The sequence below is a fragment of the Bacillus sp. OTU530 genome, assembly GCF_038440375.1.
The window spans coordinates 57,672-115,342 of record NZ_JASATP010000003.1 but is presented as its reverse complement, the minus strand read 5'-3'; the positions used below and the strand labels follow the sequence as shown (position 1 = coordinate 115,342).

Sequence of the window (57,671 nt, the reverse complement as noted above, 5' to 3'; positions counted from 1 at the left end):
AAACCTTTTTATACGAATAACCTTCTGGATCGCTTTGCAAATGGCATACGCAGGCGAAGCAAGCGCCAATGCCGCAGCCCATGCGCTCTTCCAGCGAGATATATGCTTTTCGATCCTGGTACCGTCCGTCCAATGCTTTTAGCATCGGTGTCGGGCCGCATGAATACAAAATATCAAAGGTAATGCCGTTTTGGTCAATCACATCTGTAACAAAGCCTTTTGTTCCATGTGTGCCGTCCACTGTTGCTACGTATGTGTCGCCAAGCTCTGCAAATTTCTCTTCGTAAAACACATTCTCCTTCGATTGAAATCCAAGAATGTGGATCACACGAACACCTCGTGCTGTAAGCTGCTGTGATAATTCATAGAGGGGGGGAACACCGATTCCGCCTCCGACTAAGCAAGCCGTTTGTCCTGGCTCTGCTTCTTCCACCGGAAACCCGTTACCTAACGGACCGAGCACGTCTACTTCATCACCTGTGCGCTTATTCGCTAAAAGGGATGTACCCTTTCCTTCCGCACGATACAGCATCGTAAATTCATTTTTATCCTTGTCTACGTTGCAAATGCTGATCGGGCGGCGAAGCAGAGGGGAATGCCCCTCTGCCACCTTAATATGCACAAACTGCCCGGGTTCGTTCATTTGCTGCACAAGACTGCCTGCTAACGTCAACTCATAAATATTTTTTGCGATTGCTTGCTGACGGACGACGGTCATGAGCTGCTTTTTCATCATGAAAACACCGCCTGTTGACGAGTTGGAACTGTAATTTCCTTCATTTGAACTGCTGAGAATGTCATCGATTCAATAACTTGTAAAATCGCTCTCGTTGTATCAAGAGATGTTAAGCAGGCAACACCGTTTTCAACGGATTCACGGCGAATACGGAAACCGTCACGCGCAGGCTGCTTGCCTTTCGTTAATGTATTAATCACAAACTGTGCTTTTCCTTGGCGGATAACATCAAGCAGGTTATAATCCTCAGAATCAATTTTGTTCACAAATTGAACTGGGATGCCGCCTTCTTGCAAGTATTTCGCTGTTCCAGCTGTCGCCATAATGTTGAAGCCGATATCGTGGAAACGTTTTGCGATTTCAAGCGCCTCTGCTTTATCTTTATCTGCAACCGTCACAATGACAGAGCCATGTGTTGGGATGTTAATACCCGCTGCGATTAAGCCTTTATATAATGCTTTCTCAAGCGTTGTATCTTTACCCATAACTTCGCCTGTTGATTTCATTTCAGGGCCGAGTGTTGTATCAACAGAACGCAGCTTCGCGAATGAGAATACTGGTGCTTTTACGTACACTTCTTCCGCTTCTGGGTGGTAGCCAGTGCCATAGCCAAGCTCCTTAAGTGTGCTGCCAAGAATAACCTTTGTCGCAATGTTCGCCATCGGCACGCCAGTAATTTTGCTTAAGAATGGTACAGTACGGCTTGAACGAGGGTTTACCTCTATCACGTATACCTCATCTTTGTATACAACGAACTGGATGTTAAGCAAGCCAATAATGTTTAAGCCTTTTGCAAGGGAAATTGTATGCTGTACAATCTTATCTTTAATTTCTTGCGTTAAGCTTTGGGATGGATATACTGCAATCGAGTCACCAGAGTGAACGCCCGCACGCTCGATATGCTCCATGATGCCTGGGATGTATACATCTGTGCCGTCAGAGATTCCGTCAACCTCGATTTCTTTTCCGATCATGTAACGGTCAATCAGTACCGGATGCTCTGCGTGTATTTTTACCGCATTTTTCATATAGTGCAGAAGCTCTTCCTTACGGTATACGATTTCCATCGCGCGTCCGCCAAGAACATAGGACGGTCTTACAAGCACTGGATAGCCGATTTCTTCTGCAATCGCTACTGCTTCTTCTACCGCTGTTGCTGTTTTACCTTTCGGCTGTGGAACGCCAAGCGCTGTTAAAGTTGCTTCAAACTTATCACGGTCTTCCGCACGGTCTAAGTCTTCAAGGGATGTTCCTAAAATTTTCACGCCGTGTGCCTCAAGCTTAGCAGCAAGATTGATTGCTGTTTGACCGCCGAACTGAACGATAACGCCTTCTGGCTTCTCTAAATCGATAATATGCATTACATCTTCGATTGTTAATGGCTCGAAGTATAATTTGTCAGAAATACTGAAGTCAGTAGATACTGTTTCCGGGTTGTTATTGATGATAATCGCTTCATAACCCGCTTCTTTGATCGCCCATACAGAGTGTACAGTCGCATAGTCGAACTCGACCCCTTGACCGATGCGGATTGGACCGGAACCTAGTACAACAACGCTCTTGCGCTCTGATACGATTGATTCGTTCTCCTCTTCGTATGTGCTGTAGAAATACGGTGTAGCAGATTCGAACTCAGCTGCACATGTATCTACCATTTTATAGACAGGGATAATACCATTTTGCTTTCTTGTGTCATAAATCGCTCTTTCATCTGTACTCCATACGGATGCGATGTAACGGTCACTAAAGCCCATTTCCTTCGCTTCTTGAAGAACTTCAAGGTTTCCTTCATTTTCCTTCAGTTGCTTCTCCATGTTTACGATGTTTTCGATTTTTTGCAGGAAGAAGAAGTCCATTGCGCTCCAGTCATGAATTTCTTCTTTTGTCACGCCTTGACGAAGTGCTTCCGCTACGATGAATAAACGCTCATCATCCGCTTTGGCAATACGCTTTTTCATTGTTTCCTTATCAAGCTCTTTTAAGTGATCCATTTCTAAATGGTACACGCCAAGCTCTAGAGAACGAACTGCTTTTAAAAGAGATTCCTCTAGCGTACGGCCTATCGCCATAACTTCACCTGTTGCCTTCATTTGTGTGCCGAGAAGACGGTTTGCATCCTCGAACTTGTCGAACGGCCAGCGCGGGATTTTAGACACTATATAGTCAAGTGCAGGCTCAAAGCATGCAAATGATGTTTTTGTAACCGGGTTGATGATTTCATCAAGCGTTAAGCCGATTGCGATTTTCGCTGCTAATTTTGCAATTGGGTAACCTGTTGCTTTTGATGCAAGCGCAGAAGAACGGCTTACACGCGGGTTTACTTCAATTACATAGTATTGGAAGCTGTCTGGATCTAACGCAAGCTGTACGTTACATCCGCCTTCAATACCTAGTGCGCGAATGATTTTTAAAGATGTATTACGCAGCATTTGGTATTCACGGTCACTTAGCGTTTGGCTAGGCGCCACAACGATGGAGTCCCCTGTATGAACACCTACTGGGTCAATGTTTTCCATGTTACATACAACAATCGCGTTGTCGTTTGCGTCACGCATTACTTCGTACTCGATTTCCTTGCAGCCAGCGATACTCTTCTCAAGCAAGCATTGTGTAACTGGGCTGTGCTTTAAGCCGCTTGTTACGATTTCAATCAACTCTGCTTCATTTGAGCAAATACCGCCGCCTGTTCCGCCTAGCGTAAACGCTGGACGTACGATTACCGGGTAGCCGATTTCTTGTACAAACGTATAAGCTTCTTCCAACGTATGAATAATTGTACTTTGCGGGATTGGCTCGTTAAGCTCTTGCATTAAAGTACGGAACAAGTCACGGTCCTCCGCACGTTCAATTGCAGAAAGCTTCGTTCCTAAAATTTCTACGCCGCACTCGTCTAATACGCCGGATTTCGCTAAGTCTACCGCCATGTTTAAGCCTGTTTGGCCGCCTAATGTAGGAAGCAGCGCATCTGGACGTTCTTTGCGAATGATTCGGCTTACAAACTCTACTGTTAATGGCTCAATATATACTTTATCGGCAGTTGCCGTATCAGTCATGATTGTCGCAGGATTGGAGTTAACAAGAATAACCTTGTATCCTTCTTCTTTCAGCGCTTGACACGCTTGTGTACCGGAGTAGTCAAACTCCGCTGCTTGCCCGATGACGATTGGGCCGGATCCGATTACTAAGATTGTATTAATGTCTAAACGTTTTGGCATAACGCTTCCCCTTCCTTCTTGCAGTTTTCAATCATGCTTAAAAATTGGTCAAATAAGTGGTTTGCATCCTCTGGTCCTGGAGATGCTTCTGGGTGATATTGTACTGTAAATGCCAGTGCTTCTTTATGGCGCAGTCCTTCGATTGTGCCGTCATTTAGCGCGACATGCGTAACTTCAAGCTTTGTATTTGCAATAGATGATGGTTCTACTGTATAACCATGGTTTTGCGCTGTAATGTCTACTCTTCCTGTTACCAGATTTTTAACTGGATGGTTAGAGCCGCGGTGACCGAACTTAAGCTTCTCTGTATCTGCTCCGCTTGCCAGTGCAAACAGCTGATGACCAAGGCAAATGCCGAACAATGGTACCTTGCCGATTAACTCACGAACTGTTTCAATTGCTTCAGGTACGTCCTTTGGATCTCCAGGGCCGTTGCTTAACATAATGCCATCTGGATTTAAGCGCAGGATTTCAGCAGCACTTGTGTTATAAGGCACAACCACGACATCACAGTTGCGGAGATTTAGCTCTCTTAAAATGCCATGCTTCATACCGTAATCGATTAGCACAACGCGGTAGCCGCGTCCTGGGCTTGGATAAGCATGTCCTGTCGATACTTGTTTTACCTGACCTGTATATGCCGTGTCCTTCAGCTGATTTACCACTTCGTTCACATCTGCGTCCATGCCGCATAAACGACCGCGAAGTGTACCGTGCTGACGAAGGATTCTTGTCAATTTACGTGTATCAATACCAGAAAGACCAGGAATATCACGTTCTTTTAGGTATGCATCAAGCGACAAATCACTGCGGAAGTTTGATGGATGATCACATGCTTCCTTTACGATTAATCCATGAATAGATGGGTTGATCGTTTCAAAATCGTCACGGTTAATGCCGTAGTTTCCAATTAACGGATACGTAAGTGTAACAATTTGTGAACAGTAGGAAGGATCAGATAAAATCTCTTGATAGCCTGTCATTCCTGTGTTAAATACAACTTCTCCAGCTTTCTCTGTCTCACCGCCAAATGCTTTCCCGATAAATACCGTTCCATCTTCTAAAATCAGCTGTCGCTTCTTCATGCGAATACACTCTCCTTTTGCCATGCAATTTTACCGCCGACAAGTGTCATAACTGGCCATCCTTTACATTTCCAGCCAGCAAACGGCGTGTTTTTCCCTTTTGATACGAATGTTGCCGGATCAATCTCTTGTTCTTCTTCTAAGTTTACGATTGTAATGTCTGCTTTTTTACCAACCTGAAGGCGGCCGCTATCTAAGCCGAATACTTCAGCTGGTTTCACTGTCATGAATTCCACAAGCTGCGCCAACGTTAAAATATTTGTTTCAACGAAGTTTGTGTACATCAGCGGGAATGCCGTTTCCAGTCCTGTAATCCCAAACGGAGCACGTTCGATGCCAAGCGCTTTTTCCTCTGCTGTATGCGGAGCGTGGTCTGTTGCGATCATATCAATTGTTCCATCGAGTAGTCCTTCGATAAGCGCCTTGCGGTCCTCTACCCCGCGAAGCGGTGGATTCATTTTAAAGTTCGGATCAAGTCCAACGATGTCCTCATCACACAGCAGCAAGTGATGCGGTGAAACCTCAGCCGTTACACGAATGCCGGCACGCTTTGCATCACGCACAACACGAACAGATCCCTCCGTACTAATATGACAAACATGGTAATGACAATCAGCTGCTTCTGCGAGCAACACATCGCGTGCGATATGAACAGATTCACAAACAGAAGGAATTCCGTTTAGGTCATTTTCCTTAGAAAACTTGCCTTCATGAACACAGCCCTTGTTAATCAATGTATTTTCTTCACAATGCGCCACGATCGGCATATGTATCGCCGCCGCTCGCTTCATTGCTTCTAGCATCTTGCTTGCATCTTGCACACCGACACCATCATCTGTAAAAGCGAAGGCTCCCAATTTCTTTAAAGCCTCAAAATCAGTCAATTCTTCTCCAAGCTGACGCACTGTAATTGCAGCATATGGAAGGACATTTACATGTGCGCTTTCAGAAATGCGTTTTTGCAAATCTTCCATATGTTCTACGCTGTCTGGAACCGGACGCGTATTTGGCATTGGGCAAATCGTTGTAAATCCGCCTTTTGCCGCAGCAAGCGTACCAGTTGCAATTGTTTCTTTATGCTCTCCGCCTGGCTCCCGTAAATGCACGTGAACATCAATGAATCCTGGAGCAATCAAATGCCCTTGTATGTTAATCACTTGTGCGTCTTTGCTCTCTAGGCTTTCTCCTATCTCTGCAACTACGCCATCCTGAATGAGTATATCAGTCTTAATGGTACTGCCTTCTTCATTTACATACAAACCGTTTTTAAACAAGTAATTCATGGTTCACCCCTCCTAATTCTGCTGACAACGCGCGCTTTAACACTGCCATTCTTACATATACACCGTTCTCCATTTGTTTGAAGATTCGGGAACGTCCGCATTCTACGAGTTCGTCTGCAATTTCGACGCCTCGGTTAACTGGCGCAGGATGCAAAATGATGCTTCCAGACTTCATACGCTTCTCTCTCTCGATTGTTAGACCATGCTGCTCATGATAATCCCTCATAATATTCTCTGCAAACTTGTCATGACGTTCATGCTGAACGCGCAATAACATAAGAACATCTATCTGCGGGATCAGTTCGTCAAGGGCTGCGTATGTTCCGAAAGAATTTTGTCCATCCTCCCACTCTTTTGGACTTGCGAAGAACACGCTGGCTCCTAGCCTTGTTAATGCCTCAGCATTGGAACGTGCTACGCGGCTATGACGGATATCTCCGACAATCGCAACCTTCAGCCCTTCAAAGCTGCCAAATTCCTGCTTGATCGTAAGCAGATCAAGTAAGGATTGCGTTGGATGATTACCGCATCCGTCGCCTGCGTTTAAAATCGGAATGTTTATTTTTCCCCTAAGCTCATCAAAATAACGATCTTCTTGGTGGCGGATGACCACAGCCTTTGCTCCGATGGATTGCAAGGTTTTTACAGTATCATACAGCGTTTCTCCTTTTTGAACGCTCGATGATTCTGCAGAGAAGTTGAGAACCTCAAGTCCGAGGCGCTTTTCTGCCACTTCAAAGCTAAAGCGTGTTCTTGTGCTTGCTTCAAAGAACAAATTTGCAACAAATGTTTTTCCTTTTGGCTGTACAACACTGCCGCAGGCAAATTCCTCAGCGTCCTTTAAAATCTCTTGTATCTCCTGCACTGATAACTCGCTCATCGTTAGCAAATGATTCACTGTCATCCTAATCCCTCATTCCTGTTTTTTATCATACTACATCAGCATATTTATAACAATATGTGAATAAAAATACCCTAGCCTTTTTGAGACTAGGGTGTAAAAAGTTCAACCATTTTTTACACCCTTTCAAGTCTCACGGGACTTCCTTAAAAGGTGATTATGCTATTTTTTTGTATTGGATTACTCTCCCTTTTTTGCCTCGGGGAGAACAAGGTTTAAAAGCACACCAATAATCGCGGAAAGTGCCATGCCCTCTACTTGGAACGATTGGCCGATATGAATCACTGCTCCACCAATTCCAAGAACAAGAATGACAGAAGCAATCACTAGGTTGCGTTTTTCGCCAAAATCTATTTTATCGTCAATCATTGTCCGCAAGCCGCTTGATGCGATAATTCCGAATAAGAGGATCGATACACCGCCCATAACCGGTGTCGGAATCGTGCTAATAAGCGCGGAAATTTTCCCCACAAACCCGAATACGATTGCCATTACTGCCGAACCCACGAATAAATATACGCTGTATGCACGTGTGATCGCGAGTACACCAATGTTTTCGCCGTATGTAACGCTCGGCGGTCCTCCAAGAAGAGAGGCCAGCATTGTCGCTACTCCATCACCTAGTAAGGAACGGTGCAGGCCTGGCTTTTGAAACAAATCACGGTTTATTACATTGCCAAGGACAATTTGGTGTCCGATATGCTCCGATATTGTTACAACCGCTACTGGAACCATCAGAAGAATAATAGTCCAGGAAATTCCCGGTGTATATGTTAAAAATGGAATTGTAAAATCTGGTACCGTAAACCATTTTGCATCAATTACTTTTTGAAAATCTACGAGACCTTGTGTATAGGCGAATGCGTATCCGCCGATAATGCCTAGCAGAACAGGGATGATGCTAAAAAAGCCTCTTCCGAAAATGGAGAATGTAATTGTAATGGCAAGTGTTACGAGAGCAACTGAAAAGTTTGTTAAACTGTATTTTCCGTCTGCGTCATTCATCGCCATATTAACTGCTGTAGCTGCAAGCCCAAGCCCGATTACCATAATGACGGGACCTACAACAACGGACGGCAACAGCTTCATTATCCAGCCGGAGCCCAACCTTTTAATGATAATAGCAACAATGGAGTAGACAAGTCCCGCTAGAAAGGCTCCCATCATCGCGGCTCCTGGCCCTCCGGATGCTTTTGCTGCAATAATCGGCGCGATAAACGCAAAGGATGAACCTAGATACGAAGGCATTTGTCCTTTTGTAATTAAGATGAAGGTAAGCGTTCCAATCCCGCTTGTAATCAGGGCAATTGCTGGATCTAGTCCTGTTAGGAAAGGGACGAGAACTGTTGAGCCAAACATGGCAAATAAGTGCTGAATGCTTAGTAAGAACCACTTTCCTGGACTCGGTATTTCATGGATGTCAAGTGCTGGTTTTTGCATAAAAACAGAAATCCTCCTCAATAAAAAAACTCTTTGCGTCCGTTACACAAAGAGTCCCGTACATCCATATGCGCGTACAAGGCATACGGAAGCAAAGACCCTTTGACAGTCTCACAGGACTGCTTTTAAAAGGGCATTACTAGTAGTATATACTCACTTTATCTTCTATATCCACTTCGCTCAGAGCTACAACTATCCGCTCCTCGCTGGATGTTGGAATGTTTTTGCCGACATAATCGGCGCGAATCGGCAATTCGCGGTGACCGCGATCGACAAGCACTGCCAATTGAATTTGTGAAGGTCTTCCTATATCCATAAGTGCGTCCATTGCAGCGCGTACTGTTCTGCCCGTATATAGTACATCATCTACGAGCACGACTTTTTTATTGGTAATATCGATGGGAATGTCTGAACCCTTCACGAGTGGATCGTTATCTTGTTGAAGCGTCAAATCATCACGATACAACGTGATATCTAGTTCCCCAATCGCAACTGCTTTTCCCTCAAATTGCTCAATCCGCTGTGCCAAACGTTTTGCTAGAAAAATTCCTCTCGTTTTAATGCCAACGAGAACAAGCTCCTCTATTCCTTTATTGCGCTCTACAATTTCATGGCTAATGCGTGTTAAAGCGCGACGAACCATTTGTTCATCCAATACAACCGCTTTTTCCGTCACTTTTGTTTCACCCCTAGGCTGTTATCGTCAGGAAACTATCGTTTTTCTACAAAAAAAAGGTCCTCTCGCCGCGTGCGCAAGAGGACCTTCGAAAAAGGGCATACATCACCCTATTTCTTTCAAACCGTCTCCTTCTCAACCTCACGGGGCTGCGTTAAAGGACTTATTAAGTTGCTAACATTATCTCAATATTTCTTTAACCTGTCAAGATAATCGATGCAAATATTCAAGCAGATGTGCGAAATCTTGTGGAAGAGGTGCTTCAAACTCTATGTACTCCTCTGTTCGAGGATGAGTAAAGCCTAAAATACCAGCATGAAGCGCTTGACCATCAATATCAAGTGTTTTCTTTGGACCATATTTCGGGTCTCCCGCAAGCGGATAACCGATATATTTCATATGAACGCGAATTTGATGTGTTCGTCCCGTTTCAAGTTGACATTCTACATACGTAAAATCCTTAAAGCGCTCGAGAACGCGAAAATGTGTAACGGCGTGCTTGCCATTTTCATCAATTGTCATGCTTTGACGGTCTACTTTATCACGACCAATCGGCGCGTCAATTGTTCCCGTATCATGCGCGATTACCCCGTGCACAATCGCTTTGTATCGTCTTGTGACCGTCTTTGCTACAAGCTGGTTCACAAGTGACTCGTGCGCCATATCGTTTTTTGCAACCATTAGTAAGCCAGATGTATCCTTATCAATGCGATGCACAATTCCTGGGCGCATCACCCCATTAATGCCCGACAAGTCTTGACAATGATACATTAAGCCATTTACAAGCGTGCCCGTTACATGACCTGGCGCCGGATGCACGACCATACCGCGCGGCTTGTTCACAACAAGCACATCACGATCCTCATAATAAATCTCCAGATCCATTGGCTCTGGTAATACGTCAAGCACCTCTGGCTCCGGCACTGTAACAGTAATGTCATCTCCTGTTTTCGCTTTATAATTTCCTTTCACGGCTTGCCCATTAACAGTGACAACTCCGTCTTTAATCCATTGCTGCACTTGCGAACGTGACCATTCCGCGTTCATGCCCGCAACAATCTTATCAATTCTCTCTTTATTCTGCTCGTCTGTTACCTTTTGCTCTACAACCTCTTGCATACTTTTTTCTACTCCTTCGCTTTCTTGCCTTCAAGCAGCGTTTGAATCAGGATGAGCGCCACCCCAATGCAAAGCGCGGAATCAGCGACATTAAACACCGGAAAGTTGTAAGAAAAAATATACGTGTGGATAAAATCCACTACCTCTTTCCGCCATACACGATCGATGAAATTTCCGATTGCTCCGCCTAAAATGAGCGCCAGCGCCAATCCTAAAAACTTGTCCCGCTTCCCGTACTTTTGTATATAATAGATAACCCCAATTACAAAAACGACTGTGATGATATAGAAGAACCACATTTGATTTTGTAACATTCCCCATGCAGCTCCACGATTTCGGTGAGACGTTATGTACAGCACATTATCAATGATCGGAATGCTCTCACCCAGCTCCATATTTTTTACGATGAGCCATTTTGTGAACTGATCGATTGCTAGTACAACTAGCGCCATTAAATAATATATCATTCTTCTTTCCCCCGCCATGACAGTATACTTCAAAAGTGTAGCATACGTCTAAGCATTTCACAATGAATGGCTTCATCCGGGGAATAAAATGTAACACAACGTATATAATAACAATGTCATTTTTCCCTATACTGTTTTTAAGCGTTCATATAAAAGTTCATTAGCTGTTCGTGCTGTGGGCATAATCCGGAGCTGCTCTAGCGGCAGAAGCTTTCCTGTTTCCTCACAAACACCATACATTCCTATTTCCATTTTCAATAAAGCCCGCTCTACGTCCTTTAAATCCTCTTGAATATGGTGCAGCAGTGTTTTTCGTTTCGCTTCCTCTTCAGACATTACTAGGCCATATTCCTCGCTTGTTTCCATCCTGTATAAACGGTTTTGTTCCTGTTTTAGCCGTGCCTTTAACTCGCGTTTCATCAACTCAAGCTCATACTTAATTTCAAAGTATGTTGCAATATTCACGCTGTCATCCCTCCATCACCGTTTAACGTAGCTTTAGTTTGTCCGAAAAGTCCGCTCTTACAAGGTACAAGTTTTTCCTATAAGGTACAAAAAGGGATTAACCCATACGCAGATGAGTTAATCCCCTTTTTTTACTTCACATAGTTTTCTTTGACAACAGTCGCACAGCGCAGACATAGAGTCGGATGCTCGTTGTCTTGGCCTACTTCCGTAGAAACAGTCCAGCAGCGTTCACACGTTTCGCCTTCTGCCTGCTTTACAATAACAGCAGTGTGCTCGTATTTATGTGCTTCAGCTGGTGCTTCCTCAATTGTTCCCGCAACCTGGAATCCAGATACGATAAACAACTGCTTCACATCCTCTTGAATCGATGCGAGCAACGCATGCATTTCCTTTGTTGGATACAAGGTGATGCTTGCGTTTAGTGATTTACCAATAATTTTTGCGTTACGCGCCTCCTCAAGCGCCTTTAACACATCATCGCGTAAACTTAAAAACGCATCCCACTTGCTTTGCAGTCCTTCAGCATTTGCCACTTCCACCGCTTCCGGCATATCCGTGAGCTGGACGCTTTCCTCGCTTACCTCAGGCACATACTCCCATACTTCATCAGCAGTATGCGGTAAAACAGGGGAAACGAGCTTCGTTAATGCCACAAGCACCTCGTATAATACCGTTTGGATCGCACGACGATCGCTATTATCAGTGCCCTCGATATATAAAATATCTTTAGCAAAATCTAGATAAAACGCACTTAAATCAATCGTACAGAAATTATGAAGCGCGTGATACATTCCTGCGAAATCGTATGTTTCGTACGCACCTTTTACTTTATTGATTAGGTTGTTGAGCTTCACAAGCATATAGCGATCCACTTCACGAAGCTGCTCAACGCTTACTGCGTGCTGACTTGGCTTGAAATCAAATAGATTTCCAAGCAAGAAACGGAACGTATTACGGATTTTGCGGTATACTTCTGCAACCTGCTTTAAGATATCATTAGAAATACGTACGTCGGATTGATAATCAACGGACGCAACCCATAAACGAAGAATATCCCCGCCCAATTGATCCATAATCTTTTGCGGAACTACGACGTTTCCAATGGATTTACTCATTTTGCGGCCTTCTCCGTCTAAGACAAAACCATGACTCAATACACCTTTATACGGTGCTTTTCCTGTTACTGCCACTGCAGTTGACAAGGAGGAGTTAAACCAGCCGCGATATTGGTCAGAGCCCTCTAAATACAAGTCTGCTGGACGCTGCAGATCATCACGCTCTTCTAGTACAGCCTGATGAGAAGAACCGGAGTCAAACCAAACATCCATAATATCCGTTTCTTTACGGAAGCGGCCGTTCGGGCTGCCTGGATGTGTAAAGCCTTCTGGAAGCAAATCTTTTGCTTCGCGCTGGAACCATACGTTTGAACCATGATCACGGAAAAGAGCAGCTACATGTTGAATTGTCTCATCTGTAATGATAGCTTCGTCATTTTCTGCATAAAATACCGGAATTGGAACACCCCATGCACGTTGACGGGAAATACACCAATCACCGCGATCACGCACCATATTATACAGGCGTGTTTCTCCCCATGCCGGTACCCATTTTGTTTCCTCTACAGCCTGCAGCAATTCACCGCGGAACGCAGCAATAGACGCAAACCACTGTGCCGTCGCCCGGAAAATGATTGGCTTTTTCGTTCTCCAATCATGCGGATAGGAGTGTGTAATAAAGCTTAGCTTCAGTAACGCTCCCACCTCTTCCAGCTTTTGGCCGATTGGTTTATTTGCCTCTTCATAAAACAGCCCTTCAAAGCCTGGCGCATCCTTAGTCATGCAGCCTTTGTCATCAACCGGACATAGCACATCCAGACCATATTTTTGACCAACAATAAAGTCATCTTCCCCGTGGCCCGGCGCCGTGTGTACGCAGCCCGTACCCGCATCTGTTGTAACATGCTCCCCAAGCATAATGAGGGAATCACGGCCATACAGCGGATGCTTCGCTACAATATACTCCATTTCGCTTCCCTTTAATGTTCTAACAACCTCAGGGTTTTCCCAACCGATTGTATTTGCCACAGACTCTAGTAGCGCCGAAGCAATAATATATTTCGCACCGCCAGCTTTCACTACGCTATAGTCTAACTCCGGATGGATGGAAATACCAAGGTTCGCCGGAATGGTCCATGGCGTTGTCGTCCAAATGACAAACTTCTCATCGCCCTCTAGCACGCCTTTTCCATCCTTCACATCAAATGCTACGTAAATGGAAGGAGATTTTTTATCCTTATACTCAATTTCAGCTTCAGCTAGTGCTGATTCGCTTGTCGGAGACCAGTATACTGGCTTTAAGCCCTTATAAATATAGCCCTTTTTCGCCATATCACCGAATACTTTAATCTGCTGCGCTTCATATTCCGGCTTTAATGTGATGTACGGATTCCACCAGTCACCGCGAACACCTAGGCGAAGGAACTGCTGGCGCTGACGATCGACTTGCTCATACGCATATTCTTCACAGAGCTTACGGAACTCGGCAATTGTCATTTCCTTGCGCTTTACGCCTTTATTCGTTAACGCCTGCTCAATCGGAAGTCCATGCGTATCCCAGCCTGGAACATACGGTGCGTTATAGCCGCTCATTGATTTATAGCGAACGATAAAATCCTTTAACACCTTGTTTAATGCGTGACCCATATGGATGTCACCATTTGCATACGGCGGTCCATCATGCAGTACAAATAGCGGACGATCCTTCGTACGCTCTTGCACCTTTTCGTAAATGTTCATATCAGCCCATTTCGCCTGGACATCCGGCTCGCGCTTCGGCAAATTGCCGCGCATCGGAAAATCTGTTTGCGGCATTAATAATGTGTCTTTATACTCCATAGTAATCCTCCTAATATTTTAGAAATAGGCACAAAAAAAAGACCTCCTCATCCCCAAAAAGGGACGAGAAGGTCTCCCGCGGTACCACCCTTATAAATACAGACGTATGCCTGTATCCACTTCATATTCGTAACGCGAATGCACGCCTGCGCTTACTGATTGGTTCAGCGCGGAACTCCAGGGTGATATTCCTTTTTTCTCCTTAACCGGGCTCTCACCTTCCCCAGTTCGCTATGTAAGGATGTAAAAAAGTACTTGTCCCTATCTCCGTATTTATCGATACTATTTGTTATTGAATTATATGTAATTCTCGTGAAAACGTCAAGCTTACAAGGATGCTTCTTCACGCTTTAACAATTGAGATTCCTCAAGCTCCATCAGCTGATCCCAATCATCATTGCTAAGCATATCGAGCTGCGCTTCTAACAGCATGCGAAAACGTGTGCGAAACACCTTCGATTGCTTTTTCAATTCCTCAATATCAAAAGAAACCTTTCTTGACTTGACAAGCGCTTCATTAATAATGCGATCCGCATTTTTTTCCGCCTCGCGAATGATAAGCTTTGCCTCTTTTTGTGCATTCCGCTTGACCTCTTCCGCCGCTTCCTGCGCAATTAAAATGGATTTATTTAGCGTGTCTTCAATGGAGGAGAAATGATGAATACGTTGCTCCAAATCTGCCGCCTTTTCCTCTAACATTTTTTTCTCGCGGAGAACCAGCTCGTAGTCCTTAATAACCTGGTCTAAAAATTCGTTTACTTCATCCTCATCATAACCGCGAAAGCCGCGGCCAAATTCTTTGTTATGAATATCTAACGGTGTTAAAGGCACCTATGCCACCTCCAAGTAGTCATCTAAAAATACAGTTTGATATATGTGTTCGACAAAACAAAAGTGTTTCCTTCCCGCAGCCCGCTTATTTTCGCAGTCCGTATAAGATTCTCCATTTATCGCGTTTTGATTTTCCGTCTACCGACAACAGCTTCCCCCGCCCGTATCCCCGGACAGAAAAGGCATCTCCTGCATAGCACTCATATGAGGGCTGCTCTACAACCTTCCAATTCACCTTGACAAGGCCGTTTTTAATGAGCGGAGAAACTTTCTGTCTGGACAGATTAAATATTTCAGCAATTAGAACATCTAGACGCATGGAAGATACAGTACCTGATTTCTCCAGCCATTCCTCCTGCTGATGTAAAATATTCTCTGACGAAACGAGTGATAACGAAATAGCCGCCTTCCCGACAGCTTGTAAATTCAGGCGAATATACTCTGTCACCTCTTGCGCTACGGCCAGTTGAATCCGTTCCTGCTGCAAAACAATATCGCCGTACTTCCCCCGCTTCATACCAAGGGACATAAGTGCCCCGAGTACTTGTCGATGCTCAATCGTATGGAATTTAGATGCATATGAAATTTCAAGCGTTTCCACTTGAAATTCCTGGGGGTCAGGCTGGATATAGGACGGATAAATAAGCGCTCTCTTTCGTTCGGCTTGTTCAAACGCACCAAAGAATTGCACAGCGGCATCTGATTGACTGCCAATGATAACAGACAGAATTTGCTGCTCACGCGGATCAAGAAAATCCGTCAATTTCATTTTATGATACTGCTCAGCCGCCTCTTTCCACTCCAATGCTTGATCAACAAGGACGGCCTCTTCAGCGCGAAAATGATTATAAATGCTCATAGTATTCTCCCAATTACAAGATCATCTCTACTAAACGAGCCAAACCAATTTTCGCAAAGCGTAAAATAAGGATGGCTACAATTGGTGAAATATCAATCATGCCAAGCGGTGGAATGAAGCGGCGAAACGGCTCTAAATACGGATCGCAAATGCGAGCCAAAAAGTGTCCAAAACTTGAGTCTCGTGCACCCGGCAGCCAAGAAAGTAAAATATATACGATTAAAGCGTAGTAATAGATATCAAATAGTAAAAACAAAGCATTCAACACAACGCTCATGATGCTTACCACCTTTTATTGTTGGATTCTTCTGACTCACCGAGCAATTCGGAAATTGATCCAAGAATATCTACATTGTCCGGTGTACATAAAAAGGTTCTCACACCCAATTTTTGAATATCACCGCCGATTGCGTACACTGTACCGCTCATAAAGTCCACCATCCGAAGCGCCTGATCCGTCGGCATACGCTGCAGATTCATCACAACGGCACGGCGTCCTTTTAAATGGTCGGCGATAGCCTGTGCCTCAGCATAAGTGCGCGGCTCAAGCAGTACTACCTTAGCACCCTGCTTCGCCTTCTCAATACTTACTACATTTTGTTTTTGCGGCGCTTTTGGCAGCTGGATATCTTCGTCCATAGATCGCTCTCTCTCTCCCTCATACAAAATCCGTGCTTCTTGTTCCTCCGGTGTGTCAAAGAAGAAATCTTTGACCTTTGTCCAACTCATAACTTTTCCCCCTTTATCCTACTAAAATTGTTCCTAAGCGGATATATGTCGCTCCCTCTTCTACTGCGATGGCATAATCATTAGACATACCCATTGATAATTCTCTGCAAGGGGCATGCGGCATATCTAACGCTTGTACATCTTGCTGCAGCTTCTTGAGCATTTGGAAGCATGTTCGGATTTCTTCTTCATCACTAGTATGAGGAGCCATTGTCATCAGCCCTACAACATGTATGCGATCAAAAGAGGCAAGTTCCTGAATAAATGGCAGCAGCTCATTTGGCTCAAGCCCCTGCTTTGTTTCTTCATTCGATGTTTTCACCTGTACGAAGCAAGAGATGCGGTGCTCAGCCCGCTTTTGGATCTCCTGTGCAAGCGAGATACGATCAAGCGAATGCAAATAATGAATTTGATTGATTATATCCTTTACCTTTCGCGTTTGAAGGGATCCGATGAAGTGCCAAACGGCATCCGCTCCAATCACTTCATATTTCGGCAAAAATCCTTCATTTCGATTTTCGCCAAGATGCTCAATCCCGCTTGCAAGCACCTCCCTTGTTTTCTCAATTCCTACTGTTTTTGTTACCGCTACAACGGTTACATCCTCTATAGAGCGACCTGACCGTTTGCAGGCCTCTTCAATATTCTGTTTGACACGCATGTAATTCTCTTGTACTGTCAACTGCCTAAACCTCCTTAAACCCAATAAAACTAAGCATACGGCCTGTTTTCCCCTGATCGCGGCGATGCGAGAAAAAGAGTGCCTCCTCGCAGCTCGTACAAAACGAAGAAACAGCAATATTCTTCTCCTTGAGTCCTTCCTGCAAGAAAATCAGACGGTTGATTTCTTTTAAATCCAGCGCATATTGCCCCTTTGAAATCATCCGATGCGGAACAGCTCCTTGCAGCTGCAGCTTCATTTCTTCAAGCACACGGTCATCAACAACATAGCAGCATCCGCCAATCGACGGACCGATAGCCGCAAGCACGTCAGAAGGGGAAACCCCTTCATCCTGCTGCCATTTCCGAAGCATTTCACGTGCAATTCCCTTTGCAGTTCCCTTCCATCCCGCATGCGCCAGACCTATCAACTGATGCTTTGGTGCATAAAAGTAGAGAGGGACGCAATCCGCGTAACAGGATGTAAGAAAAACGCCGGATTCCTTTGTATATATGCCATCTGTACCCGGCACACCGTCCGCGTAGGAATATACGCCTTTTCCGCGCTCAGCATCGCCAACTCTTTCCACCTTGTTGTCATGCACTTGCTCGGAGCAAATCCACGTATGTAATGGGAAATGCAGGCGGGAAGCAAGGATGCGCCGATTCTCATGCACCGCAGCTTCCTCATCTCCCACATGCAGCCCTAGATTCAGGGAGGAGAAGTATCCATTGCTTACACCGCCCTCACGCGTTGTAAACCCGGCTATTACATCTTCCCATCCAGCTAGATGCAGCATTTCTTCTCTGTATTGAAACGGCTCTTGGTTCATCAATATTCGCACAGGAGACCCTTACCTCAAAATCTGTGAAGGGCGTAGCCCAATAAGCAAGCGGGGGAGGAATATTCGTTGGCCTTCGCCAACACTTCTCCTGCACTTCCTCCTTTTCTTATCATAATCGTCTTATCTAAGTAGCGTAAAGCTAACACATCTTACTGGCATAAAATTTATGGTACTTGTTGTCTATTTTACCATACTTTTATTTTTCCATAAGGATAACATAAAAAAAAAGAACAATTTGTAATAAATTTCATGAAAGTGTCGTTGTTTGTATTGGGCTTGGCGATGACTCGCTGTTAGAAGCGCGCACCAAAATAACATCCTCCCCAATTTTCACAATATGCTTCCACGGTACAACAATTTCTTCACCTTTTCCAAACAAGCCAAGACCTCTTCCTGGCTTTGCAATAATTACCGCTTGAATCTTCCCTGTATGAAGGTCGATGTCAATATCCCCAATATTCCCCAGCTTCCTTCCATCTGATACATTCACAACATCTTTTAGCTGAAACTCCGATATACGAATCATGGGCATCCTCTCCTTTTATATTTAATATATGATGAGAAAGAAGCAGGTAGAAGGTGAAGAAAGATAGAGAATGTGTTCTTTGTCAAAAAGTAAGAAGAGCCCGCCAAATTGGCGGGCTCTTATCCTTGAATCGTCTTATTCATTTGTTTAATAGCACTTTTCTCCAAACGAGAGACTTGCGCCTGCGATATTCCAATTTCCTCAGCGACCTCCATTTGTGTTTTCCCTTGGAAAAATCGCTTGCGAATAATCATTTTCTCTCGATCGTTCAGCCTCTTCATTCCCTCTTTTAAAGCAAGCTCCTCTACCCATTGCTCATCACGCTGCCTGTCATCGCTAAGCTGGTCCATCACAAAAATAGGATCGCCACCATCATTGTAGATAGGCTCAAATAATGAAACAGGATCTTGAATAGCATCTAGAGCAAACACAATTTCTTCATGCGTTACACCAAGCACCTCAGCAATATCCATCGCAGTCGGCTCTTTGGAGTTTTCTGCCATGAGCTTTTCTCTTACCTGCAGCGCTTTATAGGCGATGTCTCTCAGCGAACGCGACACGCGAATCGGGTTGTTATCGCGTAAATATCTTCGGATTTCTCCGATAATCATCGGTACAGCATACGTTGAAAATTTAACGTTTTGACTCAAGTCAAAGTTATCAATCGACTTCATGAGTCCAATGCATCCGACTTGGAACAGATCGTCAACAAACTCTCCTCTGTTGTTAAATCGCTGAATGACACTGAGGACAAGCCGCAAGTTGCCGTTGACCAATTTTTCTCTCGCGCTGTTATCTCCGCCTTGCATTTCTTGAAACAGCCTTCGCATTTCATCGTTTTTCAGTACTGGAAGTTTAGATGTGTCTACACCGCAAATTTCTACTTTGTTTCGTGTCACTGTCTTTCCCTCCTACTGGGAGTTGCTGTACAGTGTAAAGTATCTCCTTAGGAGGGAATTTTATGCACAAGCTATACTAGACCATTTTATTGAATTCCTTGCGAAGGCGTTTAATAATGCGCTTTTCCAAGCGAGAAATATACGATTGTGAGATGCCAAGCATATCGGCAACATCCTTTTGTGTTTTTTCTTCACTGCCATCTAGGCCAAAGCGAAGCTCCATAATTTGCTTTTCTCTGTCATTGAGCTGATGCAATGCCTTTAGAAGCAAATGCCGATTCACATTGGCTTCTAAGTCCTTTGTAATAATATCATCCTCTGTACCAAGTACATCGGATAACAGCAGCTCATTACCGTCCCAATCAATATTTAACGGCTCATCAAACGACACCTCGGAACGATTTTTGTTATTTCGTCTTAAATGCATTAAAATTTCATTTTCAATACAGCGTGAAGCATACGTGGCGAGCTTAATCTTTTTCTCGGGATTAAAGGTATTGACCGCTTTGATCAGCCCAATCGTGCCGATACTAATTAAATCCTCAATGTTAATACCTGTATTTTCAAACTTTCTCGCTATGTACACAACGAGACGCAAATTTCTTTCAATCAGCAGCGCACGGGCAGTTTCATCACCTTTTGGCAGCTTCTCAAGAAGCATTTCTTCCTCTTCTTTTGTTAAAGGAGGTGGCAGCGCTTCACTTCCGCCGATATAGTAAATTTCATCGGTCTTAATTCCAAGTTTTCTTAATACTTTATACAAGAGATATGTCAGTTTCAGCCTAATACTCGCCATATTTCCTCCTCCTAATCATCGTATTACGCAGACACAATGTCAGCAGATACAAACATTTTCGGATGCAAAATACATGAATATTCGTGGTCGGATGAAAGCTTCGTATCAGATAAACCGATGAGAATACGCGTAACGCGAAGAAGTTCGTTCCCCTTATAAATGCGAACTTCATCCGGCTTCACAGCGAGCAAAAAGCCATGATTTTGCCCGACAACACGGTACGGTACAATGCGAAGACGCGTTGCCCACTCTGGTTCTTTCTCATTCCACTCAGGCAGCGCCTGTTTAAGCTGAGCCTGCTGAAGGAGCCAATCTGGAAACAGCTCTGTGGCACAAGCAGCTTCTAGAATCATAACTGGTGTTTTTGTGAGAGGATCGTATAGCTGGTTACCGCTGTCAATCAACCCGCTAAGCTGTAGAGCTGCTCCATTTATGGCAATCTCTACTTTGACAATTTGGTCATAGCGAATTTCTGTCACTTCAATCTCGCTGATTCTCTTTTTGGAGAAGTAATACATAAGAGGAAACCCAAATACAACTAGTGTCCAACTAATAGGATCACCAAACGAAAGACTTCTTGCAGATATAACTCCTCCCATTAGCTGATTGCTTTGCATAAAAAAATGCACTCCGATAAGCCCACCGCCGACCATAAATGTAACAAAATAAAACATGAGCAGCGTTTGTACAAAGGTGCGAATCTTCGTGAATCCAAAAGTTGCATATACAATAAGTACAGAATACAACAGCTTCATCAGCGGCTGCGTCATCGTAGCTGCATAAGGAGTAAAAGCAAAGATAACAATCGTAGAAGCAATACATGCTCCAAGCAGCAAACGCCGCTTTTTCACACGTTTCTTCAGCACAACTGCGGTTAACATGAGCAGAAGACAATCAATGCAAAAATTTAAAAGCCATATTGCATCTGCATAGACAACCAAGTACTCACCTCTTTTTGGTCGGTTGAGACTAGTATAGAACAAATAGAATGGAAAAGTCTGTCAATTCATCGTGTGATTTTTTTGTTATTTTGCAAGTTCTGCCCGTAATCTGTCAGTCATAAAGAAAACTCGCCGACTGGCGAGCCCTACTTATACTTTTTCCCTAAAATTTCTCACTACGTCGAATTGTCTTTCAGCTAGAAATTTATACTTTCTTAAAGTATTAAAAAAGCTCTAGCCCTCTGCGGCCAAATACGTTTCACATCAAACGCATAGCTTTCGTGAAGTCCATATATGTTCTTCCTAACATTGCTCACTTAAAGCGTAAAGGCAAAGGGATTTGTTCCCTTTGCCTTTTTGCCTGCTTCTATCGTCCATATTCACTTTTCTTTATCGTCTGCGACGATTTCGTAAAAACGCTGGAATATCTAAATCCTCTACCTGTGGATTACGAGGAATGTCGTTATAAACAGGTTCCTCACGCTTCACTTCCCGCATCGGTTTGACTGGTTGCTGTGGCGGCTGTGGAGCTGCTGGCTGCTGCTGATGCTGAGCCACTCCGCTAACAGCTGGACGAGCCGATGGTTTCGCTGGCGGTATTTGTAGTGAAATGGAGTCATCAAAGCCGGTCGCAATAACAGTAACAACAATTTCATCCTTTAAGTTCTCGTTAATAACAGAACCAAAAATCATATTTACTTCTAAATCGGACGCAGATGCAACGATATCGGCTGCCTCCTGCACTTCGTATAAGCTTAAGTTCGTTCCGCCTGTAATGTTCATTAACACACCTTGTGCGCCGTCAATAGACGTCTCAAGGAGCGGACTTGAAATCGCACGCTTTGCTGCCTCTGCTGCACGGCTTTCTCCTGTCCCAACACCAATCCCCATGAGAGCGGAGCCTTTGTTGGACATAATTGTTTTCACGTCTGCAAAATCCAGGTTAATAAGTCCAGGTACTGCAATTAAGTCAGAGATACCTTGTACCCCTTGACGAAGTACGTTATCCGCTTCGCGGAACGCTTCAAGCATCGGCGTGTTCTTATCAACGATTTCAAGCAAACGGTCATTCGGAATCACGATAAGTGTATCAACATTTTCCTTTAAAGCCGCGATTCCAGCAGCAGCTTGTGTTGCACGCTTGCGACCTTCAAAGGTAAATGGGCGCGTCACAACACCTACTGTTAGCGCACCAAGCTCCTTTGCCACTTGCGCAATGACGGGAGCAGCACCTGTACCAGTTCCGCCGCCCATTCCTGCTGTTACGAATACCATGTCCGCTCCGCGCAGCGCCTCTTGAATTTGTTCTTTGCTTTCCTCAGCAGCTTTCTTTCCTACCTCTGGATTCGCTCCAGCACCTAGTCCTCTTGTAAGCTTTCCGCCAATTTGCATTCTAATTTCTGCTTTTGATAAATTAAGGGCCTGGGCATCTGTATTAACAGCGATAAAATCAACGCCTTGTACACCGTGCTCAATCATACGGTTTACAGCGTTATTTCCGCCGCCTCCAACACCGATTACTTTTATATTGGCCATTGATTCTTGCGTAGTATCAAACTCTAACATGTAAAATCCCCCTAGAACCTCATTTTTCTTTCCATGTCTAATCCCATAAATAGCGGAATACTTTTTTCACCTTAGACATAACACGTTCTTCTTCCCGTGGCTGTTGCTTTAGAGCTTGCTGCTGCACGGGTGCAGGAGGACGACGATCATATTCCGTCTGCTCCTGCTGTGGCATTTTTCCTTTTAGCTTCGATTTTTGGTAGGCGTACTTGATTAACCCTACCCCGGTTGTATATTGAGGTTCACGAACTCCAATATAATCAGGTGTGGCAATTCGAACGTTATGCTGCAAGATATCCTGGGCAAGCTCTAACACGCCTGACATCGAAACAACACCGCCCGTTAGCACATATCCGCTAGGAAGTGACTTAAAGCCAAGCTTACGCAGCTCCTGCTGAACAAATAAAAGAATTTCCTCTAGTCTCGCTTCAATAACATCCGCTAAATCAGCCTGAGCGAACTGCTCTGTCTGATCGCTTCCCATCACGGATACTGCAAACATGTCGTCTTCCGATGCTGTATGATAATAGGCATGACCATGCTTATGCTTTATTCTTTCTGCATGCTCCGTAGATGTTTTTAAGCCAATTGCAATATCTTTGGTAATATGATCCCCACCGATTGGCAAAACGCTAGTCGCCTTTAGCTCACCATCTTGAAATACAGCCAAAGTCGTAGAACCGCCACCAATGTCAACCAATGCTACCCCCATATTTCTTTCGTCCTTAGAAAGAGCAAGACTCGCTGCTGCGAGCGGCTGTAAACCAATATCCACAACTTCCAGCCCCGCTCTTTCTACACAACGAAGCAAGTTATGTAGCAACGTCTTCGAACCAGTAATTAATAGTCCATCCATTTCCAGGCGCACACCAATCATCCCTCTAGGATCTTTGATCTCATCTAGCCCGTCCACAGTGAATTGCTGCGGCACAATATCCAGAATTTCTCTCTCGGGTGCAATTGCAACGACTTGTGCGGCATCTAGTACACGCAATACATCTTCGCTTCCAATTTCACGGTTTTCATTTGAAACAGCCACCACTCCGTGACAAGGAAGAAGCTGTACTTGATTTGCACTAATTCCGACAACAACACGGTCAATATGCATCCCTACCATTCGTTCTGCTTGTTCAACCGCTTTTTTAATCGACTGTACAGTTTCATCTATGTCCACAATGGAGCCTTTCTTTAAACCGTTCGATTTTCCATTTCCAACACCAATAATGTTTAAAGCATCATGGGACATTTCCCCGATAATGACTTTAACATTGGATGTACCGATGTCAAGACTTACGTATATTTCGTTGCTGTTCATACCCTGGCACCTCCTTTTTTATATTTATACCATAAACATGCATCTATCGAACAACAGACGGAGCACTTATATTTATAAGAAAAATATTCAACGCATACGTACGTTTCCCTTTTTTTACAAGGACATTTTTCTTATTTTTGTTTACTATCCGTTCTTTTAGTAAGGATCAGCCTTCGAATAACGGCGATATTTTGAAACAGTCTCACCCCAAAGGCAAAGATAGCCGCCAAGTATAAGTCTACACCAAGATGTACCCCGAGAAAAGCTAAACTTGCTGCTAAGATGATATTGAAAAAGAAACCGGTAAGAAAGACAGTTTCATCATACACCCCTTGTAAATTCGCCCGTATTCCTCCAAATAAAGTATCAAGTGCAGCAAGCACTGCAATCGATAAATAGTTAGAATATTGCTCTGGAATAGTAAGGTCTGAACTTAATCCAAGCGCAACGCCAATCAATAAACCTAAAACAGGGAGCCACATGCTACTTCCCCTCCTCTTCTGCTTTGATAGCCTCCATGTGCTCCGTGTCAATCTCTCCTTTATAACGCCCAATCGTAATCCCATCCTCAGGCTTTGACATGGTCAATTCAATATTATCAATTGCAAAATAATCAAACGCATTCGATACCTTCATTCGGTCATACAGCTCCCCTGCATCTTTGGCAATGACCTTCACTTCCAGTGGAAGAGGCGGCAGCGCAACCTGGTTAACGGTCACCTTTCCGTTCACATCCCTAATAGGCGTTGTAGCTACTATGCGCTGGTCATCAATTTGTACTGCCGTTGCACCGTATGTATTTAACTCATTTACGAGACGCTGCAGCAGCTGAGGTGATAGGGTCGGTACTTCCTCACCCTCACCAATATTGTCAAATAAGGGAGCAAGCTGGAAGGTAACACCGCTTCCTGTCACATCTGCTAATCCCGCCTTTTCCCGCAGCTCCTCTAGTGTGTTTTGCAGCGCATCTTCCTTGCTTCCAGCTCGCTTCGCCTCATAGCCCTCAAGCTGCCCCTCATACTTCCTAATTTCCTTTAATAGCTCGATTTGAACCTGTTGCTCTGCTTGTAAACTTTCCTTTAGCTGCCATTCATCCCGAGTGTCTGTAACCGTCGGATTTTGCAGCGATTTATACTGTACAGCAGCCATAACTCCAATAATTAACATGATGAGAGTAAAGCTCCATCTTTTTCGGCTCACTATTCTTCTCCTTCTTACCATTACTTTTTATAATATGGCTCTAGTACAAGATCCTGTTTTGTTTGAAGCTTCACAGAAACATTGTCGCTAAGAAGACGATCTACAACACCGCCGCGAATATCGAGCGCCTTTTGCAGCACGTCTGGATTGCCGATGGCTGTAATGACAAAAGGAGCAGGATGCTCCGTACCATCTACATTTATGACCGGTCCGACGCACGTCACATACGAATTGGTTGTCAGCCTTTGTCCATTAATGGCAATTGCCTCTGCGCCTGCAGCATATAATTCGTGAAGTACAGCCTGTATATGACCGTCGTGGACGAGGTAATTATTGACATTCTTATCAGTTAGTGCTTTTGAACTATCTGCAAGCGTCACTTCTAGGCCTTGTCCCTTCACCTTTACCTCTCCTATGTATGCACGCAACTGCTCTACCTCGCTTACTGCATTCGACAGATTGTTTTTCTGCTCCCCGAGCTTCTCTTCCTCTTTGCGCACGTTTCTCTGCAACTCAGCTACCTGACGCTGCAGGCTGGCATTTGTTTTCTCTTGATCAATCAATCTTTCACGCAGCTTATATTCCCGGTCCCACTCCCTGTCCGCTCTCTCGTACTGCTCCTTCTTTGCCGTTACCGAATAAGAATAGGCAATCATAAAGCCAAGAACTAGACAAACAAGTGAAAGCCATACATAACGATTTTTCTTTTTCATTGCGATTGCTCCTCTGTATTCAAACGTTCTGTGTATGCTCCCAGCTCGAGATTAATTCGTACCTTTTCACCTGGCTTCAGCGTTTTGATAATGAGTGGATATGGCGTCATTTTCTTAGAAAAACCATGAACAGTCGTACTCACTTCATAGCCTTCATTCATATAAAGCGTAAGGTGAAGCGGGTCAGCTGCCTTCGGGCTCAAATGTATTTCCGATATAGAACGAAATATGCTTGTTGGCAGCTTAGCAAGCTCAGAGGACATCTCTTGATAGGTTGTTTCCTCCTTAAACCCAAATAAAATGGGGGCTGCTACTGGAAGCGTTTGGTCTGGAAGTGCTGACAGCATCTTCCCGTTTTCTAAAAGCGGATACAGCTTGCCACTTTTATATACATAGCCGGTTGTCTTGTACTCCTTGATTGTAATCATAATCTTATTGGGCAGCACTTTTTCAATCTGCGCTGCTCGAATTTCTTTTCTTTCAGACAATCTCACTTCCGCTTCCTTTGGCTTTACGCGAAAATAACTTGTCTTATATGTAATCCCTGATAGCTTCATTACCTCTTCATCATTCATATAATGGCTTCCTTGCACATTGATATGAGCAATATTGCTAAGTGGAGATCGAAAGTACATCACAAACGACACTAACAGAAATAAAACTGCTACATATAAAATCAACCTGCGATTTGCCTTTGTTCGCTTTTGCCGTTGCTTCTTCAGCTTTGGTACGCGCTCCTCAAGTTGAATAATCTTTCCTTTTTTCATTTCGATCCCCCCTTTGTCCCTATGTAGCATAAAGAACGGCATGAAAGCGCATGCCGTTCTTTATCTTTCATTATATCATAAATGTTTCCATACAAAGTAGACAACTATTATCTACCAATAATCTCCACTTCTGTATGCATTTCAATGCCATATTGCTCCTGTATCACCTGTTTAATGTGTCGAATCAAACAAAGGACATCCTCTGCAGTAGCCGTGCCTGTGTTTACAATAAAATTCCCATGCATTTCTGAAATTTTGGCACCGCCAATTTGATAGCCTTTAAGTCCCGCTTTTTCTACGAGATTGCCAGCAAAGCTTGGCAGAGGATTACGGAAGATGCTTCCTGCACAAGGATGATTCCATGGCTGTGTATCACGGCGATAGTCTTTATTTTTTTGTATGACTGCAAATACTTCATCACGGTCGCCCTTTTGCAGTTCTAATTCCGCCTCAAGTACAATTCCTGGACGCTGCTTTTGCAAAACAGAGGTGCGATAGGAAAACGCAAGCTCTTCATTGGTAAGCCATTCTACTGTGCCATCCTCCAATATCACAAGCGCTCTTGTGATAATTTCGGACATATCAGACTTATGGGCGCCTGCGTTCATATAGACCGCACCCCCAACGCTTCCTGGAATTCCACCAGCAAATTCAAGCCCCGATAGGCCTTGACGGCTCAAAAGAGTCGCAAGCTTAACGAGTGAATAACCAGCCCCAACGCGTACCTTCGTTTCCTCGACATTCAAATGATCCAGTCCTTCACCAAGCTTAATGACAACACCTTCAATTCCTTTGTCAGACACGAGTAGATTAGAACCGCGACCGATTGCCGTCCACTTCACCTTTTGTTCCTTCACAATCTCCAGCGTCTTATGCACGCCTTCTATGCTGCTTGGAATCACCATAATATCAGCTGGTCCTCCAATTTTCATTGTTGTATGACGTGCCAGCAGCTCCTGCTCCAGCACCTTTCCAACATTTGCTTCCCTTAATTTCCTCGCCAATTGTTCCATGCTGCTCTCCCCCAATCCAATTCTCCGCTACTTATAGTAATATGCAGGACATTCACCTAACGTTATTTTCTTGTTATAGCCTATATTTATTTTTCGGGAAATATCGAGTTATTTTGATAAATTATCACATAACATCACGATATTGAGACATTAAGAAAAGCCCTGTTCGTGAACAGGGCGGCTTAGTATCGGGAGTGACGACTTATGTTTAATAATACTCCAACCGCTGCAAGCATAAGCGTCAAGCTTGAACCCCCGTAGCTTAAAAACGGAAGCGTAATACCGGTAACTGGAATCAGCCCAGTAACTACACCGATATTGATCATCACTTGAATTGCAATCATCGCTACAATGCCAACTGCTAAAAATGTCCCGTACAAATCCGGTGCCCCAAGTGCAACACGGATACCCCGCCACAATAAAAGACTAAACAATAATAACACAAACGAGCCACCGATAAAACCTAATTCTTCAGAAAGAATCGCAAAGATAAAATCTGTTTGCGGCTCCGGTAAGTAAAAAAACTTTTGCCTGCTTTGTCCGAGTCCAAGACCGAATAACCCTCCCGGACCAATGGCATACAATGATTGAATAATTTGAAAACCGCTTCCAAGCGGGTCAGACCAAGGATCTAAATAAGATGTAATACGTTTGATCCGATAAGGCGCTGATGCGATTAACGCAATAAAACCTGCTATTCCGACTCCACCAAGCATCATAAAATGCGCTACTCTTGCCCCCGCAGCGAAAATCATGACCACACATGTTCCAACCATCACCGTACCCGTACCGAGATCCGGCTGCAGCATAATCATTCCAAACGCTAAAAACACAATACCAAGCGACGGAGCAAGTCCTTTTTTAAAGGAGGTAATCGTTTTTTGCCGCTCTGATAAAAATTTGGATAAAAATACAATCATCGCAAATTTCATAAATTCAGACGGCTGAATCGAAAAAGCACCAACTCCAATCCAACTTCGGGCTCCTCCACGTACCAGTCCGATTCCAGGAATCAGCACGAGAATCAGGAACAAAAAACAAACAAGCAAAATGATTTTCGAATAATCACGCCAAATCCAATAATCAATCCTCATAATGATAAACATCGCTACAACACCAAGCCCGGCAAATAAAAGCTGCCGCTTCGCAAAAAAGAACGAGTCTTGAAACTTATACGACGCCCAGGCTGCGCTCGCGCTGTACACCATAATCATGCCGACGGTCAATAAGATGAGCGTAACCGCAACAATGATGAAATCGGGTGTTTTTTTCGCTGGCATTCGAACATCACCTCTTGGAAACAAGCTTAAGTCTTATTTAAAACGCCGGGGTCCTCCCGGCGTTTTAAACTACTTTATACTAACTTATGCACAGCTTGTATAAACATGTCTCCTCGATCTTCAAAAGTCTTAAACTGATCCCAGCTTGCGCACGCTGGCGAAAGCAAGATTACGTTTCCTTCCTCAGACAGTTCATAAGCCTGCTGCACTGCTTGTTCGACATTATCGACACGTTTGATATCTTTCATTCCCGCTTTCTCCGCTGTCTTGATTAGCTTCGGTGCAGTTTGTCCAAATGTGACGAGCGCTTTAACATGAGAAAAATATGGAATCAACTCATCAAATTCATTACCGCGATCTAATCCTCCAGCAAGCAAAATAACAGGCTGCGTAAACGCAGACAATGCTTTTTGCGTTGCCAAAATATTTGTCGCCTTCGAATCATTATAGAACTTCCGCCCATTTATTTCTGTGATATACTGCAAGCGATGCGCCACACCGGTAAATCTCTTTAAGACAGCTTCAATCGCTTCATTGGATACACCCATCAGCTTCGCAACGCTCATCGCTGCAAGGATATTTTCAAGGTTATGCTTTCCCGGAAGCACAATATCAGCAGTCTCAATTACCTTTTCACCTCGGAAATAAAGCGCATCGTTTTGCAAGCAAGCTCCATCTGGAAGCGCCTGTGTGGTCGAGAAATACACCTTTTGCCCATTGCTTTCTTTGGCTAACTCCATTACATCCTCATTGTCAGCATTCACAACGCTATAATCAGATGATGTTTGGTTTTTGAAAAGGTTTGCCTTTGCCAAGCCGTACTCACGCTTTGTACCATGATAATCAAGGTGAGCGTCAAATAAATTTAAAAGCACAGCGATTTTCGGATGGAAGGTTTCAATCCCCATCAGCTGAAAAGATGATAATTCTGTTACAATCACTTCGTCCGCCTTTGCTGTTTGTGCTACTTCACAAGCAACTGTGCCGATGTTTCCTGCAATCAACGGACGCTTATTGCCTTCTTGAAGCATTTCAAACGTCAGCGTAGTTGTAGTCGTTTTCCCGTTTGAACCGGTAATGCCGATAAACGGCGCCTCCGAAATCCGGTAGGCTAATTCCACCTCTGTAATAACAGGAATCCCCTTTTGCTGCGCAGCAGCCACCAATGGATTCGTATATGGAATCCCAGGATTTTTGACGACTATTGCAATATTTCTCTCAAGCAGTTCAAGAGGATGAGACCCACAGACAACCTCAATGCCTTGCCCGCTTAGACGCTGCGCCATCTCATTTTCCTCAAATGGTGTTTTGTCATTTACGATTACATTCGCTCCAAGCTGATGGAGCAAGATGGCAGCAGCATATCCGCTCTTTGCCATCCCTAGGACGAGCATATTTTTCCCTTGATAATCCGCTACATTTTTCAATTACATCCACACCTCAATATAAATTCCTAGCATTGCAAACAGCAAGCCGACTGACCAAAACGTCACAACGACGCGCCACTCCGACCAGCCGCTAAGCTCGTAATGATGATGAAGCGGGCTCATCTTAAATACGCGTTTTCCCGTTGTTTTAAATGAAATAACCTGAATAATAACAGAAAGTGTTTCAATCATGAAGATACCGCCGATAATTGCTAGCAGCAGCTCCAGCTTTGTTAAAATCGCAACTGCTGCTAATGCGCCGCCAAGCGCAAGCGAGCCGGTATCCCCCATAAATACCTTTGCTGGATGGGCATTAAACACCAAAAAGCCAAGAACAGCTCCGACAACAGCCACACAAAAAATTGCTGTTTCATACTGATGCTGGTTATAAGCTAAAATTGCATACGCCCCAAACGCAACCGCAGATGTTCCCGCTAACAGCCCATCTAAGCCATCCGTAAGATTGACCGCATTGGATGTACCGACAAGCAAAAAAACGATCAGAAGCAAATAGCCCCAACCCAAATCAAAGCTAAGATCCGTTCCTGGTATGCGAAGATCCGTTCCGAACGAATATTTTTGGTAAAACAGAAAAAATACAATAGCAATGATGAGCTGACCAACAAGCTTCTGTTTTGATGTTAATCCTAAATTTCGTTTCATGACCACTTTAATATAATCGTCTAAAAATCCGATTAAACCGTAGCCAAATGTAACAAATAGAAGCAAATAAGCTTCTGTATTTAATTCCCCAAATTTTGCAGCCATTAAAGCCGTCGTAATGATGACGGAAAGGAAAATGACAATTCCTCCCATCGTCGGCGTTCCTGATTTCTTCTGATGTGATTGTGGTCCTTCCTCACGAATGCTTTGTCCAAATTTTAACCGACGTAAAAACGGGATAAAAATAGGAGAAAGCGCGACTGCGATTAAAAATGCAACCGCAATTGTAATTAAAATTCCAAGTTCAAGCATAAATAGCCCCCCTTCTCTCTTGCTGTCAACTATCTTGTTGTGTGCTTGAACGGTGTTTCATTGCTTCCTTCGCAACAAGACGGTCATCAAAGTCAATGACTGTCGTACCAATAATTTGGTATGTTTCATGACCTTTTCCGGCAATTAAGACTACGTCTCCGCGCTTTGCAGCCGAAACAGCGCGCGTAATCGCCTCTTTTCTATCTGGTAGAATTTCGTATTGCTCACCAGTGACCCCTGCAGCCATCTCATCCAAAATCGCAAGCGGATCCTCACTGCGCGGATTATCAGAAGTAAAGATTGGGCAATCCGCATACTGCGCCGCAATACGCGCCATTTCCGGACGCTTTGTTCTATCTCTATCCCCCCCGCAGCCAACAACACAATACACCTTGCCCGTTGCGAACTGGCGAATGGTTTGCAATGCATTTTCTAGGCTGTCCGGCGTATGCGAGTAATCCACAATAACAGCAAAATCCTGGTCCCCATCTACAAGCTCAAATCGCCCAGATACACCTTGCATACGCTCAATGACACGCACTATTGTTTCTAACGGTACATTTGAAACAAGACAAGCTGCTGCTGCCGCTAACACATTGTAGACATTGAATTTTCCTGCAAGCTTCATTGTCACTCTAACGCTATCAAACGGAGTGACAAGCGTAAATGATGTTCCTGCTCCAGTCATTTCAATGTCAGTTGCGGAAATATCACTTTTCGTATCAATTCCATATGTAATGACCGTGGCCTGCGTGCTCATTATGTAATCCTTAGAAGCTTCATCATCGCTATTTAGAATAGCATATTTAACGCGATTATGCTGATAGCTATTGCCGAGCTGCGCAAACAAAAGACCCTTTGCCCGCTTATATTCGTCCATTGTTTTATGATAATCGAGATGATCCTGCGTTAAATTGGTGAACACAGCAACATCATACTCACAGCCGTGCACGCGGCCAAGATGGAGCGCATGGGAAGATACCTCCATAACAGCAGCTGTTACGTTACTGTCTAGCATGCGGCGAAACGTTTTTTGCAATGTTAGGGCATCAGGCGTTGTGTTTTTCACATCAAACGTTTCATCTCCAATTTTGATATTAATCGTGCCAATTAAGCCGGTCGTATGACCATGCTCGCGTAATATCTCATTTACAATATGAGATGTTGTTGTTTTTCCATTTGTACCTGTAATACCGATTAAATGCAAATGCTGCGTTGGCTGCCCATAAAAGAAATCTGCGAGCGCCGCTAAGACGCGCGCGCTGTCCTTCACAAGAACAACCGGAACGTCTACCTCCAGTGGACGCTCCGCTATAATAGCTGCCGCACCTGCTGCGGCAGCCTGTTTTGCAAAATCGTGCCCATCAACCGTAAATCCACTGATGCAAACAAATAAACTGCCGGCACTAACTTGCCGTGAGTCCATTTCAATGGATTCAATTTCTGGATTTTCCGCCGGCATGACAGAAAAATCATGCAAGCATGACATGAGTGTATGCAACTTCATTCTGCTGTACCTCTCTGCTTTCTATTTATTGTATCTGAAACGAAACGCGCTCATACGTAAACTAGCTTCCTAAATACAGGCGGATTTTCGTTCCCGCTTTTACCTTTACACCAGCACGCGGCTGCTGTTCAACTACCTTTTCTCCTTCACCCTGCACCTCAATTTCAAGATCCACCTGCTGCGTTTGCAAGTCCTTTTTCGTCATGCCGATTAGATTTGGCACTTCAACAGAAGGTGTCTCGAGCCATGTTAGCTCTTTATCTATGCCTCCCGTACGCGGCTGTACGCCTATAGCAGGCAATATATCACGCATCATGTTGCCAACAATTGGCGCCGCAACTACACCGCCAAATTGCACGGTTCCTTTTGGATTGTCGACAGCCACGTAAATGACAACCTGCGGATCATCAGCAGGCGCAAAGCCGATGAAGGAAACAATATAGTTATTTTCCATATAACGTCCATCTTTAACCTTTTGCGCCGTTCCTGTTTTACCGCCCACACGGTAACCCTCAACGTACGCCCCCTTACCAGAGCCCTTTGCAACTACATTCTCAAGCGCACGCCGTACCTCTGCTGATGTTTCCTTCGAAATAACTTGCCTTTTTGCAACTGGTGTTTTCCGGCTAACAACCTGCCCCGTTTCTGGATCAATAAATTCCTTGGCAATGTATGGCTGATACAACGTGCCACCGTTTACAGCCGCGGCGACAGCTGTAACCTGCTGAATCGGTGTTACAGAAACTCCTTGCCCGAATGCTGTTGTCGCTTGCTCCACAGGGCCAATTTTTGCAGGATTAAAGAGAATCCCTTTTCCTTCTCCCTGCAAATCAATACCTGTTTTTTGGCCAAAACCAAAGTCATAGATGTATTGAAACAGTTTTTCCTTGCCAAGCCGTTCCCCCAGTTCGACAAATCCAGGGTTACATGAATTTTGGACAACCTCCAGAAACGTCTGATCACCATGACCCCCGCGTTTCCAGCAGCGGAGATTCGCCCCGTCAACCTCGGCTGCCCCGTCATCAAAAAAGTGGTCCTTATCTAAATCAACCTTTTTTTCGTTTAAAGCTGCGGCTAGCGTAATAATTTTAAAGGTGGAACCGGGCTCGTACGTACTCCAAACAGGCAAATTCCGGTTATATACCTCAGGAGCGACCTCTTTATAATTAGATGGATCAAAATTCGGGCGGCTTGCCATCGCCAAAATCTCGCCATTTTTCGGATTCATCGCAATTGCAACAATACCATCGGCACTGTATGTGGCTTGCGCGATATCCAACTCACGCTCTACAATCGTTTGAACGCGGGTATCAATCGTCAGCTTTAAGTCTAGTCCGCTTTCCGGCTGCTTATAATCATCTCCGATGTTTTCAAGCTTTTGCCCCTTTGCATCTGCATAAAAACGAACATACCCTTTCTCACCGCTCAATTCCGCATCATACGTAAGCTCTAAACCCAATAAACCTTGATTGTCAATGCCAGCAAATCCAAGTACATGTGATAAATAGCTGCCAAACGGATAATACCGGATGGAGTCCTCAGCAATATACACCCCTTTTAAGCCAAGGGCACGCACTTCCTTTGCCTTCTCATGAGAAATCTTTTGTCCTTCCGGTCTTAGCTGTTCAATGCTTACCTTTTTTGTCAAATGCTTATAAATGTCTTCCCTTGATGCATCCAATACAGCTGCCAGCTTTTCAGCCGTTGCCGCTGGATTTTCAATTTGCCTTGGCACAACAAAAATCGAGGGAGCACTTTTATTCGTCGCAAGCTCTACACCATTCCTGTCCAAAATCCGGCCGCGCTCCGGTTCAAATTTAATATTCCGGCTCCAAGAATCCTTGGCACGCTCCGTTAGCATATTTCCAAGAGCAAACTGTACATAGCCAAGACGTACATCAACCACCAAAAAAATGAGCAGCCCGCATACTAACACAAATATAAGTCGTTTCCGTACTGTTACATTTGATACGCGCATATTGAAAGAACCTCCCTGCACTTTGGCTCGTTTCAATATATGCTTGTACCTTTTTGATTAGAACACAGCACCTTACAACCGTCAAGAGCTGCTCCTTTCTCTACTGTGCTCCCTCATCTGGAGGCACCAGCTTCACCTCTAGCAGGTCGCCTTTTTTCACAGCAATTCCTTCTCCAATGCTTTGCTCTGTTACATATCCTTTTCCGGATGTTTTTAGCTCAAGGCCAAGTACATTGGCGAGATTCATCACATCACGAAGCGACCAGCCAATTAGGTTCGGCATTTTATTGTTCGTGCCAGCAAGCAATATACGCTCGCCTTTTAACACCTTATCTCCCGCTTGCGGCGATTGCTTCACAATAGAGCCTTCTCCTAACACAATCGGACGCAGCCCCTTGCTTTCAATCTTCTCTTTTGCATCTGAAAGCGCCTCTCCAGTCAAAGCCGGAACAGCGATGCTTTCTTTTGCAGCCAGCTTACTTGTATCTTTTACAACAGAAGGCTTTACCTTTAAATATTGCAAGCTGTTTTTAGTTACGGACTTAAATATATCAGCAAGCGGCGTAGCTCCTGTTTCCGCATCCTTTAGATGCGGCTGCTTCACAGCCACATATACAAGCAGCTGCGGATCGTCCGCTGGCGCCATCCCTAGAAAAGAGAAAATATAATTTTCTCGGCCCGACATATATCTGCCGTCAGGACCTGGAATTTGCGCCGTTCCCGTTTTCCCCGCAACGGAGTACCCATCAATTTTATAAGCACCACCTGTTCCTGTCGGAGCTGTAACGACCGTTTCAAGTAATTGCCGCACCTTTTTTGCTGTATCCTCCGTAATCGGCTCCCCAACCTCCTGAGGTCTATGCTGCTCCGCAACTTTACCAGTTTCGCTGTCAACAATACGGTCGATCACATACGGCTTCATCATTTTCCCATTATTCGCGATTGCAGTCGCCGCTTGGATTTGTTGAATTGGCGTTACTGTAGAGCCTTGCCCGAATGCTGTTGTAACCTTTTGGATTTGCTTATCAAATAAAATGGTATTTCCGCTTTCACCAGGCAAATCAATACCGGTTTTTTCGTCGAGACCAAATCTGTGAATATATTGACGAAGCCGATCAAAGCCAAGCTGCTTTTCTGCTATAATGGCAAATGCGACGTTTGAGGAACGCTGCACACCCTCATTAAAAGTAATTGAGCCCCAGCCCACTCCGTTGTTATGGTCGCGGATTTGTGTTCCACCTACCGCATATGCCCCGGATTGATAATAAGCAGAACCTTGATATACCCCTTCATTCACAGCCGCCGCAAGCGTAAACACCTTCATCGTTGATCCGGGCTCATACGCGTATGCAATCGGATTGTTTAAAAAGTATGTAATGTCGCGTATATTCGGATCGTAGCTTGGGCGGCTTGACATCGCTAGAATTTTTCCTGTTTTCGGATCGGCAACAACACCAAGCAGCATCGATGGATCATAATGCTCCGCTGCTTTTGTCATGGCATCCTCCAGAAAGCTTTGCACGCGCTGATCAATCGTGAGATACACATCATCGCCGTTCTTCGCAGGCTTTACCTTCTCTTCGCTATTCCCAAGCAGCAGGCCATGCGAGTCCCCCTCGTAAGAGATAGAACCGTTTTCATCATGTAAATATGAATCTAGCGTTTGTTCAAGGCCGAACTTTCCTTCTAGTACCCCTTCATCATTCGGTTTTGCATAACCGACAACATATGAAGCGAAATTACCGTTTGGATAACTGCGCATTTTCCCGTCAATAAAGGTAATTCCTTTTAGCTTCATAGCTGTAATTTTCTCTTTCTGTTTCTTCGTCAAATTGTTTCCGGCAACACCAAACTCAACCTGATACGCCTTTTCGTTATTGAGTTTCGCCAAAATCTTGTCGGCATCCATATCTAAAACTGTTGCAAGCTTCTCTGCTGTTTGTTCTTTGTCCTCTACATGATTGTCGCCCTTGAGCATCGCAATAAGCTTGTACGCTGTAATATCTTGGGCAAGCACAGAGCCAGTTTGATCATAAATTGTACCTCGCTTGCCTTCAAGCACACCTTTTTTATTATGCTTTGCCTCCGCCAGCTCCGTCAATGATTGTCCGTGTACAGTTCCCGTCCACTGAATATAAAGAAATCGCAACACTAACAGGAAAAAGAGCAGGAGAAATATAAGCATTAACAATCCTGCTCCTCTATTCATATGGAGTTTTTTTGCATCCATCCGTTTCTCACACCCGCTTACTGATTTAGCCCTTTTACATTGTCTTCATTCACTTCAAGACCCATTTCCTTCGCCTTCTTGGCAATGCGATCATATCGGCTTAGCTGCTCGACTTCCGCTTTGAGATCATCATTTATTTTCTTTTGCTCTTCAATGCTTCGCTGCAGCTTGGAGAAGTCCGCATTCACTTTATACAAGTCCGCTTTGTTACCGATTAAAGTAATACACGCATACAATAAAAAAGCAATAAACATCCCATACAGCAGCTTTTCAAATCTCGTCACCTTCGTTGTTTGTGCTCTTGGGGCTTGCTTTGGCACAGACGAGGTTTGCTCTGTCTGCTTTTTGCGTTCCATAGCAAGGTTACTCATCCCTTAGTTCCCCCCTACTTTCATGTTACCAAATCATTTGACTATCATAGCTTTTCCGCAATCCGCAATTTAGCTGAACGAGCTCGGTTATTTTCCTCTAGCTCTTCTTCTGTCGGCAATAGTGGTTTTCTTGTAATCAGCTTCAGCTTCGGCTTATACTCATCCGGGATAATTGGAAGCCCCGGCGGCAGCTGCGGCAATGCGCTATGCGTTTTAAATACTGTTTTGCAAATTCGATCTTCTAAAGAGTGGAACGTAATTACGCTCACGCGTCCGCCCGGCTTAATTACTTCAATCGCCGCCTCTACCGCTTCCTCAAATGCCTGCAGCTCATCATTCACAGCAATGCGGATAGCTTGAAAGACACGCTTGGCAGGATGACCGCCCGTTCTTCTTGCAGGAGCCGGAATCCCTTCCTTAATGAGTTCCACAAGCTCTCCTGTCGTTTCAATCGGTTTTACTGCTCGTGCTGCCTCAATTTTGCGGACAATTTGCTTAGAAAATTTTTCCTCTCCATATTGGAAGAAAATTTTCACCAGCTTTTCGTACGGCCACTCATTAACAATCTCATACGCTGTTAACGGCGCATCCTGATCCATTCGCATATCAAGCGGCGCATCATGATGGTAGCTAAAGCCTCGCTCTGGCGTGTCCAGCTGCGGAGAAGATACGCCAAGGTCAAAGAGCACGCCATCCACCTGCCCGATTCCAAGGTCTGTCAATACCTCTTTTAAATAACGAAAATTGCTCCTCACTGCGATAAAGCGGTCTCCGTAGGAAGCGAACTTTTCCTGCGCATTTCGAATTGCCGTTTCATCCTGGTCAAAAGCAATCAGTTTGCCGTTTTCGGAAAGCTGCGACAGCAGATACGAGCTATGCCCGCCCCCTCCTAATGTACAATCCACATATGTACCGTCTGGCTGAATATCCAGTCCGTCCACCGTTTCTTTTAAAAGCACTGTAATATGTTTAAACATTGTTGCACCTACTTTTGTGAAATCATAACTTTTTTACCTATTTTATTATATACTAAATTTTATCATGTTTTGCGAAAATGTTTGCTAAAATTCGATTGAATTTTAGCGCCTCCTGTTATATTCTATCCTATTTTGTAAAATCAAAACAAACGAATGTTCTTATATTCTAATCCAGCGGACAGACTGTTATTTTACAATCAATTCCATATAAAGAAAAAAAATCCTGCTCGCTTGCAGGATTTTTTTGTGAAAAGGTGAATAGACAACTTCCCCCTCAAATGTGCAACATATCTCCATAAGAGCAGTTTGGGCTGCAAACTGTCATTCACAGGCGGATACACGAATGGGAACCGTTCCAAGAAAATGGCTGTTTCAGCAAATCAGGAATAAAATCAAAGCCGTATTCGTTCAAATAATACCAGATATTCCATGTGCGCTCCTGCAAATGCCCAAACGGCTGCAAAGACATTTGAATGCGGCGGAATTTATTTAGCTGCACATGATGCATAAGCTCGATTTCCCGCTCTAAGGTACGCTCTAGCACGTTGATTTGTTCCTCAATTTTCTGTTTATTTTTCTCAGCAAAACGGTTTAATCCCGGTTGGATATTTCGAACCAGTTCACGCAGCGTTCTATGCGTTTCCTCGAACTGTTGGCGCGCCTGAGCAAAGGTATCTTCAACCGGCTCAACAACTTGCTGCGCAAGCCATTGTTCCTTCATCTGCTCCATTGGTTTCCGGAATACATCCTCCACGCCTATATGCAGCTCCTGCAAATCCGTCTCAATCCCTCTCTCTAGATAGCTCATCATAAGACGAGGCACAACAGGGGGCATCAAGAAACCAAGACGATGAAAGACCTGCTGCAGCTCTGCCCAGTAAGCAACCTCTCCCGGACCACCGATAAATGCAAGCGTCGGAAACAAATACTCCTGCATCAGCGGGCGTGTAACTACATTATTACTAAATGCCTCAGGCCTCTTCATCATAAGGCTCTCCAGCTCTGCAAAGGAATAGCTTCCATTTTTATACACAAAACGGCCCCCCGCTTTTTCTAGCAGCCAGCGCTCTCCTTCTTCATGAATAAATAAGTGCAAACTATTTTCCTTAGCTGCAATCAAAGGTGTATATCCACGCTCGCGCAGCATTTCCTGCTGCTGCTGCAAACCAGCCCCAATCTCTTCATGCTGCTGAAGGATTGTTTGAAAAAATGTTGCTTCCAAACGGCGCAGCTCGCTATCCCCAGAATCAATAAGCACCAGACCTTCTTCTTTAAACAGCTCCATAATAAGCCGACCGAAAAAGTCAACATACGTACTTGAACTTTGTAGGCAATCTTTAACAAAGTTTAGCAAATCATTTGTATGCTCCGTTTCTCGATATGTCTGAAACACACTCTGCACCCATGACCAGCAAGCTTCAAGATCAAGTGGGAGGAAGGACGCACTCGTTCTTCCGGTACCAGTCTGGTATAAAACCGATTTTTTTAAGCTCCCATTTTTCGCCACGAATACATGATTAATTTCCTCTATATCGTGATCCTCTCCAGCAATCCAAAATACTGGTATGACAGGCGTACCAAGCTTTTTCTCCTGCTCCTTCGCCAGTTGTAAAATCGAGACGATTTTATGGATCGTATAGAGCGGTCCCGTCAAAAGGCCTGCCTGCTGTCCGCCGATCACAACATATGTATTCGGTTCTGATAGCAGCTGAATGTTTTGGAGCGTTTTTGCTCCTGCTCCAAGTCGCTCATTATAAGCAAATAAATGAGCAGACAGCTCCTGGCGAGGATACGACCGACTTTGTAAATCTTTAACCCGTTTTTGAAACGCCTCTTCTTCTAGCAAATAGTCAAAACAGGCTGAAATCTGCTGCTCCTGCTGTATGTAATCTCCCACGGCTCCACTTGGTAGTGAAGCTGAGATTTCCTTCAACTTCATAAAAAGCTCTTCCTTTCATCTCCAGACGTTGTGTATGACAAAATTGTAGTCAATGTCGTATACAAAAGCAAAGAATTTTACTCAAGGGGCCAGTCCTTTTATAGACTGTTGTAAAAACGCTAAAAGCGGCACCTGTTTGTTTTGCTTCTCGGCTTGCATAAGCAAATACCCGATAATTGCATCAATTTCTGTTTCTCTTCCAAGCTTCACATCCGTCAGCATAGAAGATTGATTCTCCGCTGTTTTCCGGCAGACATTACAGACATGCTCCCAGCGTTCTTCTTTTTCATCCAAAACAAATATAACCTCCGAAAACACCTGCTTCATAGCGTTGTGAAACGCCGGATTAGCCAATAACACGCCATTTCGAACCCGATACAATGCGGTAAGCGGATTGATGCATGCGTTCACAATTAACTTACTTCGTAAGACCTCTTCCCAATTCTTCTCAACTAGAATCGGAAAATAGGGAGCTTGAAAAAGCGGCAGCAGCGCTTGAAATTCTTCTTCTCCTGCTAAAATACCCAGTTTCGTCACACCCATACCAGTATGGACAAAGGACCCGGCAGTTTCTTTTCTAGCACCGTGCTCCACAATGCCCACAGCAATGCATTTCTGCTGCATATTCTGTAGTAGAGAAAGATGTCCCATCCCGTTTTGCAGAAAGACAAAGCGTGCTTGCGTCCGCTGCAAGTGCGGCAAAACCAGACCAATATCGTATTGCTTTACCGCCACAAACACATAGTCATCCTCTATTGCTATAGCCCCTAGGGGAACGGCATCCGGAAATTGTGTTTCTACTTGTCCATCCAGGTTGCATGAAATTCCAAAACGGCTTATATGCTCTGCTTGTTCCATGCTTCGTGTATAGATCGTGACCGAGGCACCAGCCTTTTGCAAATAAAAGGCGAACAGCATACCAATTGCCCCCGGGCCGATCACTCCTATTTTCATAGCACACTCTCCCGTCTCTGTATTCTCACTCGTTAGTGTAACAAATTTTCCAGTAAAATACCGAAAATTCCTCCGCCCCTTCATAAACCATTTCAATAGCATTATAATAGAAGTAGGAATATTTTTACTTTTCTTTATATTGTAGAAATATCGGTCTTAGTTGCTTCATTCGTAGACTCGAACCTGCACAGATCTAATGTGCAGCATTCAAGACTTCTCCCGTCTTCCTCCTAAGAAACAGCTCCCATAGATAAAAGCTATTTACAATTTTTACTCTAAAAAAGGATGTGACGTTACTTGTCTTTTCCAAAGATTGAACGACTACTCGTAAATTATAAAACATTAGAAGAATTTAAAAAATTTAAAGGCTGCGGTGCCCAGGAGCTATCTATGCTCGAGGATCTGCAAGCAAACATGATTGAAAACGATAGCGAATCTCCTTTTTATGGGATTCGTTACGGAGAATCTCTTGTTGCAAGAATGAGTCTGTACATGAATAAACAGACAGAGGACACTGCTGTTTTGCAAGGGCCGTTTGTGGAGCTATTTAAGCTGGAAGTGCTGCCGCCGTTTCAGCGGCAAGGCTTCGGCAAAGCCCTTGTGGACTATGCCAAAAGCTTAAAGCTTCCAATTAAAACAACTGCACGCGTCCACTCAGAAGGATTCTGGGAGCGGATTGGGTTCCAAAAAGTACAGGGCAGCGAAGGCAGTTTTTACATCTGGTATCCTTGTGAAAAATCACATGTAGCTGAGGAAAGTGAGTCTGCATAAACCGCATAAATAAAACAGCTGCCTCATAAGAGGCAGCTGTTTTATTTTTCAATTTTTTCCAAAACATTGTGTTCCCGCAGCAGTTGTATCCCCCGTTCTTCCCCAGATTCTACAACACTGCGTTTTCGGTCAATATAATCAAACAATGTACGATACTCCTCTTCATAGCGAGAGAGCTTTTGCTGTAAGCGATTATTTTCCTGACGCAGCTGCTCTACTTCCTGCTGCAATTGTTCTAGCTTCTCCTGCCAGCTTATTGCTTCACTAGCGCCCTTTGCATTTTTATAATCCTGTAAAAAGAAGATTACATCATCCAGTGTTGCAAATGTTACTACTCCATGCTGCTCCTGTTTTTGTTCAATTTCAACGGAAGCAGGTGTTGCTTTTCGAATTTGCTTTGCTTCTTCAATTTGCTCCTTATATAGCTTTCTCACATACGAGTTCCACCGGAAGCCACAAGCTGCTGGCGTGCGTGATAACTGACGCCCCACTTCCTTGAAGGCGGATAACTGCGTTCCTCCTTCACGAATATGACGCAACACCACTTCGGCCAGTAGCAAATCCTCTTCATCTGTCCAAGCATCTTGGCGTGTTGTTGCCATCTAAAGTCCTCCTTGAGCATTTTTTATTAAACATATGCTGTTGGTAGAAACGATAGAATAGCAAAATGCTAAAAATATGTATTTTTTGCTTGACTATATGAACTTTTCCAAATTGAACAACCTATCACATACCCTTAACGCTTTAAAGAAAACTCGCCGATTGGCGAGCCCTGCCCTTGGGCGAAGACAGAGGCGTAGTTGCACTTATACTGTATTCCTAAAATTTCCTACTACGTCGAGTTGGCTTCTAGCTGGAAATTTATACTTTCTTACAGTGTAAAAAGGAGGCTACAGCCGCATGATGTGCAGGAGACTCCCAAAGAGCTGCACATTCTTTTATCTCCTGATCCATACGTTCTTTCAAATATGCTGCATTCCATCCGCGAACAGCTGCCATCTTATAAGCGGATAGTACCTCAACTCGAGGTGAAAGCATGCTTTCTATCCACTTTTGGCATGATAGTTTCACATCTCCCTCAAATATTTCATGTACAAAGCCAAGCTGCTCCGCCTCTTTTGTGCCAAAGCGTTGCGCAGAGCATAGGAACGTCATTGCCCGATCATGACGAAGCTTTTCAAACAGCATCGCTGCCCCGCCCCATCCTGTTGTAATAGCCAGGTGCCCTTGTACAAAGCCTACCATTGCCGTACTAGCCGCGAAACGATAGTCGCATGCAATCGCAATTTCACAACCACCGCCGACTGCAGCCCCGTTCAATAAAGCAATCGTTGGTTTAGGGAGCGTCATAAGTTCATATAAAATGTCTCCCATTTTCTTTAGCATTGGATATGCTTCTTCTTTCGTATACAGTCCATGAAAAAGCTGTAAATCACCACCCGAACAAAACACATCTCCTGCTCCTGTCAGTACAAGCGCCTTGTCCTCCCTAGTTTGCCTCACTTCTGCAAGCAGTGCCGCAAGTTCATCCATCACATCAAAATCAATTGCATTACGGCGCTCCGGCCGGTTGAACGTTGCCCATACAATGCCCTGCTGTCGTTCCACGATTATCTTCTGCATCAGCTATCGTACAGGAGGATACCCTATTGAATCAGCACCTCTCTGTACTCCTCCTTTCTATTCATCATGCAGCCGTTCTTTCTACTTGAGTATCTTTTTACATGTACTATGTTTCGGGAGAGACTGCTAAATTCCTTCTATACGGGTGAACAAACCTATTTACATCCCGCAATCAGAAAAGAGAAAGGCAGAGAGTTCCTATCAGTTGTTAGAATTAGTTTGGAGTAAATGTCCTTCTTCCAGCAAGACCAGAAACAGTAGAGTTGGTCAATATCGCTGGAGCGGGGAAGCATCAGGGAAAAGGAATGGGGAAGCAACTAGTTAACCATGCAGTACATTACGCTACTTCACAAGGCAATAAGACAAGCGAAGTTAGTACTGGAAATGCAAGCTCTGTATCAAATAGGCGGGTTTCGAATCATCGGGGTCGATAAACATTTTTTCATTCAGCACGATGAGGAGGAAGTTTTTGAAAACGGCATTCATTGCCGTGGTATGATCGTTTATCTCAAGATCTATGAAGGGGCGGAGAGTATTCTCACCATAAAACTAAAACAAGCGCAGAAGAATTTCTTCTGCGCTGACAGTCATTATTGACCGATAACTTCTTTGCCTTTGTAAGTCCCGCATGATTTGCATACGCGGTGAGCAAGCTTCAATTCACCACAGTTTGGGCATGCTGTCATACCAGGTACTGCTAGCTTGAAGTGCGTGCGGCGTTTTCTTTTTACAGTTTTGGATGTTCTTCTGAAAGGTACTGCCATTATTCCCACCTCCTTAAAAGAGTGCATTGTTTCATATGAAGTCCTAATGCTGGTCTTCTATATTTTGTTTGTCAAAAAACTTCGCAAGTCCCGCCAGACGAGGATCAACCTTCTCAGTCTGTTCCTTCTCTGTAATAACCTGCCAGTCTTGACCTTTCATCGGTGCCTCGGCTGAAGCCTCATCACTGAAAATTTGCATTGGAATTTCCAGAATTATATTTTCCTTAATTACAGGGAGCAAGTCAAGTACTTCTCCTTGTAAATAATGAACTTCTGCCTCATCTTCGTGCTCTTCCTTCGAAGCGAGGAACACCTCTGTTGTTTCAATATCAAACGGAAATGCTACATCTGCTAACGTTCGGGAGCAAGGTAACACCATCGTGCCTGTAATGCGAAAATGAAACGTGAACTTATTCGCACTAAGATCCGCTCGTCCCGCTACGCGAACAGGAGAAATGTCTCGAATATCAGCACTTCCCTTCAATTCGCTTACATCGACCATTTCGTCGAACGTTAGCCCTTTGCTTCGGTATTTGTTTAATTGATGGATTGACCATTTCATTTAAAATCACCTCAAGGCAACAAAGAAAATTATATAGAGCGTTTCTATATTTGTCAATGTTTTTTCTTTACACTATAATGAAGTCAATATGACGCAATATATACACATTATCACGTTCTTATACATAACTCCATAAGAAAAGCTACAGAACGCAATATTTTTAAGGAGGTAAGACCTTTGAAGACAGCAGGTGTAATTGTAGAATATAATCCGTTTCATAACGGACATGCTTATCATTTGCAAGAAACAAAAAACTTAACAGCTGCAGATGTTACGATTGCCGTAATGAGCGGGTCTTTTTTACAGCGCGGTGAGCCGGCACTCGTTTCAAAGTGGGCGCGGACGAAGATGGCCCTTTTAGGCGGCGTGGATCTTGTTGTAGAGCTTCCTTATGCGTTCGCTGTTCAACAGGCTTCCATCTTTGCAAATGGTGCGATATCCATCCTTGAGGCACTTGGCGTTCAAGAGCTTTGCTTTGGCAGCGAAAGTGGACAAATCGAGCAGTTTCTCTCCCTTGTGAAATTGCGCCAAACACATCAGGACGCATTTGATGCGGCAGTCCGCTCCTTCATGCAGCAAGGAATGAGCTATCCAAAAGCGCTATCGGAGGCTTTCGCTGCCATTCAGGGAGAACATGCGATACTAGACATGTCAAAACCTAACAACATTCTTGGCTTTCACTACGTACAAGCAATTGTAGAACAAGGCAGCAACATCATTCCAAGAACAGTCCCGCGCCTTAGCGCGCAGTACCATGACGAAACATTCGCATCGGCTTCCATCGCAAGTGCAACAAGCATACGAAAGCATCTTACAGCCAACAGCCTAAGCAGTGCCGCAGGAGTGATTCCTCCCTCCACACTGATAGAGCTTGAGAACTATTATGAAACATATGGCATATTTCACAATTGGGAACGATATTTCCCATTTCTGAAATATAAGCTATTAACAATGTCGCCCGCACAACTAAGCAATATCTATGAAGTACAGGAGGGATTGGAGCATCGCATCTTATCCGCTGTCAAAGAAGCCTCTTCGTTTATCTCATTCATGGAAGCATTAAAAACAAAGCGTTACACATGGACACGCCTGCAGCGCTTACTTGTTCATGTGCTAACACATACAACAAAAGAAGAGATGCGCGTAAACACACCAGCCTACATCAGGCTGCTCGGCATGTCAAAAAAGGGGCAAAGTTATTTATCCGCCTATAAGAAAGCAGCTTCCCTTCCCCTTGTTGCTAATATTAAATCAGCTTCACATCCGCTTCTTCAGCTTGATATAAAAGCGGGAAGCGTATATTACTCCGTCCTTCCAGAGCCGCTGCAGTCCATGATGCTGAAGCGGGATTTTACGCAGCATCCGATTCGCTATGACGAAGTTGCAAAACGATTTCAAATATAGCCAGCGAAGTCGCTTCTAGCTGGAAATTTATTCTTTCCTACAGTGTAAAAAGCCCCGACCAACGAGGAGCCGTTTCTTCATTGGTCGAGGCCTTTCTTCACGGCAAGCTAGCTCACTCCCAAAAGCGAGTTACTTGCTTATGCTGTTTAAAAAGAAAACGCAAGCGATCTCCCGTTCTTTACTTTTTTTCTTCTAGCTTTTGCAAAAATGCAAGTGCATCATCCAGTGTATCTACCGGAACAATCTTCATCTTTGCACCGATATCCTTTGCTGTCTTGACCGCCTCGTTATAATTGGAGTCTGCTGCACCTTGTTCATTTGGCGCAAAGAAAATTTCTGCACCCGCATCGTTTGCAGCGATAACCTTTTGTGAAATCCCCCCAATTGGTCCGACTTGTCCCTTCGCATCCATCGTACCTGTTCCTGCAATTTCCCAACCCTTTGTTATATCTTCCTTTGTAAGCTGGTTATAGATCTCCAGCGTGAACATAAGGCCGGCTGATGGTCCGCCAATACGGTGCGAATCGATCTTTATCTCTGGCTCAACCTTAAGCTTTGTATTTGTTACAATCTGCACCCCAATTCCAACACGTCCGTCCGCGCCTTGTATTGGCTCTAACGGAAGAGTGATCGTTTTTTCTTCCTTTTCTCGTACATACCGAATTTTTACGGTATCCCCTTGTTTTTTTGTTTTCATATAGTCGATAAACTCTTCTGCTGTTTGCAGCGGTTGCCCATCCACAGCAATGAGTTGATCCCCTGCTTGCAGCTTCTTTTTAGCCGGCATCTTATCTGAAACTGCAAGCACAATGACACCCTTGTTTTCATATGAGACCTGTTTCTCTGCACGCTTATAGGCATTGTAGATAGCAGCATCCTGTGACTCCTGCATAAGATGCAGCTGCTTAAATTGATAATCCGCGTCACTTTCCCCAGTAGGCATAATCTCTTCCTTTTTGAAAATCTCATGATATTTGTTCATTTTTGCAACAAGATAGCTAATTACATTCGCCCGCGACATTGAAACGGTCACAAGCATAAAATCCCCTTTTTCGTGATAGCCATTCTTAATTTTTACATACTGGTCAAGTTCATCAGCTAACCCCGGCTTCGTAATATAATACGGCAGCGGTACATACGTAATGCCAGCCGCAAATAAAGCAGCCAACAAAAACACAAATAAGTACCGTAAACGCTTAAATACCATTTTTCTGCTCCTTCCAATTCTCAATCAATGCACGAATCGCATCGACATGCTTCCTGGCCTCATCCTCGCCAACAGCAATAATCTCCTCAAGATCTGTAAAGGCCCGAGAGTTAAAGCGTTCAACAGCAGGATGCATCATTAAATCCGATGCGGTTTGTCGGTGGTGAACAAGTTCATGCTGCATAATTTCAATGCTCTGCATAATTACATCATAAATCGTTGTTACCTCTCCTTGTACCTTAATAGGAGATACATCAACTGCAATGACCAGATCGGCTCCTAAACTTTTCACAACCGATACAGGAATGCGATCAATTACACCACCGTCAACAAGCAGACGATCTCCCATTTTTTCCGGCACAAAAATACCAGGAATCGAAATACTTCCCCTTACTGCTTCGGCAATTGGCCCTTCTGTCATAACAACTTTTTCCCCTGTTAAAATATCGGTTGCCACAACAGCTGTTGGAATATCAAGCTCTTCCAAGCTTCTATTGTATGTAAGGGCTCTAATCATATCTTTTACTCGTTTTCCGGAAATGAATCCCATTTTCGGCACCGTAAAATCCAAATAATATTTACGTTTAAACAACTTCGCGATTTGATACAGCCGCTCCACATCGCTTCCAGCGGCATAAAACACCGCAACGAGTGCTCCCATACTGCTGCCGGCAATCATATCAATGGGAATTCCCGCTTCCTTGAGTACCTTAATCACGCCAACATGTGCAAAACCCTTTGCCCCCCCTGAACCGAGGGCAAGACCGATTTTTGGTATACTCATATCCTCACCCTTTAGAAAATTTCTCTCTCTTTTCATCTTATGGTCTAAATGCTCCCCCTATCTTCGTATACTGAACTGAACGCTTGGACAAAAAGGGGGGAGTATATGCAAGCAAAACTGAAAACAGCGTTACTAGCCAGTAGCATTACCTTTTTAACAGCTTCTCTCATCGCAAATCCACAAGCCTCTCTGGAAGGTTCCATTCGCGGTCTTGACATGTGGTGGGAGGTTGTATTTCCTTCTCTTCTGCCTTTTTTCATCGTATCAGAGCTTTTAATTGGGCTAGGGGTTGTGAGCTTTATCGGTGTGGTACTAGAACCGCTTATGCGTCCTTTATTCCGCGTACCTGGCGTTGGCGCGTTCGTATGGACAATGGGGATGGCTTCAGGCTTCCCATCAGGCGCAAAGCTAAGCGCTCGCTTGCGTCAAACAAAGCAAATCAGCCGAATTGAAGCAGAGCGTCTTGTATCCTTTACCAATTCCTCAAATCCGCTATTTATTTTCGGCGCGGTAGCTGTGGGATTTTTTCACAATCCAAACCTTGGTATGATTCTCGCAGCTTCTCACTACATAAGCAATTTTGCAGTCGGATTGTTTATGCGGTTTTATGGCGCAAACGAAGTTGCTCCACCAGCCCCGCATCGCCCGTTCTCACTTCGTTATGCCTTTGACATGCTGCATGAAAAGCGCCTTGAGGAAAAACGTCCAATCGGAAAGCTTATCGGGGATGCGATTGTCTCCTCTATCCAAACGCTGCTGATGGTCGGCGGTTTTATTATTTTATTCTCAGTAGTAAATAAAATGCTCGCTGTCATTCATTTCACAGATGCCGCTAGCTCTATTATCCAATATATACTAGCTGCCTTTCAACTTCCAGGATCCTTTGCAGCACCGCTATTGTCCGGTCTCTTTGAAATGACGCTCGGCAGCCAAATGACAAGTCAGACTGGGCATGCAACGCTGCTACAGCAAGCAATGATCACAAGCTTCATCTTAGCCTTTAGCGGTCTCTCTATTCATGCGCAAGTAGCCAGCATTATCGCCGACACAGACATTCGTTTTCGGCCCTATTTTATCGGCCGTATCATCCAAAGCATTGTCGCTCCTATTTGTACATATTTTCTCTGGCAGCCATTATACGAGAATGCACATTCCCTGCGTCCCCACGACCACGATATTCCGGTGCTAGGACCACAGACTGACACACTCGGAGCATGGACTGTCATGACCTCATACGGGCCAATCATTACACTAGCTTTTTTATACATTTATGTATTTTTGCTCTTTCGGCGCCGGCGTGCAAAATAAAGAAAACCCCGTATCTACGGGGTTTTAAATTTCTCTTTTAATGCTTTTTCTACAGCAGGGGGAACAAGGTCCGCAACATTCGCTCCATATTTGGCAACTTCTTTTACAATGCTCGAGCTCAAGAAAGAATATTGATTGTTTGTCATCATAAAGAACGTTTCAATATTTTCCTCAAGCTTTCGGTTCATTGAAGTAATCTGCATTTCATACTCAAAATCTGATACAGCCCGCAATCCTCGCAAAATAGCGCTTGCATCTCTCTTGCGTGCATACTCAACAAGCAGACCGCTATGTACATCTACCTTTACATTTGGTATATCTTTTGTTACCTCCTGGATGAGTGCAATTCGCTCTTCTACAGTAAAAAGCGGCTTCTTTGAAGAGTTATTCATCACTACTACATAAACTTCATTAAATACATTTGCGCCTCGCTTAATAATATCCAAGTGTCCGAGCGTAATTGGATCAAAACTCCCTGGACAAATCGCTATGCTTGCCATTCCTGCTCCCCGCCTTCTCATTCGTATTCATAAATGGATACAGCTGTGCTGCCGTACTCTTCGTGCTTTCTGCGCATGAGACGTCCTACTGTCTCCGGCAAAACTACATCTACCGCATGCTCTGCCATAATGATTCCATTCTCTTTCAACAATTCATACTGATCCAACACGCTCATTAAGGAAACAAGCTGTTGTTGTTTATATGGCGGATCAAGCAAAACAAGATCAAATGCCATTCCCCTCTTAATAAGCGCTTTTAAAGCGCGATCAGCATCATTTCGATATACCTCCGCTTGGCTTGTCAATCGGCAGCTCTCTATATTTTGCCGAATCACCTGAACAGCTTTTGCGTCACGGTCAACAAAAATTGCTTTTTCCATTCCGCGGCTTAATGCTTCTATTCCTAAACCCCCGCTGCCTCCAAACAAATCCAGCGCTACGCCTCCGTCAAAATACGGACCGATCATATTAAAAATCGCTTCCTTTATTTTATCAGTTGTAGGACGTGTTGTCTGACCGGGTACTGCCTTTAACGGATGTCCTTTGCATGTTCCTGAAACTACTCTCATGTTGATTCCTACCTTTTCTTACATTCATCCTTCATAATCCTACCATAAAACACCGGAAAGAAAAACCATTCATGCCCGTTTCTTCCTAACCCTCTTATACACTTATACTTACTGTTAGATTTTTTCATTCCTCTTGTATAACTTTCCCTAAAAGTGACAAGAATAAAGGTAACAACATCACTTCAGGTGTTGTTGCCAACCGCGGAGAAGACTTACGTTTCCCCATAAGTTCTTCCTCCGGTTTCTCCTCTCCCTTTGCCTTCTTGCCGACGGTGACGCCGGTATAAGAAGGACCCTGCAAATGCAGGGTTTTTTTATTTGTCCATCTTTTCATTAGTTTTAGCAAATGGTACAGTAAGGAAAGACAAAAGGAGGAGAAACTATGATTCAACGTTTTATCGAACTAGGAGAAGGATATTCAGATTTGTATGAGCTGCTCGAGATTGCTAAAGCAAATCGCCACCGCCTTGCCCATATGCTTGCATTCCACACTACTAAAAATAATAAGGCTGTTTGCTCACTGGCTGTTGTGCTGCACCCAACAACAGAAGGAAAATTCCAGCCGATTTACATCTGCCGAGAGGGCATTCCCCTCTTAGAGGACAAAAAAAGCAAACGATATGAGCTGTTTGAAGAAACAGCTGCTTCGCTTGAGAAGGAAGTCGTCGCCTTCACAGTAAAGCCATCAACGACATTTCCTGAAACAGAGCTATACTATAGCCACCTCATCGGCATACTGCGCATGAACCGCTTTATCCCGCCAATGCAATAACAACGCCGAATCGACCTAAGGTGCCCGTGAAAAAGACAGTTCTTCCCGCGAAAAGATGCTTTTATCTTTATGTGGAAGTGTAAGTCAGAACCACCTAGCCAGTGGTTTTCTTGCTACAAAAATAAAAAGCCCTCAGTATCGAGGGCTTTTACTCAATTTTATAGTCGTACTCCTTTGCCCGATCTGGCTTGGATTCAAATTCCGTTTTCAAAAACGGACGATACGATGGCTCGACTCCTTTGACGAACGGAAAATTATTTAACTTCTCCATCATCGCATCCGTCTGATCCAGATCGCAGTACAGCACAACATACTTGAAACGCTTTGAAATATAATGAATATTGCCGTATTTACGAAGAAGCTTCGCATGCTTAAGCGAATGCAAATACACAATGATTCCTTGTCGTTGTCCAAACATATGGGGCTGCTCCTAAAAACATAGGCTGTTTGTATGTATTTAGAGCAGAGCTCACCGCCTTTCTTTGCTATTTTCAAGCTTACGAAGCACTGTTGCTGACTTCACAGTTTCTCTCTAGCTCGGATCGCTGTTCTAATATGTTTCATTCGGAATGCTTACGTTCCATGCCGCATAAGTAAAAACAGCGCAGCTGCGAAATAGGGCATATAACAGAACAAGCATATGCTGCTGTATCCGCTTTCGTCCAGAAAGAGAAAAACGGGAATTCATCCCGTTTTACAACCGCAGCTTCCCCCGGAACCGCAGCCTCCGCTGCAGCCGCCAGCATCAAAAAATGGATTGCCCGTTGGCACTTTAATGGCTGGAGAAATTTCCTGCCCTATTAAAACGCTCACTTCATCAAGCAACTTTTGCATATCGTTCTCCGCTTTCTTAAAGGAAGCGATCGTTTCATGTAAATCTACTTGACGCTTTAGCTCGCGCATTTGCTTTGTAACAGATGAAAAATCGGGATGGTATTTCCCAAACCGCTGCACCTCTTCATAGCGTTCCTTGATAGCAGTGAACTGTCGAATAAGCTCCTGTGCAACATGGTCTTGCTTTAATGTATCGTAGCATTGTCGATAATGCTCAGCTAATTCTGATTGCACAATCATGCGAGCAAGCTGCTCTGCTTCGTCCAAAATCATCACGCTCTCAAGCGTTGCAATTATCATATAAAGGACACCTCCCGATTACCTATCATACCATATTTTCAGTGTAAGTCCTAATCCTGCTTTTGGTACAATGGCGTACAGCAAGGGCAGCCGCGCTTAGGCAAGAATATGCTCTGCCACATTATATCTTATGATACTCCACGTCTCTTCTTGCAAAGCAATATGGTTAATACAAGCATTCTTCAGAAATGTTTGAAACGTAACCTCACTAGGGTTGATAGCATGAAGCATAGCCTTAATCGCATGTGCGTGCGCAACAATAATGATTCGCTTACCAGCATGCTGAGCTGCAACATCCTGCAACGCAGAAAAGCAACGCTCTACAAGCTCCTGCTCGCTCTCCATCCCTTTCACATCGCCACTAGCAATATGATGGCGAACATCGCGCACAGGCTTGCCAGATGCTTCCCCGAAATGCCGCTCTATAAAACGTTCATCTAGATGAATCGCATCAAGTCCAACAGCATCAGCAATTTCCTTTGCCGTTTCGTAGGCTCGTACTAACGGACTGCTAATAATTACATCCCAGTTCTCTCCGAGCAGGGCAACCGCGCTTTGCTTTGCCTGTTGTCTGCCGGTTTCGTTGAGCGGGATATCTTCTCTCCCTTGGATAATCTCCTGGAAGTTCCAGTCTGTTTGTCCATGTCGCACTAAACAAATTTCCGTCATGCCGTAAGCTCCTTTTTATATGATTGCTTTCTATTGTAACAGAACTTATGCATGACGGATACCCCTTTACTCAGCACCCGGATTTTGCTGCTTCATATATTGAAACATTTCAAGCATAATCGAAGCCATTGCAAGCTGATTTTGAAACTTAGCAACCTGATCAGGAATCGTTCTTTTGTAGAATTGAAGCGCCGCTGTCTCAAAAGCTTCCCTCTCTCCCGGATTACGTGAAAGTCGTCTATACCAATGCGGCTGCTGTCTGATATAGGTTTTTAAATCCTCCCGAGATTGCAAAAGTTCAATGAGCTCCTGTCTCATACACGCGCCCCCTAATCTTTTTGAAAGAAAAACGGATTATTTTGTACTGGCTGCTGTGGCTGCTCCTGCTGCGGGACGTTAGTACCGCCCTTGAAAGATTGAACAACCTGCTGTACGCTTCCAATCACACTTGTTACATTAGCTAAATGCTGCTGCATTTGATCAACATTCATATTTTTAATAAATGTCAGCATTTGTCCCATCCAGTCCTTTTTTGATTCCTCTTCACCTATCACATTTGTTTGTGCTGCTGCCTGCTTTGTTTCTATTGGATTTTCCTTATACGTGTTCCACACTGCATCCTGTTCGCCAAGCAAATACCACTCTTCATAGAACTGCTGCCACGTCTTTTCTCCATTCCGTACAATTTGAGTCATTTTCGGGTGATGGCGTACAAACTGTTTGAACTTTTGCACAGAAGGATGCAGTTGTCCTCGTGCTGTCGTCATGTTCCTCACCTCATGTATTGAAATCATATACTACATTGTAAGAAAAAAACGGCGCATGGTTCGCCCATTTTTAGGCACTGCCCCGTTATTTTTGTGTAAAATTTTGTGTATAGTACGTATCATATACTCCAACGCCTAAGCTGTTGAATTTTGAGTTTAGCACGTTTTCGCGATGTCCTTCACTATTTAGCCAGCCCTGCACCGCAGCAATACCGTCTGTATAGTTCGAAGCGATATTTTCTCCAGCGGTCCGAAACGTCACCTTCCCACGCGTAAGCCGATCCCCGAGTGACCCAAATTTCGGTGATTCGTGCGCGAAATAGCTACTATCCTTCATGTCCTTGCTATGCAAATAAGCAACCTCTGCCACCTCATCATCCCACGCAAGCGGCTTGAGATGCTCTCGAATCCGAATGATATTTGTTAAATCTAAAATTTGCTTTGCATTTGCTGTTTCTATTTCGTTCTCCTGCTCTGCCGTCAAGGCCTGTGGACTCAGCAACACACCTGAATACATAATCTGATAGGGTCGTTGCTTGAGAAGCGTTTCATTATCCATATAGCGAACTCCTGTTAACTTCTGCGTGAACTTGTCAAAATACAACTGCGCCCAGCCATTTTGGATTGCAATTAACGGCTGTTCATTCACATCTGACTCAGATAGCTCAAATTCATAACTGCTGTTATTGTAATCTAAAGCAATTTCATACGAAAATGGTGTTAATTCATAAATATCCCCATACTTTTGTCCCATGTGGTATGGGGATACATCTATTTTCTGACCCCCAGCGTAGATAGTGACGACTTTATTTTGCCAAATACCAAACTGCACATAGTGTGACAAATCAGTATTGTACACCCACCACTCATAATCATAGGCAGACGGTTCCATTCGCGATGGTTCTCCAAACAACGCTAATACACTCTCCGAATCTCTTCCTAACATTTTTGAGACGGCTTCGGCAGGCATTCCCTCTCCTTGCTTCTTCGAGTTTGATGTAATAACCTTTTTAGGGAGCGAATCAGACGGCTTTATATACTGTGAAAAGATGAGCTTACCGTACAAATCTACAAATAATACAATAACGGTTAAAAGAAGAATAACCAATACCTTCTTCACTACAATATACCCCCTGTGGCCTTGTATCCCGAGGTATGCACGGAATGCATAACAAGAATTCATATTCTCAATTCTGATCAAGAAAACTCGTCGAATGGCTTCTAGCTAGAAATTTATACTTTCCTACAGTGCAAGAAAACAATCACAAATAACATTGTATATATGCTAGTATATTCAATATATCATATTTTTTCTCGTCAAGCAGACATTCTGCCGTCCTTTTCATATCTTGTTTTTGTTTGTTATTCATTGCACTTTCACATTATTCGTACTATTATAAATTTATGGAAAATTTTCATGTATATTAAGGGGGCTTATACGATGAAATTTGAAAATACAGGACTTGATGAACAGGTCGTAGATTTCACACTGCTGACAGAAGTCATGAAGGAAAACGGATTTATTTTAGCAGGACAATGGGATTACGAACGTGTTACATATGACTATAAATTCGAAATGCTGCAAGATGTGTACTACCTACGCCTTCAGGGATATGCAGTAGAAGGAGAAGTTGGTCATAGCTCCGCAAAAATTAAATTGTTAACCCCGCTTCTTGGCAAGCACTACTATCCACATGGCGTGGAGTATGGTGAAGGTGAAAACTTTCCGAAAAACATAATAAACAGAAGTGAACAGCTTTTAAAGAACGTGAAGAAAGCGTTATCAAATCTTCCGGATATAGACTAAAACCAAAAGGCGTATCAAGATGGATACGCCTTTATCAATTGTTCGACCCGGATGCAAACGGATTGAACTGGTAAACCTATCACTGATTCGACACATTCTTTAATTCTCTCTTGTACGGTAATACATGTAGGTAAAATAGCCGTTGTATTACAAATTATGACATTCACATGAATCACAAGCCCCTTTTCCTTCTCCTCAATCCAAATCCCCTTTCTTCTCTTCCTTCTAAAAGGCTCCAGAATCTTTGAAACAACCTTACTCACACCGGGCACTTCATCGATAGCCATATCCACTAATTCCGTTACCGTTCTCTCAGCAATGCACAGCATCCCGAGCGGCAGAATTTGCTGCGAATCCATCGTTATCCTCGCCCTTCCTTTTTCCCTATCTTATGCCCCGCTCCCCATTTTGGACACTAAATGATTGGCAAGCCGTTAGGCGAAGGCAGAAGCGCAGTTGCAATTGTACTGTATTCCTAAAATTTCCGACTGCGTCGAATTCGCTTCCAGCTGGAAATTTATATGTTCTTACAGTAAAAAAAGCCCGGAAAGCTTCCGAGCATGAACCAAATTTCATTTTTTTCATGGCTTAGTTTGCAAGTATGGCGGCAATGCAGGCGCCTCATTCTTCTCCTTCTCCCGTTCGCGGCGCGCCCATCGGAAAAAGACATAGCCGATAACCGTTCCATATACAATCTCTTGGATAATCTTCATAATCACGCCGCCCGTTTGCTGGTCTTCCACAACCGGTAGCCACCCTAGAAAATCTGGTCCTGTCAACTGCAGGGAAGAGAGTGTATCAGTTGGTACACAAAGCTCCATCGCCTTCATCCAAGCCTGCGGATCTGTATAGGTTGCAAATAGCGGGGTGCTGGCAAAAATAATAAGAGCACAAGCCGGCGTAAGCAGCATACCGTTGGCAAACATATAACCAATTTTTTTTATCTCGCTAAGTGTTTGGTGATCCGGCAATGGATTTAAGACAGGCCACCACATCAGCAGCGCAGAAACGAATAAAATCGCTAAAAAGATTGGATGCCCAATATAACTTTGCTTGACTGCATCAAATACAACAGGCAAATGGTAAATGGAAAACAGAGCGTTAAACAAAAGCAAAGCAACAAGCGGTTTTCCCACTGTACTGAGCAGCAGTCGAACCACTCTCACTTGAATCACTCTCTCTAACAGCCAGTTTGGCAAACCAAGCAACAAAAGCGGCGGTACTACCGTATATAAAATCGCCATCTCTGTCATATGCGCACTAAAGATAATATGGCCAAGCAAGTCAATCGGACCGCCCTTGACAAGATATAATAGGACAATACCGGTAACAAAATAAAACTGCTGCTTTTTGCTTACTTTCTCAGCATGAGGAATATACGAGCGATATTTCCCAATGATTAGAAAATATGCCACTAACACTAGAATCATCATCGATAAAAAGATAGG

Annotated in this window: 59 protein-coding genes, 1 pseudogene and 1 other annotated feature (2 of these 61 cut by a window edge); of the genes and pseudogenes, 6 read left to right on the top strand and 54 right to left on the bottom strand. The window is 44.0% G+C overall.

From position 1 onward, the window contains the following. From AAHB12_RS03120 to AAHB12_RS02935, 38 genes and pseudogenes are all read right to left on the bottom strand, one after another. Window positions 1-736, bottom strand: partial view of a dihydroorotate dehydrogenase electron transfer subunit gene (locus AAHB12_RS03120; RefSeq protein ID WP_129726854.1) — the 5' portion only. It extends 44 nt beyond the left edge of the window; only the first 736 of its 780 coding nucleotides appear in the window; its start codon is at window positions 734-736; its stop codon lies beyond the left edge, outside the window. Further along, a complete protein-coding gene (carB, locus tag AAHB12_RS03115; RefSeq protein WP_342044273.1) occupies window positions 733-3,951 on the bottom strand; it encodes a carbamoyl-phosphate synthase large subunit in 3,219 nt (1,072 codons plus the stop codon). Before carB ends, AAHB12_RS03120 begins: the two co-directional genes overlap by 4 nt. Next, a complete protein-coding gene (locus tag AAHB12_RS03110) occupies window positions 3,936-5,036 on the bottom strand; it encodes a carbamoyl phosphate synthase small subunit (RefSeq protein WP_342044272.1) in 1,101 nt (366 codons plus the stop codon). The genes carB and AAHB12_RS03110 overlap by 16 nt, the downstream gene beginning before the upstream one ends. Beyond that, a complete protein-coding gene (locus AAHB12_RS03105; RefSeq protein WP_342044271.1) occupies window positions 5,033-6,319 on the bottom strand; it encodes a dihydroorotase in 1,287 nt (428 codons plus the stop codon). The genes AAHB12_RS03110 and AAHB12_RS03105 overlap by 4 nt, the downstream gene beginning before the upstream one ends. After that, on the bottom strand, window positions 6,303-7,217 hold the full coding sequence (locus AAHB12_RS03100; protein WP_342044327.1) for an aspartate carbamoyltransferase catalytic subunit: 915 nt from the start codon (window positions 7,215-7,217) through the stop codon (window positions 6,303-6,305). Before AAHB12_RS03100 ends, AAHB12_RS03105 begins: the two co-directional genes overlap by 17 nt. A gap of 183 nt (window positions 7,218-7,400) precedes the next feature. Continuing rightward, window positions 7,401-8,660 carry a solute carrier family 23 protein gene (locus AAHB12_RS03095; protein ID WP_342044270.1) on the bottom strand — a complete coding sequence of 420 codons (1,260 nt, stop codon included), beginning with the start codon at window positions 8,658-8,660 and terminating at the stop codon, window positions 7,401-7,403. A gap of 139 nt (window positions 8,661-8,799) precedes the next feature. Then, the gene (gene pyrR, locus AAHB12_RS03090) at window positions 8,800-9,336 is read right to left on the bottom strand and encodes a bifunctional pyr operon transcriptional regulator/uracil phosphoribosyltransferase PyrR (RefSeq protein ID WP_342044267.1); all 537 of its coding nucleotides are present in this window, start codon (window positions 9,334-9,336) and stop codon (window positions 8,800-8,802) included. A gap of 204 nt (window positions 9,337-9,540) precedes the next feature. After that, complete coding sequence (locus tag AAHB12_RS03085; protein ID WP_129726861.1) at window positions 9,541-10,455, bottom strand: RluA family pseudouridine synthase; 915 nt, start codon at window positions 10,453-10,455, stop codon at window positions 9,541-9,543. An 8-nt stretch (window positions 10,456-10,463) separates the two neighbouring features. Further along, a complete protein-coding gene (lspA, locus tag AAHB12_RS03080) occupies window positions 10,464-10,922 on the bottom strand; it encodes a signal peptidase II (protein ID WP_129726862.1) in 459 nt (152 codons plus the stop codon). Between the two features lie 126 nt (window positions 10,923-11,048). Beyond that, window positions 11,049-11,342 carry a TraR/DksA family transcriptional regulator gene (locus AAHB12_RS03075; RefSeq protein WP_129727060.1) on the bottom strand — a complete coding sequence of 98 codons (294 nt, stop codon included), beginning with the start codon at window positions 11,340-11,342 and terminating at the stop codon, window positions 11,049-11,051. Window positions 11,343-11,518: 176 nt separating this feature from the next. Beyond that, entirely contained in the window at window positions 11,519-14,284 is a 2,766-nt protein-coding gene (gene ileS, locus AAHB12_RS03070; RefSeq protein WP_342044264.1) for an isoleucine--tRNA ligase, read from the bottom strand. Between the two features lie 56 nt (window positions 14,285-14,340). After that, window positions 14,341-14,561 (bottom strand) — a binding site (T-box leader). Between the two features lie 50 nt (window positions 14,562-14,611). After that, window positions 14,612-15,115 carry a DivIVA domain-containing protein gene (locus AAHB12_RS03065; RefSeq protein ID WP_342044262.1) on the bottom strand — a complete coding sequence of 168 codons (504 nt, stop codon included), beginning with the start codon at window positions 15,113-15,115 and terminating at the stop codon, window positions 14,612-14,614. Window positions 15,116-15,200: 85 nt separating this feature from the next. After that, window positions 15,201-15,974 (bottom strand): YlmH family RNA-binding protein, encoded by a 774-nt coding sequence (locus AAHB12_RS03060; RefSeq protein ID WP_342044261.1) that lies wholly within the window; start codon window positions 15,972-15,974, stop codon window positions 15,201-15,203. A gap of 13 nt (window positions 15,975-15,987) precedes the next feature. Then, a complete protein-coding gene (locus AAHB12_RS03055; RefSeq protein ID WP_342044260.1) occupies window positions 15,988-16,251 on the bottom strand; it encodes a YggT family protein in 264 nt (87 codons plus the stop codon). Between the two features lie 5 nt (window positions 16,252-16,256). Then, complete coding sequence (locus AAHB12_RS03050; RefSeq protein ID WP_129726867.1) at window positions 16,257-16,703, bottom strand: cell division protein SepF; 447 nt, start codon at window positions 16,701-16,703, stop codon at window positions 16,257-16,259. A 13-nt stretch (window positions 16,704-16,716) separates the two neighbouring features. Beyond that, window positions 16,717-17,385, bottom strand: coding sequence for a YggS family pyridoxal phosphate-dependent enzyme (locus AAHB12_RS03045; protein WP_342044259.1), 669 nt, complete (start codon window positions 17,383-17,385; stop codon window positions 16,717-16,719). 4 nt (window positions 17,386-17,389) lie between these two features. Next, entirely contained in the window at window positions 17,390-18,196 is an 807-nt protein-coding gene (gene pgeF, locus AAHB12_RS03040; protein ID WP_342044326.1) for a peptidoglycan editing factor PgeF, read from the bottom strand. 259 nt (window positions 18,197-18,455) lie between these two features. Further along, window positions 18,456-18,734 carry a YlmC/YmxH family sporulation protein gene (locus tag AAHB12_RS03035; RefSeq protein ID WP_342044258.1) on the bottom strand — a complete coding sequence of 93 codons (279 nt, stop codon included), beginning with the start codon at window positions 18,732-18,734 and terminating at the stop codon, window positions 18,456-18,458. Between the two features lie 119 nt (window positions 18,735-18,853). Then, window positions 18,854-19,633 carry an RNA polymerase sporulation sigma factor SigG gene (gene sigG / locus AAHB12_RS03030; protein WP_129726870.1) on the bottom strand — a complete coding sequence of 260 codons (780 nt, stop codon included), beginning with the start codon at window positions 19,631-19,633 and terminating at the stop codon, window positions 18,854-18,856. A 76-nt stretch (window positions 19,634-19,709) separates the two neighbouring features. Beyond that, window positions 19,710-20,429, bottom strand: coding sequence for an RNA polymerase sporulation sigma factor SigE (sigE, locus tag AAHB12_RS03025; protein WP_129726871.1), 720 nt, complete (start codon window positions 20,427-20,429; stop codon window positions 19,710-19,712). 23 nt (window positions 20,430-20,452) lie between these two features. Further along, window positions 20,453-21,370: a sigma-E processing peptidase SpoIIGA gene (gene spoIIGA / locus AAHB12_RS03020; protein WP_129726872.1), complete on the bottom strand. Its 918-nt coding sequence runs from the start codon at window positions 21,368-21,370 to the stop codon at window positions 20,453-20,455. A gap of 390 nt (window positions 21,371-21,760) precedes the next feature. Beyond that, the gene (gene ftsZ, locus AAHB12_RS03015; RefSeq protein ID WP_342044255.1) at window positions 21,761-22,936 is read right to left on the bottom strand and encodes a cell division protein FtsZ; all 1,176 of its coding nucleotides are present in this window, start codon (window positions 22,934-22,936) and stop codon (window positions 21,761-21,763) included. Window positions 22,937-22,973: 37 nt separating this feature from the next. Then, window positions 22,974-24,251, bottom strand: a complete 1,278-nt coding sequence (ftsA, locus tag AAHB12_RS03010; RefSeq protein ID WP_129726874.1) for a cell division protein FtsA — start codon at window positions 24,249-24,251, stop codon at window positions 22,974-22,976. A 43-nt stretch (window positions 24,252-24,294) separates the two neighbouring features. Then, window positions 24,295-24,733 (bottom strand): annotated as a pseudogene (locus AAHB12_RS03005) (small basic family protein). A gap of 1 nt (window position 24,734) precedes the next feature. Continuing rightward, window positions 24,735-25,451: a DUF881 domain-containing protein gene (locus AAHB12_RS03000; protein ID WP_165350699.1), complete on the bottom strand. Its 717-nt coding sequence runs from the start codon at window positions 25,449-25,451 to the stop codon at window positions 24,735-24,737. Window positions 25,452-25,471: 20 nt separating this feature from the next. Continuing rightward, on the bottom strand, window positions 25,472-26,164 hold the full coding sequence (locus AAHB12_RS02995; protein WP_129726877.1) for a DUF881 domain-containing protein: 693 nt from the start codon (window positions 26,162-26,164) through the stop codon (window positions 25,472-25,474). After that, window positions 26,161-26,931: a cell division protein FtsQ/DivIB gene (locus AAHB12_RS02990; RefSeq protein WP_342044253.1), complete on the bottom strand. Its 771-nt coding sequence runs from the start codon at window positions 26,929-26,931 to the stop codon at window positions 26,161-26,163. The genes AAHB12_RS02995 and AAHB12_RS02990 overlap by 4 nt, the downstream gene beginning before the upstream one ends. Before the next feature lie 107 nt (window positions 26,932-27,038). Beyond that, a complete protein-coding gene (gene murB / locus AAHB12_RS02985; protein ID WP_342044252.1) occupies window positions 27,039-27,944 on the bottom strand; it encodes a UDP-N-acetylmuramate dehydrogenase in 906 nt (301 codons plus the stop codon). A gap of 182 nt (window positions 27,945-28,126) precedes the next feature. Further along, on the bottom strand, window positions 28,127-29,224 hold the full coding sequence (gene spoVE, locus AAHB12_RS02980) for a stage V sporulation protein E (RefSeq protein ID WP_129726880.1): 1,098 nt from the start codon (window positions 29,222-29,224) through the stop codon (window positions 28,127-28,129). Between the two features lie 74 nt (window positions 29,225-29,298). Then, entirely contained in the window at window positions 29,299-30,618 is a 1,320-nt protein-coding gene (murD, locus tag AAHB12_RS02975) for a UDP-N-acetylmuramoyl-L-alanine--D-glutamate ligase (RefSeq protein ID WP_446715512.1), read from the bottom strand. 33 nt (window positions 30,619-30,651) lie between these two features. Then, a complete protein-coding gene (mraY, locus tag AAHB12_RS02970) occupies window positions 30,652-31,626 on the bottom strand; it encodes a phospho-N-acetylmuramoyl-pentapeptide-transferase (protein WP_129726882.1) in 975 nt (324 codons plus the stop codon). 25 nt (window positions 31,627-31,651) lie between these two features. Beyond that, entirely contained in the window at window positions 31,652-33,133 is a 1,482-nt protein-coding gene (locus AAHB12_RS02965) for a UDP-N-acetylmuramoyl-L-alanyl-D-glutamate--2,6-diaminopimelate ligase (protein ID WP_342044250.1), read from the bottom strand. Between the two features lie 61 nt (window positions 33,134-33,194). Beyond that, a complete protein-coding gene (locus tag AAHB12_RS02960) occupies window positions 33,195-35,111 on the bottom strand; it encodes a stage V sporulation protein D (RefSeq protein ID WP_129726884.1) in 1,917 nt (638 codons plus the stop codon). A 100-nt stretch (window positions 35,112-35,211) separates the two neighbouring features. Further along, window positions 35,212-37,341, bottom strand: coding sequence for a penicillin-binding transpeptidase domain-containing protein (locus AAHB12_RS02955; RefSeq protein ID WP_446715506.1), 2,130 nt, complete (start codon window positions 37,339-37,341; stop codon window positions 35,212-35,214). 17 nt (window positions 37,342-37,358) lie between these two features. Beyond that, complete coding sequence (ftsL, locus tag AAHB12_RS02950; RefSeq protein ID WP_129726885.1) at window positions 37,359-37,712, bottom strand: cell division protein FtsL; 354 nt, start codon at window positions 37,710-37,712, stop codon at window positions 37,359-37,361. A 44-nt stretch (window positions 37,713-37,756) separates the two neighbouring features. After that, window positions 37,757-38,689, bottom strand: a complete 933-nt coding sequence (gene rsmH, locus AAHB12_RS02945) for a 16S rRNA (cytosine(1402)-N(4))-methyltransferase RsmH (RefSeq protein WP_342044246.1) — start codon at window positions 38,687-38,689, stop codon at window positions 37,757-37,759. Window positions 38,690-39,014: 325 nt separating this feature from the next. Continuing rightward, window positions 39,015-40,628 (bottom strand): bacillithiol biosynthesis cysteine-adding enzyme BshC, encoded by a 1,614-nt coding sequence (gene bshC, locus AAHB12_RS02940; protein ID WP_342044245.1) that lies wholly within the window; start codon window positions 40,626-40,628, stop codon window positions 39,015-39,017. A gap of 81 nt (window positions 40,629-40,709) precedes the next feature. Continuing rightward, window positions 40,710-41,582: a 2-dehydropantoate 2-reductase gene (locus tag AAHB12_RS02935; RefSeq protein WP_342044244.1), complete on the bottom strand. Its 873-nt coding sequence runs from the start codon at window positions 41,580-41,582 to the stop codon at window positions 40,710-40,712. A gap of 297 nt (window positions 41,583-41,879) precedes the next feature. Between AAHB12_RS02935 and AAHB12_RS02930 the strand changes: the two genes are divergently transcribed. Continuing rightward, window positions 41,880-42,353, top strand: coding sequence for an N-acetyltransferase (locus AAHB12_RS02930; RefSeq protein WP_129726889.1), 474 nt, complete (start codon window positions 41,880-41,882; stop codon window positions 42,351-42,353). 41 nt (window positions 42,354-42,394) lie between these two features. On the opposite strand, the gene AAHB12_RS02925 is transcribed toward AAHB12_RS02930, so the two are convergent. After that, complete coding sequence (locus AAHB12_RS02925; RefSeq protein WP_129726890.1) at window positions 42,395-42,955, bottom strand: RsfA family transcriptional regulator; 561 nt, start codon at window positions 42,953-42,955, stop codon at window positions 42,395-42,397. Between the two features lie 259 nt (window positions 42,956-43,214). Further along, window positions 43,215-43,961 carry an enoyl-CoA hydratase/isomerase family protein gene (locus AAHB12_RS02920; protein WP_342044243.1) on the bottom strand — a complete coding sequence of 249 codons (747 nt, stop codon included), beginning with the start codon at window positions 43,959-43,961 and terminating at the stop codon, window positions 43,215-43,217. Between the two features lie 342 nt (window positions 43,962-44,303). Between AAHB12_RS02920 and AAHB12_RS02915 the strand changes: the two genes are divergently transcribed. After that, window positions 44,304-44,573, top strand: a complete 270-nt coding sequence (locus tag AAHB12_RS02915; protein WP_342044334.1) for a hypothetical protein — start codon at window positions 44,304-44,306, stop codon at window positions 44,571-44,573. Here AAHB12_RS02915 and rpmF read toward each other — a convergent pair. Both rpmF and AAHB12_RS02905 read right to left on the bottom strand, forming a co-directional pair. Then, entirely contained in the window at window positions 44,567-44,740 is a 174-nt protein-coding gene (gene rpmF, locus AAHB12_RS02910; RefSeq protein WP_129726892.1) for a 50S ribosomal protein L32, read from the bottom strand. The two genes, AAHB12_RS02915 and rpmF, sit on opposite strands and share 7 nt — an antisense overlap. Before the next feature lie 43 nt (window positions 44,741-44,783). After that, window positions 44,784-45,302 (bottom strand): YceD family protein, encoded by a 519-nt coding sequence (locus tag AAHB12_RS02905; RefSeq protein WP_342044242.1) that lies wholly within the window; start codon window positions 45,300-45,302, stop codon window positions 44,784-44,786. 177 nt (window positions 45,303-45,479) lie between these two features. On the opposite strand from AAHB12_RS02905, the gene AAHB12_RS02900 reads away from it, so the two are divergent. Then, window positions 45,480-46,706, top strand: coding sequence for a nucleotidyltransferase (locus AAHB12_RS02900; protein ID WP_342044241.1), 1,227 nt, complete (start codon window positions 45,480-45,482; stop codon window positions 46,704-46,706). A 178-nt stretch (window positions 46,707-46,884) separates the two neighbouring features. Here the strand turns inward: AAHB12_RS02900 and AAHB12_RS02895 are convergent, their stop codons facing one another. Further along, entirely contained in the window at window positions 46,885-47,913 is a 1,029-nt protein-coding gene (locus AAHB12_RS02895; RefSeq protein ID WP_342044239.1) for a SepM family pheromone-processing serine protease, read from the bottom strand. Then, window positions 47,903-48,697, bottom strand: coding sequence for a patatin-like phospholipase family protein (locus tag AAHB12_RS02890; RefSeq protein WP_129726896.1), 795 nt, complete (start codon window positions 48,695-48,697; stop codon window positions 47,903-47,905). Before AAHB12_RS02890 ends, AAHB12_RS02895 begins: the two co-directional genes overlap by 11 nt. A gap of 105 nt (window positions 48,698-48,802) precedes the next feature. Here AAHB12_RS02890 and ylbJ point away from each other — a divergent pair, with 105 nt between their 5' ends. Beyond that, window positions 48,803-50,005 (top strand): sporulation integral membrane protein YlbJ, encoded by a 1,203-nt coding sequence (ylbJ, locus tag AAHB12_RS02885; RefSeq protein ID WP_342044238.1) that lies wholly within the window; start codon window positions 48,803-48,805, stop codon window positions 50,003-50,005. 14 nt (window positions 50,006-50,019) lie between these two features. On the opposite strand, the gene coaD is transcribed toward ylbJ, so the two are convergent. Further along, entirely contained in the window at window positions 50,020-50,505 is a 486-nt protein-coding gene (gene coaD, locus AAHB12_RS02880) for a pantetheine-phosphate adenylyltransferase (RefSeq protein WP_129726898.1), read from the bottom strand. A gap of 17 nt (window positions 50,506-50,522) precedes the next feature. Next, window positions 50,523-51,074: a 16S rRNA (guanine(966)-N(2))-methyltransferase RsmD gene (gene rsmD, locus AAHB12_RS02875; protein ID WP_342044237.1), complete on the bottom strand. Its 552-nt coding sequence runs from the start codon at window positions 51,072-51,074 to the stop codon at window positions 50,523-50,525. A 382-nt stretch (window positions 51,075-51,456) separates the two neighbouring features. On the opposite strand from rsmD, the gene AAHB12_RS02870 reads away from it, so the two are divergent. After that, the gene (locus AAHB12_RS02870) at window positions 51,457-51,846 is read left to right on the top strand and encodes a DUF7147 family protein (RefSeq protein WP_129726900.1); all 390 of its coding nucleotides are present in this window, start codon (window positions 51,457-51,459) and stop codon (window positions 51,844-51,846) included. A gap of 148 nt (window positions 51,847-51,994) precedes the next feature. Here AAHB12_RS02870 and AAHB12_RS02865 read toward each other — a convergent pair whose 3' ends face one another. The 6 genes from AAHB12_RS02865 to AAHB12_RS02840 all read right to left on the bottom strand — a co-directional run bounded on the left by AAHB12_RS02865 (window position 51,995) and on the right by AAHB12_RS02840 (window position 55,536). Next, window positions 51,995-52,264, bottom strand: coding sequence for a YlbG family protein (locus AAHB12_RS02865; RefSeq protein ID WP_129726901.1), 270 nt, complete (start codon window positions 52,262-52,264; stop codon window positions 51,995-51,997). 266 nt (window positions 52,265-52,530) lie between these two features. Continuing rightward, entirely contained in the window at window positions 52,531-52,980 is a 450-nt protein-coding gene (locus AAHB12_RS02860; protein WP_342044236.1) for a YlbF family regulator, read from the bottom strand. A gap of 96 nt (window positions 52,981-53,076) precedes the next feature. Beyond that, window positions 53,077-53,649 carry a histidine phosphatase family protein gene (locus AAHB12_RS02855; protein ID WP_342044235.1) on the bottom strand — a complete coding sequence of 191 codons (573 nt, stop codon included), beginning with the start codon at window positions 53,647-53,649 and terminating at the stop codon, window positions 53,077-53,079. 66 nt (window positions 53,650-53,715) lie between these two features. Then, entirely contained in the window at window positions 53,716-53,967 is a 252-nt protein-coding gene (locus tag AAHB12_RS02850) for a YlbE-like family protein (protein WP_129726904.1), read from the bottom strand. Window positions 53,968-53,978: 11 nt separating this feature from the next. Further along, window positions 53,979-54,416 carry a YlbD family protein gene (locus tag AAHB12_RS02845; RefSeq protein WP_342044234.1) on the bottom strand — a complete coding sequence of 146 codons (438 nt, stop codon included), beginning with the start codon at window positions 54,414-54,416 and terminating at the stop codon, window positions 53,979-53,981. An 85-nt stretch (window positions 54,417-54,501) separates the two neighbouring features. Further along, window positions 54,502-55,536, bottom strand: coding sequence for a CAP domain-containing protein (locus AAHB12_RS02840; protein WP_342044233.1), 1,035 nt, complete (start codon window positions 55,534-55,536; stop codon window positions 54,502-54,504). Between the two features lie 321 nt (window positions 55,537-55,857). Here AAHB12_RS02840 and AAHB12_RS02835 point away from each other — a divergent pair, with 321 nt between their 5' ends. Beyond that, complete coding sequence (locus AAHB12_RS02835) at window positions 55,858-56,223, top strand: YugN family protein (RefSeq protein ID WP_129726907.1); 366 nt, start codon at window positions 55,858-55,860, stop codon at window positions 56,221-56,223. 14 nt (window positions 56,224-56,237) lie between these two features. Here AAHB12_RS02835 and AAHB12_RS02830 read toward each other — a convergent pair whose 3' ends face one another. Continuing rightward, entirely contained in the window at window positions 56,238-56,582 is a 345-nt protein-coding gene (locus AAHB12_RS02830; protein WP_129726908.1) for an Asp23/Gls24 family envelope stress response protein, read from the bottom strand. A 222-nt stretch (window positions 56,583-56,804) separates the two neighbouring features. Further along, window positions 56,805-57,671: the 3' portion of a cytochrome c oxidase assembly factor CtaG gene (gene ctaG, locus AAHB12_RS02825; RefSeq protein WP_342044232.1), read on the bottom strand. Its footprint extends 42 nt past the window's final position; 867 of the gene's 909 nt are visible here — the last part of the coding sequence; its start codon lies beyond the right edge, outside the window; the stop codon is at window positions 56,805-56,807.

What these genes read in the sequence shown, in the direction of transcription:
- carB (WP_342044273.1), bottom strand. Translation starts at nt 3,951, where the DNA reads ATGCCAAAACGTTTAGACATTAATACAATCTTAGTAATCGGATCCGGC.
- AAHB12_RS03110 (WP_342044272.1), bottom strand. Translation starts at nt 5,036, where the DNA reads ATGAAGAAGCGACAGCTGATTTTAGAAGATGGAACGGTATTTATCGGG.
- AAHB12_RS03105 (WP_342044271.1), bottom strand. Translation starts at nt 6,319, where the DNA reads ATGAATTACTTGTTTAAAAACGGTTTGTATGTAAATGAAGAAGGCAGT.
- AAHB12_RS03095 (WP_342044270.1), bottom strand. Translation starts at nt 8,660, where the DNA reads ATGCAAAAACCAGCACTTGACATCCATGAAATACCGAGTCCAGGAAAG.
- AAHB12_RS03085 (WP_129726861.1), bottom strand. Translation starts at nt 10,455, where the DNA reads ATGCAAGAGGTTGTAGAGCAAAAGGTAACAGACGAGCAGAATAAAGAG.
- lspA (WP_129726862.1), bottom strand. Translation starts at nt 10,922, where the DNA reads ATGATATATTATTTAATGGCGCTAGTTGTACTAGCAATCGATCAGTTC.
- AAHB12_RS03075 (WP_129727060.1), bottom strand. Translation starts at nt 11,342, where the DNA reads ATGAAACGCGAGTTAAAGGCACGGCTAAAACAGGAACAAAACCGTTTA.
- ileS (WP_342044264.1), bottom strand. Translation starts at nt 14,284, where the DNA reads ATGGAGTATAAAGACACATTATTAATGCCGCAAACAGATTTTCCGATG.
- AAHB12_RS03060 (WP_342044261.1), bottom strand. Translation starts at nt 15,974, where the DNA reads ATGAGCATTTATAATCATTTTCGCGCTGAAGAGGCCGTCCTTGTTGAT.
- AAHB12_RS03055 (WP_342044260.1), bottom strand. Translation starts at nt 16,251, where the DNA reads ATGAGCGTTGTGTTGAATGCTTTGTTTTTACTATTTGATATCTATTAC.
- AAHB12_RS03050 (WP_129726867.1), bottom strand. Translation starts at nt 16,703, where the DNA reads ATGAGTTGGACAAAGGTCAAAGATTTCTTCTTTGACACACCGGAGGAA.
- pgeF (WP_342044326.1), bottom strand. Translation starts at nt 18,196, where the DNA reads ATGAACCAAGAGCCGTTTCAATACAGAGAAGAAATGCTGCATCTAGCT.
- AAHB12_RS03035 (WP_342044258.1), bottom strand. Translation starts at nt 18,734, where the DNA reads ATGATTCGTATATCGGAGTTTCAGCTAAAAGATGTTGTGAATGTATCA.
- sigE (WP_129726871.1), bottom strand. Translation starts at nt 20,429, where the DNA reads ATGGCGAGTATTAGGCTGAAACTGACATATCTCTTGTATAAAGTATTA.
- ftsZ (WP_342044255.1), bottom strand. Translation starts at nt 22,936, where the DNA reads ATGTTAGAGTTTGATACTACGCAAGAATCAATGGCCAATATAAAAGTA.
- ftsA (WP_129726874.1), bottom strand. Translation starts at nt 24,251, where the DNA reads ATGAACAGCAACGAAATATACGTAAGTCTTGACATCGGTACATCCAAT.
- AAHB12_RS02995 (WP_129726877.1), bottom strand. Translation starts at nt 26,164, where the DNA reads ATGAAAAAGAAAAATCGTTATGTATGGCTTTCACTTGTTTGTCTAGTT.
- AAHB12_RS02990 (WP_342044253.1), bottom strand. Translation starts at nt 26,931, where the DNA reads ATGAAAAAAGGAAAGATTATTCAACTTGAGGAGCGCGTACCAAAGCTG.
- murB (WP_342044252.1), bottom strand. Translation starts at nt 27,944, where the DNA reads ATGGAACAATTGGCGAGGAAATTAAGGGAAGCAAATGTTGGAAAGGTG.
- spoVE (WP_129726880.1), bottom strand. Translation starts at nt 29,224, where the DNA reads ATGCCAGCGAAAAAAACACCCGATTTCATCATTGTTGCGGTTACGCTC.
- murD (WP_446715512.1), bottom strand. Translation starts at nt 30,618, where the DNA reads ATGCTCGTCCTAGGGATGGCAAAGAGCGGATATGCTGCTGCCATCTTG.
- mraY (WP_129726882.1), bottom strand. Translation starts at nt 31,626, where the DNA reads ATGCTTGAACTTGGAATTTTAATTACAATTGCGGTTGCATTTTTAATC.
- AAHB12_RS02965 (WP_342044250.1), bottom strand. Translation starts at nt 33,133, where the DNA reads ATGAAGTTGCATACACTCATGTCATGCTTGCATGATTTTTCTGTCATG.
- AAHB12_RS02960 (WP_129726884.1), bottom strand. Translation starts at nt 35,111, where the DNA reads ATGCGCGTATCAAATGTAACAGTACGGAAACGACTTATATTTGTGTTA.
- AAHB12_RS02955 (WP_446715506.1), bottom strand. Translation starts at nt 37,341, where the DNA reads ATGGATGCAAAAAAACTCCATATGAATAGAGGAGCAGGATTGTTAATG.
- ftsL (WP_129726885.1), bottom strand. Translation starts at nt 37,712, where the DNA reads ATGAGTAACCTTGCTATGGAACGCAAAAAGCAGACAGAGCAAACCTCG.
- rsmH (WP_342044246.1), bottom strand. Translation starts at nt 38,689, where the DNA reads ATGTTTAAACATATTACAGTGCTTTTAAAAGAAACGGTGGACGGACTG.
- bshC (WP_342044245.1), bottom strand. Translation starts at nt 40,628, where the DNA reads ATGAAGTTGAAGGAAATCTCAGCTTCACTACCAAGTGGAGCCGTGGGA.
- AAHB12_RS02935 (WP_342044244.1), bottom strand. Translation starts at nt 41,582, where the DNA reads ATGAAAATAGGAGTGATCGGCCCGGGGGCAATTGGTATGCTGTTCGCC.
- AAHB12_RS02925 (WP_129726890.1), bottom strand. Translation starts at nt 42,955, where the DNA reads ATGGCAACAACACGCCAAGATGCTTGGACAGATGAAGAGGATTTGCTA.
- AAHB12_RS02915 (WP_342044334.1), top strand. Translation starts at nt 44,304, where the DNA reads ATGCAGTACATTACGCTACTTCACAAGGCAATAAGACAAGCGAAGTTA.
- rpmF (WP_129726892.1), bottom strand. Translation starts at nt 44,740, where the DNA reads ATGGCAGTACCTTTCAGAAGAACATCCAAAACTGTAAAAAGAAAACGC.
- AAHB12_RS02905 (WP_342044242.1), bottom strand. Translation starts at nt 45,302, where the DNA reads ATGAAATGGTCAATCCATCAATTAAACAAATACCGAAGCAAAGGGCTA.
- AAHB12_RS02895 (WP_342044239.1), bottom strand. Translation starts at nt 47,913, where the DNA reads ATGGTATTTAAGCGTTTACGGTACTTATTTGTGTTTTTGTTGGCTGCT.
- AAHB12_RS02890 (WP_129726896.1), bottom strand. Translation starts at nt 48,697, where the DNA reads ATGAGTATACCAAAAATCGGTCTTGCCCTCGGTTCAGGGGGGGCAAAG.
- ylbJ (WP_342044238.1), top strand. Translation starts at nt 48,803, where the DNA reads ATGCAAGCAAAACTGAAAACAGCGTTACTAGCCAGTAGCATTACCTTT.
- coaD (WP_129726898.1), bottom strand. Translation starts at nt 50,505, where the DNA reads ATGGCAAGCATAGCGATTTGTCCAGGGAGTTTTGATCCAATTACGCTC.
- rsmD (WP_342044237.1), bottom strand. Translation starts at nt 51,074, where the DNA reads ATGAGAGTAGTTTCAGGAACATGCAAAGGACATCCGTTAAAGGCAGTA.
- AAHB12_RS02870 (WP_129726900.1), top strand. Translation starts at nt 51,457, where the DNA reads ATGATTCAACGTTTTATCGAACTAGGAGAAGGATATTCAGATTTGTAT.
- AAHB12_RS02865 (WP_129726901.1), bottom strand. Translation starts at nt 52,264, where the DNA reads ATGTTTGGACAACGACAAGGAATCATTGTGTATTTGCATTCGCTTAAG.
- AAHB12_RS02860 (WP_342044236.1), bottom strand. Translation starts at nt 52,980, where the DNA reads ATGATAATTGCAACGCTTGAGAGCGTGATGATTTTGGACGAAGCAGAG.
- AAHB12_RS02855 (WP_342044235.1), bottom strand. Translation starts at nt 53,649, where the DNA reads ATGACGGAAATTTGTTTAGTGCGACATGGACAAACAGACTGGAACTTC.
- AAHB12_RS02850 (WP_129726904.1), bottom strand. Translation starts at nt 53,967, where the DNA reads ATGAGACAGGAGCTCATTGAACTTTTGCAATCTCGGGAGGATTTAAAA.
- AAHB12_RS02845 (WP_342044234.1), bottom strand. Translation starts at nt 54,416, where the DNA reads ATGACGACAGCACGAGGACAACTGCATCCTTCTGTGCAAAAGTTCAAA.
- AAHB12_RS02835 (WP_129726907.1), top strand. Translation starts at nt 55,858, where the DNA reads ATGAAATTTGAAAATACAGGACTTGATGAACAGGTCGTAGATTTCACA.
- AAHB12_RS02830 (WP_129726908.1), bottom strand. Translation starts at nt 56,582, where the DNA reads ATGGATTCGCAGCAAATTCTGCCGCTCGGGATGCTGTGCATTGCTGAG.